The organism is Sorangium sp. So ce281 (genome assembly GCF_051527395.1).
Taxonomy (GTDB): Bacteria; Myxococcota_A; Polyangia; order Polyangiales; family Polyangiaceae; genus Sorangium; species Sorangium cellulosum_B.
In genome coordinates this window covers 3,357,501-3,415,171 of the sequence record NZ_CP150322.1, presented here as the reverse complement: position 1 = coordinate 3,415,171, position 57,671 = coordinate 3,357,501, and the positions used below count along the sequence as shown (strand labels likewise).

The 57,671-nt window shown below is 71.8% G+C and carries 41 protein-coding genes, 1 tRNA gene and 3 pseudogenes (1 of these 45 only partly in view); 17 read left to right on the top strand and 28 right to left on the bottom strand.

Annotation, left to right across the window (positions count from 1 at the left end):
• The first annotated feature begins 53 nt into the window (after positions 1 to 53).
• Both mfd and WMF27_RS13090 read left to right on the top strand, forming a co-directional pair.
• Positions 54 to 3,848 carry a transcription-repair coupling factor gene (gene mfd / locus WMF27_RS13095; protein ID WP_437768540.1) on the top strand — a complete coding sequence of 1,265 codons (3,795 nt, stop codon included), beginning with the start codon at positions 54 to 56 and terminating at the stop codon, positions 3,846 to 3,848.
• Between the two features lie 96 nt (positions 3,849 to 3,944).
• Entirely contained in the window at positions 3,945 to 5,714 is a 1,770-nt protein-coding gene (locus WMF27_RS13090; protein ID WP_437768541.1) for a metallophosphoesterase, read from the top strand.
• Between the two features lie 226 nt (positions 5,715 to 5,940).
• Here WMF27_RS13090 and WMF27_RS13085 read toward each other — a convergent pair whose 3' ends face one another.
• A complete protein-coding gene (locus tag WMF27_RS13085) occupies positions 5,941 to 6,207 on the bottom strand; it encodes a hypothetical protein (protein ID WP_437768542.1) in 267 nt (88 codons plus the stop codon).
• Positions 6,208 to 6,520: 313 nt separating this feature from the next.
• Here WMF27_RS13085 and WMF27_RS13080 point away from each other — a divergent pair, with 313 nt between their 5' ends.
• Both WMF27_RS13080 and WMF27_RS13075 read left to right on the top strand, forming a co-directional pair.
• The gene (locus WMF27_RS13080) at positions 6,521 to 6,964 is read left to right on the top strand and encodes a ferritin-like domain-containing protein (protein WP_437768543.1); all 444 of its coding nucleotides are present in this window, start codon (positions 6,521 to 6,523) and stop codon (positions 6,962 to 6,964) included.
• 117 nt (positions 6,965 to 7,081) lie between these two features.
• Positions 7,082 to 7,831, top strand: a complete 750-nt coding sequence (locus WMF27_RS13075) for a hypothetical protein (RefSeq protein ID WP_437768544.1) — start codon at positions 7,082 to 7,084, stop codon at positions 7,829 to 7,831.
• A gap of 87 nt (positions 7,832 to 7,918) precedes the next feature.
• Here WMF27_RS13075 and WMF27_RS13070 read toward each other — a convergent pair whose 3' ends face one another.
• The 5 genes from WMF27_RS13070 to WMF27_RS13050 form a co-directional block, all read right to left on the bottom strand.
• Positions 7,919 to 8,674 carry a hypothetical protein gene (locus WMF27_RS13070; protein ID WP_437944166.1) on the bottom strand — a complete coding sequence of 252 codons (756 nt, stop codon included), beginning with the start codon at positions 8,672 to 8,674 and terminating at the stop codon, positions 7,919 to 7,921.
• 145 nt (positions 8,675 to 8,819) lie between these two features.
• Positions 8,820 to 9,080: a hypothetical protein gene (locus WMF27_RS13065; RefSeq protein WP_437768546.1), complete on the bottom strand. Its 261-nt coding sequence runs from the start codon at positions 9,078 to 9,080 to the stop codon at positions 8,820 to 8,822.
• Positions 9,081 to 9,235: 155 nt separating this feature from the next.
• Positions 9,236 to 9,715: a single-stranded DNA-binding protein gene (locus WMF27_RS13060; protein WP_437768547.1), complete on the bottom strand. Its 480-nt coding sequence runs from the start codon at positions 9,713 to 9,715 to the stop codon at positions 9,236 to 9,238.
• A 185-nt stretch (positions 9,716 to 9,900) separates the two neighbouring features.
• Positions 9,901 to 10,938 (bottom strand): recombinase RecA, encoded by a 1,038-nt coding sequence (recA, locus tag WMF27_RS13055; protein ID WP_437768548.1) that lies wholly within the window; start codon positions 10,936 to 10,938, stop codon positions 9,901 to 9,903.
• A 170-nt stretch (positions 10,939 to 11,108) separates the two neighbouring features.
• Entirely contained in the window at positions 11,109 to 12,701 is a 1,593-nt protein-coding gene (locus WMF27_RS13050) for a YifB family Mg chelatase-like AAA ATPase (RefSeq protein WP_437768549.1), read from the bottom strand.
• 400 nt (positions 12,702 to 13,101) lie between these two features.
• Between WMF27_RS13050 and WMF27_RS13045 the strand changes: the two genes are divergently transcribed.
• Positions 13,102 to 14,073, top strand: a complete 972-nt coding sequence (locus WMF27_RS13045) for a hypothetical protein (protein ID WP_437768550.1) — start codon at positions 13,102 to 13,104, stop codon at positions 14,071 to 14,073.
• A 134-nt stretch (positions 14,074 to 14,207) separates the two neighbouring features.
• Here WMF27_RS13045 and WMF27_RS13040 read toward each other — a convergent pair whose 3' ends face one another.
• The 5 genes from WMF27_RS13040 to WMF27_RS13020 form a co-directional block, all read right to left on the bottom strand.
• A complete protein-coding gene (locus WMF27_RS13040) occupies positions 14,208 to 16,667 on the bottom strand; it encodes a SpoIIE family protein phosphatase (protein ID WP_437768551.1) in 2,460 nt (819 codons plus the stop codon).
• Between the two features lie 16 nt (positions 16,668 to 16,683).
• Positions 16,684 to 17,061 carry a hypothetical protein gene (locus tag WMF27_RS13035; RefSeq protein ID WP_437768552.1) on the bottom strand — a complete coding sequence of 126 codons (378 nt, stop codon included), beginning with the start codon at positions 17,059 to 17,061 and terminating at the stop codon, positions 16,684 to 16,686.
• Positions 17,062 to 17,497: 436 nt separating this feature from the next.
• Positions 17,498 to 18,082, bottom strand: a complete 585-nt coding sequence (locus WMF27_RS13030) for a hypothetical protein (protein WP_437768553.1) — start codon at positions 18,080 to 18,082, stop codon at positions 17,498 to 17,500.
• Positions 18,079 to 20,154, bottom strand: a complete 2,076-nt coding sequence (locus WMF27_RS13025; RefSeq protein ID WP_437768554.1) for a hypothetical protein — start codon at positions 20,152 to 20,154, stop codon at positions 18,079 to 18,081. Before WMF27_RS13025 ends, WMF27_RS13030 begins: the two co-directional genes overlap by 4 nt.
• A 285-nt stretch (positions 20,155 to 20,439) precedes the next feature.
• Positions 20,440 to 20,982 carry an SPW repeat domain-containing protein gene (locus WMF27_RS13020; RefSeq protein WP_437768555.1) on the bottom strand — a complete coding sequence of 181 codons (543 nt, stop codon included), beginning with the start codon at positions 20,980 to 20,982 and terminating at the stop codon, positions 20,440 to 20,442.
• A gap of 179 nt (positions 20,983 to 21,161) precedes the next feature.
• Between WMF27_RS13020 and WMF27_RS13015 the strand changes: the two genes are divergently transcribed.
• Positions 21,162 to 22,805 (top strand): ribonuclease J, encoded by a 1,644-nt coding sequence (locus WMF27_RS13015; RefSeq protein WP_437768556.1) that lies wholly within the window; start codon positions 21,162 to 21,164, stop codon positions 22,803 to 22,805.
• Positions 22,806 to 23,051: 246 nt separating this feature from the next.
• Positions 23,052 to 24,443, top strand: coding sequence for a sigma-70 family RNA polymerase sigma factor (locus WMF27_RS13010; protein ID WP_437768557.1), 1,392 nt, complete (start codon positions 23,052 to 23,054; stop codon positions 24,441 to 24,443).
• Between the two features lie 37 nt (positions 24,444 to 24,480).
• Here the strand turns inward: WMF27_RS13010 and WMF27_RS13005 are convergent, their stop codons facing one another.
• The 10 genes and pseudogenes from WMF27_RS13005 to WMF27_RS12960 form a co-directional block, all read right to left on the bottom strand.
• Positions 24,481 to 25,476: an aldo/keto reductase gene (locus tag WMF27_RS13005; RefSeq protein WP_437768558.1), complete on the bottom strand. Its 996-nt coding sequence runs from the start codon at positions 25,474 to 25,476 to the stop codon at positions 24,481 to 24,483.
• Positions 25,477 to 25,574: 98 nt separating this feature from the next.
• Positions 25,575 to 25,970, bottom strand: a pseudogene (locus tag WMF27_RS13000) (SDR family NAD(P)-dependent oxidoreductase); the annotation flags it as partial.
• 363 nt (positions 25,971 to 26,333) lie between these two features.
• The gene (locus WMF27_RS12995) at positions 26,334 to 26,573 is read right to left on the bottom strand and encodes a hypothetical protein (protein ID WP_437768559.1); all 240 of its coding nucleotides are present in this window, start codon (positions 26,571 to 26,573) and stop codon (positions 26,334 to 26,336) included.
• Positions 26,570 to 27,811 carry a hypothetical protein gene (locus WMF27_RS12990; protein WP_437768560.1) on the bottom strand — a complete coding sequence of 414 codons (1,242 nt, stop codon included), beginning with the start codon at positions 27,809 to 27,811 and terminating at the stop codon, positions 26,570 to 26,572. The genes WMF27_RS12995 and WMF27_RS12990 overlap by 4 nt, the downstream gene beginning before the upstream one ends.
• Positions 27,812 to 28,224: 413 nt before the next feature.
• Positions 28,225 to 28,989: a hypothetical protein gene (locus WMF27_RS12985; protein WP_437768561.1), complete on the bottom strand. Its 765-nt coding sequence runs from the start codon at positions 28,987 to 28,989 to the stop codon at positions 28,225 to 28,227.
• A 138-nt stretch (positions 28,990 to 29,127) separates the two neighbouring features.
• Entirely contained in the window at positions 29,128 to 29,982 is an 855-nt protein-coding gene (locus WMF27_RS12980; RefSeq protein WP_437768562.1) for an SDR family NAD(P)-dependent oxidoreductase, read from the bottom strand.
• Between the two features lie 813 nt (positions 29,983 to 30,795).
• A pseudogene (locus tag WMF27_RS12975) lies at positions 30,796 to 31,488 on the bottom strand (DUF2169 domain-containing protein); the annotation flags it as partial.
• A gap of 257 nt (positions 31,489 to 31,745) precedes the next feature.
• Positions 31,746 to 32,624 (bottom strand): annotated as a pseudogene (locus tag WMF27_RS12970) (DUF2169 family type VI secretion system accessory protein); the annotation flags it as partial.
• A gap of 222 nt (positions 32,625 to 32,846) precedes the next feature.
• A complete protein-coding gene (locus WMF27_RS12965; RefSeq protein ID WP_437768563.1) occupies positions 32,847 to 35,033 on the bottom strand; it encodes a glycoside hydrolase family 3 N-terminal domain-containing protein in 2,187 nt (728 codons plus the stop codon).
• Positions 35,034 to 35,212: 179 nt separating this feature from the next.
• Positions 35,213 to 36,211: a beta-ketoacyl-ACP synthase 3 gene (locus WMF27_RS12960; RefSeq protein ID WP_437768564.1), complete on the bottom strand. Its 999-nt coding sequence runs from the start codon at positions 36,209 to 36,211 to the stop codon at positions 35,213 to 35,215.
• A gap of 112 nt (positions 36,212 to 36,323) precedes the next feature.
• Between WMF27_RS12960 and WMF27_RS12955 the strand changes: the two genes are divergently transcribed.
• Together WMF27_RS12955 and WMF27_RS12950 are read left to right on the top strand one after the other, a co-directional pair.
• Complete coding sequence (locus WMF27_RS12955) at positions 36,324 to 37,049, top strand: hypothetical protein (protein ID WP_437768565.1); 726 nt, start codon at positions 36,324 to 36,326, stop codon at positions 37,047 to 37,049.
• Positions 37,050 to 37,277: 228 nt separating this feature from the next.
• The gene (locus WMF27_RS12950; protein ID WP_437768566.1) at positions 37,278 to 37,718 is read left to right on the top strand and encodes a hypothetical protein; all 441 of its coding nucleotides are present in this window, start codon (positions 37,278 to 37,280) and stop codon (positions 37,716 to 37,718) included.
• Between the two features lie 124 nt (positions 37,719 to 37,842).
• On the opposite strand, the gene WMF27_RS12945 is transcribed toward WMF27_RS12950, so the two are convergent.
• Positions 37,843 to 38,208, bottom strand: a complete 366-nt coding sequence (locus WMF27_RS12945) for a hypothetical protein (protein ID WP_437768567.1) — start codon at positions 38,206 to 38,208, stop codon at positions 37,843 to 37,845.
• A 260-nt stretch (positions 38,209 to 38,468) separates the two neighbouring features.
• Between WMF27_RS12945 and WMF27_RS12940 the strand changes: the two genes are divergently transcribed.
• The 5 genes from WMF27_RS12940 to WMF27_RS12920 all read left to right on the top strand — a co-directional run bounded on the left by WMF27_RS12940 (position 38,469) and on the right by WMF27_RS12920 (position 45,631).
• Positions 38,469 to 40,163, top strand: coding sequence for a hypothetical protein (locus tag WMF27_RS12940; RefSeq protein ID WP_437768568.1), 1,695 nt, complete (start codon positions 38,469 to 38,471; stop codon positions 40,161 to 40,163).
• Positions 40,164 to 40,345: 182 nt separating this feature from the next.
• Entirely contained in the window at positions 40,346 to 42,415 is a 2,070-nt protein-coding gene (locus WMF27_RS12935; RefSeq protein WP_437768569.1) for a DUF1565 domain-containing protein, read from the top strand.
• Between the two features lie 362 nt (positions 42,416 to 42,777).
• The gene (locus WMF27_RS12930) at positions 42,778 to 43,512 is read left to right on the top strand and encodes an AgmX/PglI C-terminal domain-containing protein (protein ID WP_437768570.1); all 735 of its coding nucleotides are present in this window, start codon (positions 42,778 to 42,780) and stop codon (positions 43,510 to 43,512) included.
• 189 nt (positions 43,513 to 43,701) lie between these two features.
• Entirely contained in the window at positions 43,702 to 43,860 is a 159-nt protein-coding gene (locus WMF27_RS12925; protein ID WP_157906653.1) for a hypothetical protein, read from the top strand.
• 91 nt (positions 43,861 to 43,951) lie between these two features.
• On the top strand, positions 43,952 to 45,631 hold the full coding sequence (locus WMF27_RS12920) for a L,D-transpeptidase (protein WP_437768571.1): 1,680 nt from the start codon (positions 43,952 to 43,954) through the stop codon (positions 45,629 to 45,631).
• Here WMF27_RS12920 and WMF27_RS12915 read toward each other — a convergent pair.
• The 5 genes from WMF27_RS12915 to WMF27_RS12895 all read right to left on the bottom strand — a co-directional run bounded on the left by WMF27_RS12915 (position 45,618) and on the right by WMF27_RS12895 (position 53,386).
• Complete coding sequence (locus WMF27_RS12915; RefSeq protein ID WP_437768572.1) at positions 45,618 to 46,886, bottom strand: pyridoxal phosphate-dependent aminotransferase; 1,269 nt, start codon at positions 46,884 to 46,886, stop codon at positions 45,618 to 45,620. The genes WMF27_RS12920 and WMF27_RS12915 overlap by 14 nt on opposite strands.
• Before the next feature lie 127 nt (positions 46,887 to 47,013).
• Positions 47,014 to 49,449: a S8 family serine peptidase gene (locus tag WMF27_RS12910; RefSeq protein WP_437768573.1), complete on the bottom strand. Its 2,436-nt coding sequence runs from the start codon at positions 49,447 to 49,449 to the stop codon at positions 47,014 to 47,016.
• 90 nt (positions 49,450 to 49,539) lie between these two features.
• A complete protein-coding gene (locus WMF27_RS12905; protein ID WP_437768574.1) occupies positions 49,540 to 51,072 on the bottom strand; it encodes an acyl-CoA carboxylase subunit beta in 1,533 nt (510 codons plus the stop codon).
• 16 nt (positions 51,073 to 51,088) lie between these two features.
• Positions 51,089 to 52,492 carry a VWA domain-containing protein gene (locus WMF27_RS12900; RefSeq protein WP_437768575.1) on the bottom strand — a complete coding sequence of 468 codons (1,404 nt, stop codon included), beginning with the start codon at positions 52,490 to 52,492 and terminating at the stop codon, positions 51,089 to 51,091.
• A gap of 39 nt (positions 52,493 to 52,531) precedes the next feature.
• The gene (locus tag WMF27_RS12895; protein WP_437768576.1) at positions 52,532 to 53,386 is read right to left on the bottom strand and encodes a redoxin domain-containing protein; all 855 of its coding nucleotides are present in this window, start codon (positions 53,384 to 53,386) and stop codon (positions 52,532 to 52,534) included.
• Positions 53,387 to 53,410: 24 nt separating this feature from the next.
• Between WMF27_RS12895 and WMF27_RS12890 the strand changes: the two genes are divergently transcribed.
• From WMF27_RS12890 to WMF27_RS12880, 3 genes are all read left to right on the top strand, one after another.
• Entirely contained in the window at positions 53,411 to 54,040 is a 630-nt protein-coding gene (locus tag WMF27_RS12890; RefSeq protein ID WP_437768577.1) for a hypothetical protein, read from the top strand.
• Between the two features lie 846 nt (positions 54,041 to 54,886).
• Positions 54,887 to 54,960 (top strand) — tRNA-Arg (locus tag WMF27_RS12885).
• A gap of 34 nt (positions 54,961 to 54,994) precedes the next feature.
• The gene (locus WMF27_RS12880) at positions 54,995 to 55,528 is read left to right on the top strand and encodes a nucleoside deaminase (RefSeq protein WP_437944165.1); all 534 of its coding nucleotides are present in this window, start codon (positions 54,995 to 54,997) and stop codon (positions 55,526 to 55,528) included.
• A 24-nt stretch (positions 55,529 to 55,552) separates the two neighbouring features.
• On the opposite strand, the gene WMF27_RS12875 is transcribed toward WMF27_RS12880, so the two are convergent.
• Positions 55,553 to 57,671 carry the 3' portion of a transglycosylase domain-containing protein gene (locus tag WMF27_RS12875; protein ID WP_437768579.1) on the bottom strand. Its footprint extends 251 nt past the window's final position, so only the last 2,119 of its 2,370 coding nucleotides appear in the window; the start codon falls outside the window, past its right edge; it ends in the stop codon at positions 55,553 to 55,555.

Genomic DNA, 57,671 nt, shown 5'->3' with positions numbered 1-57,671 from the left:
GGGTCGAGACCGCGGGTCGAATCGCGCCGCCTATGCTAGACCGCGCTGCGCCGATGCCCCCCGAGCGCTCCCTCACTTCCACCTCGAGCTCCCCGCTCAGCGCCACGGTCGCCGAGCTCTCAGGCCACGTCGACGACAGCGCCTCGAACGATACCGCTACCAGCGGCCCGCCCGCCTCCACGCCGGCCGACTTCGAGCCGCTCCCGTCGTTCGATCTCCCGGCAGACCGCCGGGTCGTCACGCCCCGTGAGCTCGCCGCAGAGCTCGCCGTGGCGCCGCCTGGCACCCGTCATGTCACAGGCGCGGCCGGCTCGGCCGGTGCCCTCGTCATCCGTCGCCTCGTCGCGGCCTCCGCCGGGCGCCGGATCATCGCCCTCACTCCCGACGTCGACAGCGCCCGCGCTCTGGCGGCCGATACCTCGTTCCTGCTCGTCGATCGGGATGCCGATGACGCCGAGGCAGCCGGCTCGACCACGTTCGGCCGCGTCCTTCTCTACCTGCCGAACGAGGCCAGCCCCTACGCGGATGTCAACCCGGACCGCCGGGGCGCCCAGACCCGCCTCGCCACGCTCTTCCACCTCGGCATGGACCTTCCCTGGTCGGTCCTCGTCTGCCCCATCACCGCGCTCGCCCGCAAGGTCGTACCCAGGGACGAGATCACCGAACACGCCGAGCTCGTCATCGCCGAGCAGGAGATGGATCGCGACGCGCTCTCGGCCCGCCTCGGTGCATCGGGCTACGTCCGCAGCCCCCTCGTAGAAGACCCGGGGACCTTCGCCGTCCGCGGCGCCCTCCTCGATGTCTGGGCGCCCTCCGCCGAGCTGCCGGTGCGCATCGACTTTTACGGAGACATCGTCGCATCGATCAAGACCTTCAACCCCGACGACCAGCGCACGGTCGCCGACGTGAAGGAGGTCTGGATCCCGCCGGCGCGCGAGGCGATCCTCACGCCTGCCAATGTCGAGCGGGCCCGCCAGCGGGTACGCGCCGCATGTGACGTCATCGACTTCCCCTCAACCAAGGCGCGCGCCCTGGTCGACGACGTCGCGAGCGGCCGCGCCTTCTTCGGGGCCGAAGGCTACTTGCCTGCCTTCATCGACCTCGCCTCCTTCACGTCGTACCTGCCCGACGACGCGCTCCTCCTCCTTGAGGACCCATCCTCCCTCACCGCCGCCGTGCGCAACGAGCTCGGTCGCGCTGCGACCGATCGGAGCCACAAGGACCGTGAGCCGCACTTCCCGCTGGCCTCCTTCTACGAGGACGAGGCACACGTTGCCTCGTGGCTCGGCGCGCGTGCCGTGCTTGCCCTGCACCGCACCGGGGTTGAGGGTGCTGCGGAAAACCGGAACTCGCTGGAGCGTTTCGAGGTCGTCCCTGAGGACGTCCCGTCGCTCGCGACGCGCGACCAGTCGGACCTCGAGCGCGCCATCAAGACGGCTCGCGCGTCACGCGGCAAGCACGGCGCTCTCGACCCGCTCGTTCGCCGCGTGGTCGCTTGGCAAGAAGCGGGCCTACGAGTTCTTATCGCTGCACGCGCGCAGACCCAGGTTGAGCGCCTCGTCGCCCTGCTCCGCCATCGCGACGTGCGGGTGAAGGCCAACCTCGGTCCGTTCGACCCCGCCTTCTTCGATGGCAGCAGCTCCGCGTCTCCGCGCGACACGGCCCTCGTCGTTACGGGTTCTCTTGCGCGCGGCGTCATCGCTCCTGCCGAGGGGCTCGCGCTGGTCACGGAGGAGGAAATCTTCGGTGCTCGCGCTCACCGCCGCGCCGCACGCGCTGCCGCCTCCTCCACGAAGCCGTCGCAGGCCTTCCTCGAGGACCTCCGCAACCTCGGCGTCGGCGACTACGTTGTCCACGTTGATCACGGTATCGGGCGGTACCTTGGCCTCGTCCACAAGCAGGTCGGCTCAACCACGGTCGATCTCATCGCCGTCGAGTACGCCGGCGGTGACAAGCTTTACCTCCCGGTCTACCGCCTGAACCAGATCCAGAAATTTAGCGGTGGCGAAGGCGCCCCCAAGCTCGACCGGCTCGGCGGGCAGACGTTCGCCAAGACAAAGGCGCGGGTCGAGAAGAGCGTCCGCAAGATGGCCGACGAGCTCCTCCGCCTCTACGCCGAGCGCCGCGCCGCCACGGCGGAGCCCGTTCCACCGGCGGACGACGATTACCGCGCCTTCGAAGCGACCTTCCCCTTCGACGAGACGCCCGACCAGGCCCGGGCGATCACCGAGGTTGCGGCCGACCTCGAGTCCGGCCGTCCGATGGACCGCCTCGTCTGCGGCGATGTCGGGTTCGGAAAGACCGAGGTTGCCATCCGCGCCGCCTTCCGCGCCGCAAACGCCGGCAGGCAGGTCGCCGTCCTCTGCCCAACCACGGTGCTCGCGCAGCAGCACTACCTCAGCTTCCGATCCCGGATGGCTTCCTACCCCATCGAGGTCCGCGTCATGTCCCGCTTCCAGACCAAGCAGGAGCAGGACGAGGTCTCTCGCGGCCTCCGCGACGGCAGCGTCGACGTCGTGATCGGCACCCACCGCCTCCTCTCCAAGGACGTCCACTTCAAGCGGCTCGGCCTCCTCGTCGTCGACGAGGAGCAGCGCTTCGGCGTCACCCACAAGGAGCGCATCAAGGCCCTCAAGACCAACGTCGACGTCCTCACGCTCTCGGCCACCCCCATCCCCCGCACCCTCCAGATGGCCGTCTCCGGCCTCCGCGACATGTCGATCATCACGACCCCCCCGGTCGATCGCCGCGCCATCCGCACCGTGGTGACCCGCCACGACGAGGCGGTCCTCCGCGAGGCGGTCCTCCGCGAGGTCGGCCGCGGCGGCCAGGTGTTCTACGTCTACAACCGCGTCGAGGGCCTCTACGAGCGCGCCGCCCGCCTCGCCGAGCTCGTCCCGAGCGCCCGCATCTGCGTCGCCCACGGCCAGATGAGCGAGCAGCACCTCGAGCAGGCGATGCTCGACTTCGTCGAGGGGCGCTACGACGTCCTCTGCGCCACCGCCATCATCGAGAGCGGCCTCGACATCCCCCGCGCCAACACGATCCTCATCGACCGCGCCGACATGTTCGGCCTCTCGCAGCTCTACCAGCTGCGCGGCCGCGTCGGCCGCTCCAAGGAGCGCGCCTACTGCTACCTCATCGTCCCGCCCCCGAACGCCATGACCGACGAGGCCCGCGCCCGCATCGAGGCCCTCGAGCGCCACACCGAGCTCGGCTCCGGCTTCCATATCGCCTCGCTCGACCTGGAGCTTCGCGGCTCCGGCGACCTCCTCGGCGCCGAGCAGAGCGGCACCGTCGCCCAGGTTGGCTTCGAGCTCTTCTGCCAGATGCTCGACGAGGCCGTCCACGAGCTGCGCGGCGAGCCCGTGGTCCACGACGTCGACACCGAGCTCTCCTTCGACGCCGACGCGCTTCTGCCAGAAGAGTATATTTCCGATGTAGGCATACGCCTCTCCCTCTACAAGCGGCTCGCCGGTGCCGCCTCGACCGAGGACGTGCAGGACCTCGCGGTCGAGATGGAGGATCGCTTCGGCCCGCCTCCGCTCGAGGCGCGCCGGTTCGTGCACCTCATGCGGCTCAAGACCGAGCTGCGCCGGCTGAAGGCGCTCGCATGCGAGGCGAGCGCCAAGGGCGTGACGCTGCACTTGCGCGAGGACACCCCGCTCGATCATGCCAAGGTGCTCAAGCTGGTCCAACCGAAGGCCTCACCCTACCGACTGTCGCCCGACATGCGCCTCACCCGCCGAGCCAAGGAGGGCGAAGCCTTCACGAGCGGTCTGGAGGCGACCGACAAGCTCCTCAGCGAGCTCGCCGGCTGTCTCAAGGAGGGCAGTGATCTCGCCTAGCGTGAGCGCCCACAACGTCGTCGCGCCCCGCAGAAGCGCGCGGCCGAGGCGACGCGGCGCTCCGGCGGTGATAACCTCCCTTGGGCGGAGGGACGGATGATCGATCGCCCGGATCGCGAGCGGCTCGCGGCGCTCCAGCGGAGCGTCATGACATGCTGGTACAGCCCCTTCCAGCTGGCCCGCTCCGCGCTCGACATGACCGTCTCCCGCCTGATGGGCGCGCGCGGCGATTTCCGCCTCCTCGAGGCGATCGCGGGGCCGCAGCCTCCCTTCGACTATGCCGTCCGAAACGGCGTCATGCGCGACGAGCTCTGGATCGATTACGTGGCGGACACAGGCGATGGCTTCAACCCCACCTACGCGATCGCGAGCCTCCTCGCGCGGCCGGTCCTCTCGCTGGGCGGCCGGGAGACGAGGCGCGGAGAGGTGCTCGTCATGGGCGGCGACCAGGTCTACCCCTCGGCCACGCGTCAGGCGTACTGGACGCGGCTCGTCGAGCCCTACGCGGCCGCGCTCCCGAAGGCCGATGTGACGGAGGCGCCGCACCTGTTCGCCATCCCTGGCAACCACGACTGGTACGACGGGCTGATGAGCTTCATGCGCCTCTTCGGCCAGAAACGCACGCTCGGCGCCTGGAAGACGCTCCAGTCGCGGAGCTACTTCGCGCTGAAGCTGCCCCACGGCTTCTGGCTGCTCGGCGTCGACATCCAGCTCGAGTCCGACATCGACCAGCCGCAGATCGAGTATTTCTGCAAGCTGGCGACGCACGACATGCGCGACGGCGATCGCGTGATCCTCTGCACCGCCGAGCCCGACTGGGTGAAGGGCGCCATCTACAACCCAGAGCTCCAGAGCAACCTCGCCTTCTTCGAGAAGCAGCTCGCCGACGCGCGGCCCGGGGTCGAGATCGTCGCGCGCATCGCCGGAGATCTGCACCACTATCGCCGCCACGAGTCCGCGGACGGCCGGCAAAACGTCATCGCCGGCGGCGGCGGCGCGTTCCTCCACCCGACCCACGGCGAGCCGGTCACCGTGGTCCGCTCCGGCGCGGGCGCCGACCAGCGCCCTTATGTGTTGCGCGCCTCGTTTCCGTCAGAGTCGGAGTCGCGCCGGCTCGCCTGGCGCAACCTCTCGTTCGCTCGGCACAACCTCGGCTTCTGGCCTGCCGCCGCCTTCGTCTACATGCTCTCCTCCCTGACGCTGCCCCGTCCCGGGCCGGGGGCCGTGGGGTGGGTCCTCGTCGTCGTGCTCGTGTTCATCGTCTTCACGGACACCTACAAGACCTGGTATCGCCGGTTCGCGGGCTCGCTCCACGCGCTCGCGCACCTCGGGGCGGCGCTGGGGCTCGCGCACCTCGGCGGCACGCTGCTCGGCGTCGACGTCCGGGACCTCCCGTCCATGTGGAGCCTCCTCGGCGTGACGCTCTTCGTCGGCGCCGCCGGCGCCGTGGTCGGGTCGACGATCATGGGCGTCTATCTCCTGATCTCGCTCAACGTCGCGCAGCGGCACGGCAACGAAGCGTTCTCGGCGCTCCGGATCCAGGACTACAAGAACTTCTTGCGGATTCACGTCCACCGCGACGGCCTCACCCTCTATCCCGTCGGGCTGAGGAAGGTGCCACGCGCGTGGAAGGTGGCCGACGATCGCAAGCCGGGTGAGCCGCGCTTCGTCCCCGCCCGCGGCGCCCTGGCGCCGGAGCTCATCGAGGAGCCCATCACCATCCCGACCGCGCGGCAGCCACGCCGGACCGGCCAGCTCACGGTCGACGCGGCAGGCGCCGGGCACCGCGAGTGCCCCGCGGGCGAGCGGCGGAGTCGCCCCCCCGCAGCGGGCGCCGCGGCGGGAGCTGTCGCGCCCGAGCCGTAGAGGCAGACCAGAGCCCTGGCGATCGTTCCTTCTGCCTGAGGCAGCGCGCCTCAGCCGGGACATTCTGCCTTCGCGCTGGCAGGCACAACCGCATCCGGGCAATCGAATCGTGGAAGCGGTCGGCCGCAGGAGGCCCTCTTTCGTGCCGAGCTCGCCGCGCGCTCCTGCGCGCGCGAACGTGAGGTCAGCGGGCGCAGCGAGGTTCTCTGGCGCGAGCCGGCTGCGCTCAGGGCGACGCGGCGGCGTTGGGCAGCCGCGTCGGAGCGGCCTTGGGGCAGATGTCGCGCAGCTCGCCGGGAGGCGAGAGCGGATCGGGGCCTTCCCTGGGGCAGGAGCTCGGGCCATTCGCGATGGCGTCCTGACCACGGTCCTCCGGGGTCCATTCGCGGTTGATGCTGGGCGCGTTCGCGAGCCCCTCGGCGCAAGCCGCGGAGGCGGCGAGGAGCAGCGCGAGCGCGGCGCGCATCGAGGAGCGGCCAAGAGAGCGTATCATAGGCACAATCCCATCTCCCCGCGGCGCCGGCGCTGGCGGCGCCGGTCCACGGAAGCTGTAGGGTTTCCCGTCTCCCGTCTCCCGACTGACTTTCACGGTCCGTGCCAGGTCGAGGTTGCCGGACCGTTCGGGATGCCGGACCGCCCGCCACGGCCGCCATCGGCAGAGCCTCGAGCGGCGGCCGAGCCCGGCGCGGCAACGGCGACCACAAGTTCCGGTGACGACGTGCGCATGGCTTGCGCCCCCACGCAAATGCCCCAGGTGGTGGGCGGTGGGGTCCGAGCGGAGCGGGATCCCGGAAGGAGTGTCCATCATGGCGAGAGACGTCATCGAGGTGCTCAACGACCTCATCCAGCTCGATCGCGACGCGATCACCGCTTACGATCGCGCCATCGATGCGTGCGAGCACGCTCATACCAAGGAGCGGCTCGCGAGCTTCAGGGACGATCACGCGCGCCACGTGGTGGATCTGACCGCGCATGTGACGTCGCTCGGCGGCATCGCGGCACGGACCCGCGACCTCAAGGGCAAGCTCATCGAAGGGTTCACGGCGATCACGAGCCAGGGAGACCAGAGCGCGCTCCTCGCCATGCGCGGCAACGAGGAGCTCACGAACCGGCAATACCAGGCGGCGCTGGACGAGTCGCTCACGGCCGAGGCGCGCGCGATCGTCGAGCGCAACTACACTGATGAGCAGCGGCACCTCGCGTGGCTCAAGGACGCGCTGTCAAGGAAGGTCTGGGAACAAGCCGCCTAGTGGGCGGTCGGCCCGCGGCGGTGGTGAGTACGATCGGAAGCAGATTCTACGGTTGGGGGTAATATGAAATCGAATCGGTCCATCCAACTCGCGCTCGCCATGGGAGCGCTCGCGGTCGTGCCGGCGCTCGCGGCAGCACAGACGGGCGGCACGGGCTCGCCGCAGCAACGTGAACCGGGCTCGCGGGGAGCGGCGCAGGGCGGCGCGCAGCATCAGGGCGACAAGCCCAGCCCGAGCGGCGCACAGCGCACGCAGCAGCAACAGGGGCAGGGGCAGAAGAAACAGGCGATAAATCTCCAGGAGCAGATCTCGTTCCCGGTCGAGGAAGGGTGCACCTACACGGCCTCCGTCAACGGTCGGATCGATCCCGTCGCGGCGGGCAAGTCGCAGCAGCCGTCGGGCGGCCAGACCGGCAGCGGCAACCTGGGACGGGGCGGCGGCGCGGGGGCGCAGGGCCAGACCGACGGCAGCCAAGCCCAGGCCCATGCCGGCGGCGCTCAAGGCGGCCGCCAGCCCCACGAAGGCGCCCAGGCCGGCAGGGCGCAAGCGGGCGGCCAGGCCGGGCCTGGTGCTGACTATCGCGAAGGTCAGGAGAAGGTGAAGCCCAACCTCACCGTCGCCGCCAGCGTCAGCTGCCCGAACGCGGTCGATCTCAAGATCTCGGACACGCTGAAGACGGACAAGGCCGTCAGCCGCTCGGAGCTCGAGGAGATGATCTCGCGTCGAACGAGCATCGCGACCGAGAAGGGCGGCCGCTTCTGCATGTACGTGCCGCAGTTCGAGCTGACGCGCGAGAAGCTGAGCGGAAAAGGCATCGCCCAGCTCTGCCGCGTGCCCGCGGCGGCCGAGAAGGGCGGAACGCCGTAAACGCCGAGGGGGGGAGACGGCGATCCTGAGGGCGCGCGCCCTCAGGATTGCCAGGCGATCGCGCCGCTGCGCCGGAGGCGCGTCGGCTCAGGGGGTCGGCGTGGGCAGCGGGCAGGTCGTCAGCTCGCCGATGACGAAGGGCCGCGCCGGGACGGTCGTGCTCGCGATCGGGTAAAAATTGCTGCTTGAAACCGAGGTGACGCTCCAGGTGTGACCCACGAAGTTTCCGGCGAGATCGGTATAGATGCGCATGTAGCCCGTCCCCGGCCCTGCGACGAAGTCGCTGCACGTGCTCGTCCACCGGCTGTCACGCCAGGTGGTGCTGCATCCATGGACCGAACTGGTGGAGTCGGCGATCGGCAGCGCCCACTGCAGCGTGTCCGAGTAGATCGGGTTGATGGCCGTCGTGAGCTGCTGCGCCGGGCCCGTGACGATCACGGTGTGCCCGCCGTATGCGGTCTGTACGCCGCCTGCCACCGTCTTGTTGATGACGAGCACGTCACCCGCAGCGACGCCGGAGATGTTCGACCTCAGCGAGACGATGGCCCCGGGCTTGGTGAACTCGGTATAGTACTTCTCCGAGCTCGGGCTCGTCGAACCCCAGTAGTAGGACATATTGGCCGCGTCGTTCACCGCGTCCACGATCGGGTCTGGATCGGACCAGAACTCCTCTTTCTGAACGTTCGTGAAGAAGACAGCCCCGACCGCCGATGGCGTACCGGCAGCGATGAAGTCGAGCGCTCCGCTGGACAGCAGGGAGCACGCGTCGGCCGGCGCAGCGCCGAGCGCGACGACAGAAGCAGCAGCAGACACCATCAGAAAGCGAACCGCATTGCTGAGCATGAAGTACCTCGGTTGACGGTTACCACGTTGCCGTTCCGCAGGCCGAGCAGATTCGGTTGAGGAGGTCGATCGTGTACAGCAAGAGAATCGCACCTGGTCGCGTCGAGCCTAGCATCCAGTGTTTACTTCCAAAGCACGGCATTCGTCAACACACTTCGAGCACGTTATCCATCGATTCAATCACTTTTCTGTGTTCATGTAGGACACGAGGGTTCTTCAGACGGCACTGCCGGATACTGTCCACCGCGTGATGGTCACCTGAAGTCATCGAATCAGTCATCTCGCGCATCTCGCGCATCTCGCGCATCTCGCGCATCTCGCGGCTGACGCTGCGCGCCAGCGTCCGCGAAGGGCTACCTCGTAACACATCGCCCTGGAAACTGGCCTGAGTGGAATCCAGCAACACGCCAAGCTCTGAGCGCCGGGGGGGCTCGATGGGGCCGCGACGGCGACCGCAGGAGGGGAATGTCGCGGACAGGGTGAGATGACGCATGCCGGGGACGCCGCGAGGCGGCTCGATACAAGCCGCCTCGCCCCGCGCGCTCGTCCGGACGGACCGCCTCAGTACGGCATCTCATCCAGCGCGGGCACCTCCGGGGGCCGCCCCCGCGCGCCGTTCTTCCCGAGCCGCGCCGTGGTCGGCACGCTCGCCCCGGGCAGCGTCGGCTCGCCGTCGTCGTCCGGACCCGGCGCGGACTCCGTCGACGCGGCCCGCCGCCCCGCGAAGCGCAGATCCCGCGCGATCACCTCGGTGCGGTAGCGCTTGATCCCGTCCTTCTCGTAGCTCGACGTGCGCAGCCCGCCCTCGATGAGCACGCCGTCCCCCTTCGTCAGCACCTTGGCCAGCGCCTCGGCGCGCGGCCCCCAGAACACGATGCTGTGCCACTCGGTGCGCTCCTTGGGCTCCTTGTTCCTGTCCACGAACGACTCGTTCGTCGCCATGCGCAGGTGAAGCACCGGGGTGCCATTGCCCGTGTAGCGCAGCTCCGGATCCGCGCCGAGATTGCCCATGAGGATCACCTTGTTCAGTCCTTCGTTCATGACATGCTCCAGTTCGCTTCTGTGTTGTCGTCTGCTGTCGTTCTCTTGTCCGTGTCGTCTCTGCCGTCGCTCACCATCCGCCGGCGCCCACCGCCCTGCGCCTCTCGCGAGGCGCGGCGTCGTCGCGCAGCGAGAGCGGCCGCGCCGGCGGCGGCGAGCCGCCGGGCGCGCCGGCCGCCCCGAGATCAGGAATCCATCGCCGCGCCGCCGTTGCTACCGTTGGCGCGCGCCGGCGCCGCCGCGTCGACGGCGGCGCGGAGCGACGAGGCGAGCGTCGGCTTGCCGAGCAGCGCCTCGCGGGCGCGCTCCCTCCCCTGCCCGATGTGCTCGCCCGCGAACGACAGGTGCGCGCCGCTCTTCTCCACGACCCCGAGCTGGCAGGCGAAGTCGATGAGATCCGCCGCGCCGTCGATGCCCGCTCCCCATCGGATGTCGAACTCGGCTTCTCTGAACGGAGGAGCCATCTTGTTCTTGACCACCTTGACGCGCGTCCTGCTTCCAATGGCCTCGTCGCTCACCTTCACCGGCCCTATCCGGCGCACGTCGAGCCGCACGCTCGCGTAGAACTTGAGCGCATTGCCGCCGGTCGTCACCTCGGGATTGCCGAAGACGACGCCGATCTTCTGCCGGAGCTGGTTGATGAAGATGAGCGTGGTGTCGGTGCGGTGGCATATGCCCGTGAGCTTCCGCAGCGCCTGGCTCATCAGCCGCGCCTGGAGGCCCATGTGCGAATCGCCCATGTCCCCCTCGATCTCGGCCTTGGGCGTGAGAGCAGCCACCGAGTCGACGACGATCACGTCAACGGCGCTCGAGCGCGCGAGCATCTCGACGATCTCGAGCGCCTGCTCACCGTTGTCCGGCTGCGAGACGAGCAGCCTGTCGATGTCGACGCCGAGCGAGCGCGCGTACGTGACGTCGAACGCGTGCTCGGCGTCGATGAACGCGGCGACGCCGCCCGCGCGCTGCGCCTCCCGCATCGCGTGCAACGTGAGCGTGGTCTTCCCCGACGACTCCGGGCCATAGATCTCCACGATGCGCCCGCGCGGGTATCCCCCGATCCCCAGCGCCGCGTCGAGCGACAGGGATCCGGTCCGGATCAGGCCGATGTCCCGGGTCTCGTTCTCGTCGTTCAATGACATGATCGCCCCCTTCCCGAACTGCTTCTCGATGGTGCCGACGACGGTCTTCACGGTGCGGAGCTTCTCAGCGATTTCGGTCATCATCTCGGTCTCTCCTCTTCGACGTGCGTTCGTTGCTTGTTGCGGTTCAAATGCTGCGTGTTGAACGTGCGCGCCCCCGAGCGCGCGGACAGACGATCCAGCGCGGCCGTCGGGGCGGCCGCGATCGCGCCCGCATCGCTGCGGGCGCGGTGGTCCTTGGCCCTGCGGCGAGCTCAGGCGCCCGCGGCGGTGCTGGCGGGCGCCGGCCCGCAGGCGGCCTCGCGGTCGAACAGCCGCGCGCCGATCGCCTCTGCCACGTGCGCTGCCCGCACGGCAGAGCTCCTGTCCATGTCGGCGAGCGTGCGGGCGACCCGCAGCACCTTGGTGTACGCCCGCGCCGAGAGGCCGAGCCGCTCCACGGCCGACGCGAGCACGCGCGCGCCGGTCGCGTCCGGCATGGCGACGCGCGCGAGATCGCGCGGGCCGAGCTCGGCGTTGTGCGTCGCCCCGACCTCCCCCGCCTCGAAGCGCGCGCGCTGCGCGGCCCGGGCCTCGACCACGCGCGCCCGCACCGCCGCGGAGCTCTCGGGCGCGTCGAGCGACGACCGGCCGTCGGCGAGCGGCGCGCACAGGTGAGCGACATCGACGGGCGGCAAGGAGATGTGAAGATCGATGCGATCGAGCAGCGGCCCGCTCAGCCGCGCGCGGTAGGCGCGGACGCGATCGAGGGAGCAGGCGCAGCGATTGCCGCGGTCGCCATGGAAGCCGCACGGACAGGGGTTGATGGCGGCCACCAGGATCGGACGCGCCGGGAACACGACGCGGGCGCGGGCGCGGCAAAGGGCGACCGTGCCCTCTTCGAGCGGCTCGCGGAGCGCCTCGAGGACGCCGCGGCGGAACTCGAGCAGCTCGTCGAGGAACAGGCACCCATGGTGGGCCAGGGAGACCTCGCCGGGGCGGATGGGATCCCCGCCGCCGACGAGGCCCGCGGCGCTCACGGTATGATGCGGGGCGCGGAACGGGCGAATCGCGACGAGGCCCCTGTCCGGGGAGAGCAGCCCGGCGACGGAGTGGATCGCGGTGATATCGAGCGCCTCGTCGTAGGACGTCGGCGGCAAGACCGTCGGCAGGCGCCGAGCAAGCATGGTCTTTCCGCTGCCTGGCGGGCCGACCATGATCAGGTTGTGTCCCCCGGAAGCGGCAATCTCGAGGGCGCGGCGCGCCCCGTGCTGGCCGCGGACCTCAGCGAGATCCGCCGCTGAAGCGCTCTGCTCTGCGTCGTTCGCGGCCATGGTCCCCGCGCCCGGAAGGGGCTTGTTGCCGCGGAGGTGCGCGACGACCTGGCCGAGGTGCTCCGCGATGAGGACGTCGATACCAGCCACGCTCGCCGCTTCGCGCGCGTTGCCCTGGGGCACGATCGCGCGCGTGACCCCCTGCGCCGCCGCGCCGCGCAGCGCCGGCAGGACGCCGCGCACGGGGCGCACCGCGCCGCTCAACGACAGCTCGCCGAGCAGGCCAATCCGGTCGAGCCCCCCGGCGGGCACCTTGCCGAGCGCCGCGAGCGCGGCGATCGCGATGGCGAGGTCGTACGCGCCGCCGCTCTTCTTGAGGTCTGCCGGGGCGAGGTTCACGGTGATCACATATTCGTCAAGCTCGATGCCCAGTTGCTGGAGCGCGGCGCGGACGCGCACGCGGCTCTCGCGGACGCTCGCCTCGGCGAGGCCCACCATCTGGAAGAACGACGGACCGCGGCCCGAGTCGACCTCCACCCGGATGGGGTGCGCGTCGAGCCCGAGCAGAGAGAACGTGAGCGCCGTGGCCTGCATGCCGGAGCCCTTTCGCGAAAGGCGTGCCAGGCGGAGAGGGCGGCGAACTCAGGGAATTTCGCGGCGGGAGGGGTGGCGGACGCGGCGGACGGGGTGGCGGCCGCCAGAGGGAGCCGCCGGAATCGAGAGGATCACCGGCAGGTGCCCGGCGAGCGAGCGTTGCCACGTCGACAGGCCAAGGCAGTTGTGCGCAGTCCCTGTGCGTGTGGCTCCTGGCGCTCGCCGCGCCTCATTACACGCGCCCTGACTATTTCATCATGAGCAGCAAGAATTGGTCGCTTCCACATCATCGGTCCGTTCGACGGCCCTCTCCAACGGAGGATCGAATTCACGACATCGAGGCTCGCCAACCTCGCTCCCTTCGGGTAGAGACAGCCAGATGCCGGGGACTCCGCACGAGGTGCTCGTCGTCGCGCTGCGGGATCGTCCAGCGCTGCTCGCCGATCTCTTCCACCACCTCACCGGCTGCTCGCTCGGCGGGCCGACCGAGGTGGTCGATGCGACCGTGCGCTTCACCAGAGCCATCGAGGTTCGTCCGGATCTGCTCCTGCGCTCGCGACAGCGGGGCTGGCTGATGGTCGAGGTCCAGAATTCGATCGATGAGCGCAAGCGGAGGAGCTGGCCGCTTGCGGTCAGCGTGCTTGTTCATCAGGAAAAGGCGATGGGCGAGGTCCTCGTGATCACGGCCAGCCGCCGCGTGGCTTCCTGGGCGAAGCGGGTCGCACACCTCCAGGGCGCGCTCGGCACGCGCTTCGAGCTGACGCCGCGGGTGCTGCTCCTGGCAGGTCGACGCGTCGAGGCGCTGCTCGATCCGATGCACCCGGAACTCGCGCTCTTCGCCGCCTGGGCCGTACACCACCGCCGCGGGCCGGCCGCGCGCCGGATCGTGATGCGCGCTCTGGAGCTGACCGAAAAGCACCTCGCCGACGAGCCGTTGCGGGACGCGCAGGCGCGTGCGATCCTCGCGGTGCCGAGCGACGCCATGCTGGCCGCGCTCAGGGAGATGGCCATGGATCCAAGCAAAGTCCCTGAAACCCCGGCGTCTCGACGTTTCCGGCTCTTCTTCGAGAAGCGTGGTCGGGCCGAGGGCAAGATCGAGGGCAAAATCGAGGCCCTGCTCGCGGTGCTCGAAGCGCGCGGCCTGTCACTGACGGCGGATGAGCGGGCTCACATTGATGCCTGCACGGCTCCTGCGGAGCTCGACCGATGGATCGCCAGCGCGGCGACGGCAGCGTCCATGAGCGAGGTGTTCGCGTCGAAGCCAGCCAGCACGACCCGCCGATCCCCCGCCAAGACGCGCTCGCGCGCGCCGGACCGTGGACCGCGGGCACAGAACGCGGCGAGGTCCCAGAAACCAGGGCGCTCGCGGTAACTGCGCGCGGCCTTCTCCTTCGCCCGCTCGCCAGCAGCAGCACCGGCCGTGCCCCGCGCAGCGAGGAGCTCCACCGGCGCGACGGGTCCACCACGAAGAACGAGCCCGGCCAGAGCGAGCGCTACCCGCCCCAGCTACTCGGGCGCGCGATACCGCGCCACGACGATCGTGATGTCGTCGTCCGGGCTCGGGCACCACCCCTCGACCGCATCGAGGATCCGGTCGCGAATCACGCCGACAGGCTCCGTCTGGACAGCCTCGATGACGGCGCAGAGCCGCTCCAGCCCGAACTGCTCGTGATGGGCGTTCCGCGCCTCGGTCACGCCGTCGCTGTAGAGCACGAGCACGTCCCCATCCCCAAGGTAGAGCTCGGCGTCCCGCGTCAGCGCGCCGATCTCGGGCAGCGCGCCGATCCAGACGCCTGAGCTCGGAATGCACCCGCAGCGCCGCGTCCGCGCCGAGCACACGACCAGATCGTCGTGCGCGCCCGCGAACGTCACGCGCCCGTTGCGCTCGTACCGGAGCAAGAGGAGCGTCGCGTGCTCGTCGCGCTCCAGACGATCGCGGACGTTCTTGTAGATCGCCTTGTTGAGCGCCGTGATGACCTTCGCCGGGCTCGCGGCCGGGTCGTTGCACGTGAGCGCCGATACCATGCTCTGGATCATCAGCATGATGAGACCCGCCGCGAGCCCGTGCCCCGCGACGTCGCCGATCCCCAGCCACCCGCCCCCGTTCGCCGGGATCACATCGTAGTAATCACCGCCGACCTCGGCCGCCGGCTTCATGACCGCGCAGAGGTCGAGCCCCTCGATCGAGAGCTGCTTCGGCACCAGCGTGGTCTGAATGCGCGCCGCGACCTGGCTCTCCTGACGGACCCGCTCCTGCTCCAGCCGCTCGCGCAGCTCCACCTCCCGGACGACCTGCCGGTGCAGCGCCGCGGCCTTGACCGCGGAGCCGAGCTGGAGGCGCAGCACCTCGTACATCATCCCGCTGGCGCGGTGGTCGAGCACCGCGACGCCGAACCTCTCCTCGTCGCCGAACGCAACCGGAAGCACGATCCTGCTGATGCGCTCGTCGGCGTCCAGGAAGCCCGGGGGCGCGAGGAGGTGCGCCGGGAAGCTCACGGCCGGCACCTCCACCTCGTGGCCGTCCTCCATCACGAACAGCGGCTTCATGGTGGCGTGCTGAGCGTCGTCGTACAGCGACACGGCGACGTCCGAGAACCGCATCCTCGGCAGCTCCGACGCCAGCAACCCCTTGAGCACGGGCAGGCTCAAGCACGCGGAGAAGCCCCGCGCGCCGTAGGTGACATCGATCGCGGCGAGCTCGACGTTCAGCCGCTGCTCCCCCTCGACGTGCACGCACTCGCTCCCGATCAGGATGCGCGCAGCGTGCCAGAGCTGCTCCAGCGCTGCGTCGCCGCCCACGGGCGACCCCTGTACCCGCGATCGCAGGAGCGATATCACCGCCTGGAACTCCTCGAGGAGCACGCCCTCGCGCCTCGCCCCGTCGAGGAGCGCCTGGAGCGCGCGCAGGAAGCGCCCCTCGTCGCCCGCGAGCTCCGCCTCCATCGCGGCGAGCAGGTCGCCCGCCCAGCCGTCGAGGGCGCCCCTCGGGATCGCCACGCTGCTGGCGAGCGCGCGCTCCAGCGACGCCCGCTGATCCGCGATGGGGCGCGGAAAGCCGCGCACCGAGGGGACCGGCTGAAGGAACGTGTCGCCCGCGCGGTACCCGCAGCCGCAGGACTCGCGCTGCGTGAGCTCCACACGCGCGAGCTGCAGCGCCTCGACAGCCTCACCGTCGATCATGCGGAGGATCGTGCTCACGGCCATCCCCCCGAGCCGCTCGATCGGCTGGCGCACCGTCGTCAACGACGGCTTCGTGAAGCGAGCGATGCCGACGTCATCGAACCCGCAAACGAGGACGTCTTCCGGGATGCGGCGTCCCTCGGCCTTGAGCACCTCGATCGCCCCGAGCGCCATCCTGTCGTTGGCCGCCACCACGGCGTCGAACGCCACCCCGCGCGCCAGGAGCTCGCGCATCGCCGCGCGCCCCGTCGGGATCGTGAACCCACCGAACACGAGGAGGCGCTCGTCGCAAGGGAGCGCCCGCGCCGCAAGCGCCCTCCGGTACCCGCCGGCGCGCAGCGCGGCCTCCTCGCTGCTGCTCGGGCCGCCGATGTACGCGATGCGCCGGCACCCGTGCTCGTCCGCCATGTGCCCGACCGATATCTCGCTCCCGAGGGCGTTGTCGACCATCAGGCTAGGCACACCGTCGATCGCGGTCCCGATGCTGCACACCGGCAGCGGCGCGAAGGACCGGCAGAACGATCGCATGACCTCCATGCCGCCGTAAGGGGAGAGCGTCGACGAGGCGACGATGACGCCGTCGGCGGTCTCAGGGCCGATGAGGTGATAGAAGGTGCCCCGGTCGGCCACCTCCGGCCGGCGAGCCATGGCCGGGTCGCTGAACGCCGTCAGCAGGTTGACGTCGTGCGCCGCGGCGCCGCGCTCGATCCCGGCGCGCAGCTCGGACTGGTAGTCGCCAACGACATTGTCGATCAGAAACGCGAGCGTCCGACGCTGCCTCGTCATGGCCTCGGGCTCTCGATCATGCGTCCGCGATCGAGACCAGCTCCGGGCATATGCGATCCAGGGGCTTCAGGCTCCGACGCTGCCATGTCCGCTGCGCGTCCGTGACGAACCGTATCCTGCATTTGAGGCCATGGCCTATCAGGCGGCAGATGAAGCCGACGAACGCCTTGAGGCAGCTCGAGCTCATGAAGCGCACGTCGCGCACGTCGAACTCGACGGTGCTCACCGAGAGGCGCATCACCTCGCCCTCCAGCGCCTTGACGTACCTGCTGAGCGGCAGAGATGCCGCCATGTCCCCCGTGCCGGTGAGCTTGACGCTGAGGGTGTCGTCCCTCAAGGCTGGCTCGATCCCGAAGCTGTCGATGACGACAGGATCCACGTTCAAGCAGCTCATCTCTCTCCATCTCTCGACCGAGCGCGCGACGACCGCCGGATCGCTCCTCTGGATGCTGCAGCCGACGGCCGGTGCGATGGTCGATGCGAGCTTTCCATACTACGACGTAGTCACGCCGGATCCAATCCCTTCCCGCAAGCCGCGCGGGTTGCTCTCGCCACGCGCGCCACGCGCCACGCGCCACGCGCCACGCGCCACGCGTGAGTGCGGGGAGCAGGAGGAAGGCGCACACGATGCGGCGTCGCGCGGTGAGCACCGCAACATTTCGCGAACAGGCTCTCGATGCAGAGCGCGCCCGCTCGATCGCGGCATCCCGGCTCGGAGCGCGGGATGCCTCCGAATTCGTGTGGGTGTCGTCCGGGCGCGTGGCGCCTCGCAGGGCAGGCGCAGGGCAGCGCGTCGGCCGTCGCGCGTCGCGCGTCGCGCCGGCGTGGTTTCAGAGCACGCTGACGAGCGGCCCGGCGTCGCCTTCGAGCCATTGCTCGGAGATCATGACGCTCGTCGAGAGCCCGGTCTGGAAGCGGTATCCTTCCTCGATCGAGAGGATCTCGATGACCCTCCTGTCGCCGATCCGGACGGGGAAGATCACCGAGACGCTCGACGGAAAGGGGCCGTCCTCGTCGGCCCTGTGCTGGCCGACCGAGACAGACTCGCCTCCGGCCCCGGCGCCGAGCGACCTCACGGCGACCACCGACGGAACGCTGCAATCGATCCGCAGCCACTCGCGCTGCCGGCACGCCTTGCACGCGCCGCCCCTCGCGACGCGCGCGAGCGACACCTGCCCCGCGGCGTCCCACTCGGCCGCTGCCGGCCGCGCAGTCCGCTCGGGCGGCGGGGGCGTCGCCTCGAGCGCGCGCTTCCGCGGCGCCTCCGCGCCTCCTCCCGCGTCCGCCGGACCTCCCGCGGCTCCCGCCTGCGGCCCGGCCGCCGCGCCTCCCGCCGGGGCGAGCACCGACTCCGCCGCCTGCGCCGGCGCGAGCGCGCCGAGCAGGACCATCCCGATCACCGCTCTCTTCTTCATAACGTCCTCAAGAAGGCGGCGAGCGCCGCCTTGTCATTCCTCGACATGTGGCTGGTGCGACCCATCCGGTCCTGGTTTTCGTCGATGAGCTCTTCGAGCGTCTTCGCGGATCCATCGTGGTAATAGGGCGCCGTCCCGCCGACGAAGCGCAGCGAGGGCGTCTTGAACACCTGGCCCGCCTTCTCCTCCGCGAACCCGGGCCGCGCCGCGAACCCGGGCATCGGGTAGCCCATGCGGTCGGTGTGCTCCGTCTCGGGCACGTGGCAGCGAGCGCACTGCGCCGTGTCGCTCATGAAGAGGGCGCGGCCGTGCTCCTCCTGCGGCGTGAGCCTCCGCGCCTCCCTGGGCGGCGGTACGAGGCCCGCGCGCAGGAACGCGGCCAGGTGGCGCGCCCTCAGGGCGAGCTCGCCGTTGCCCAGACCACCGGGCCCCCACCGGTGGAGGCCGAACCCCTCGCGGAGGCGCTCCGCCAGGTTCTCGCTCTGGGCGTTCCAGCCATAAGGCCCCTCGGCCGACACGCGGCCCGCGAGCATGGGAGTCTGCCGGGGCACGCCGCCGCGCGGCGCCACGTCGGCCGGCTGGTTCTCGGCGGATCCGAGGAAATTGACGCTCTCGCCGCCGATGTCCATCACGTGGGCCTCGTGCCACACATGGCCGTCGTCGCGCCCGTCCGGATGACAGCCAGCGCACCCGAGGCCGCCGCTCGTGCCCCAGTCGACCGCGTTGTAGAAGAGCTTCCGGCCGAGGGCGGCCTGCTGAGGGACCGGCGCGTCGGCCAGCGCGATGTACGGCACGGGGCTCGGCTCGAACGGAGCGTCGTCGCGATGCTCGTCGAGGCGGACGATCGCGAGGGCGTCCGTGGAACGGCAAACCACCCACGCGATGGACTCGTCCGCGGACAGCGCGACGCCGCTGGGCGCGCCGCACAGGGTCGCCACGTAGATGTCGGGGCCCGCATGGCGGCCGAGATCGTAGGTGCGGAGCGGGCGGAGCGCCGGATCGACCGCGAGCGCGTCGAGCTCCACCAGGGCGTCGGTGCCCTCGCTGGCGACGAGCAGCGTGCGGGTGCTCTTCCGGTACACGAGCGCGCGCGGCTGGACGAACGGGGCGAGCGAGGTGTTGGGGAGCTCCAGCTCCGCGTCGTCGAACGCGGCATCGTCGAGCGCGCTCGTCCGCCAGAGCGGCGCGCCCTGGCGGCGCCGGGGCGCGAGGGGCGCCTCGTCGCTCGTCATGAGGACGTCGACCGTCGAGGCGCCGAACCACGCCTGCTCGCCGAGCGCGCCGAGCGCGTGGCGCGCGACGAAGAGGCGGCGGCCATCCGGCGAGAGCGCGGCCGCGTAGCCGAGCGACGCGGAGAGCGACCTGCCATGAGGAGCCCGGAAAGGCGACGGAGGGAGGGCGACCGGCCGGGCCTCGGGAGCGCCACCCAGCGCGATCCGGGTGAGCGAGGCGGACGTGAGGTGCGTGACGTACGCGGCCGCGCCGTCCTCGCGGATCACGACGCCGCGGGGCTCGCGCGGGACATCGATGGCCCATGTCGCGGTCGCGGTCGCGAGGTCGACCGCGGAGACCTTGCCCGCCCATGCGCTGGTGACGAGCGCCGTGCGCTCATCGGGCGTGATCGCGAGCCCCCAGGCGTCGGCCGGCAGGGGCACGCGGGCCGCTTCCACGAGCCCCGCCGTGGGATCGGGCCGCAAGATAAGGAGGAGCCCGGGATCGCGGATCGTGACGAGCACGCGGTCCGCGAGCGCGACCACCTGCGCCGGCCGCCCCGGCATCGCGATCTCGACAGGCGGCGTGCTCACGTCGACGGGAAGCGGGATGCGCCGGAGGACGGCGTGGTCCTCGTCGGCCAGATAGAGGGCGTCGTCCTGCGGCGCGCGCGCGAGCGCGCTGCCGACCCGCGTGACGGCCTGGAGCTTCTGCTGCGGCGGTGGAGAGGCCGGCGGAGCCGGCGCCGCCGTCCCGGCGACCTCGGCGCTGCGCTCGACGGCCGGCGTCTCTCTGGAAGGGCGCGAGCAAGCCGCGGCGAGGAGCGCGGCCAGGAGGAGGGTTGATGGTCGGTGCTTCATCGATCGCCCGTGCCAACGACGACGCCTGGCGTTCGTATTCCTCGGCACCGTCGGCCCCGATCCTCCGCGCCCCGGCCACCCCTGCGCGGGAGGCGTCGGGGCACCTGCGACTCACGCGCTGCGCGCGACTGACGAGCTGGCGAGAGAGGGCCCCAGAGCGCCTCCCGCGCCACATATGAGTGGGGACCAGCGGCTTGCGTGGAGCCTTGGGGAGCGTCGGTGGGCCCGAGGGCGGGGCGACTCGGCACATGGGAAGGTGCCGGTGCTGGCCGGCTGCGCGCGCGGCTACGCCCGCCGCGGCCGGCGCCCGGCGCCCCTCACCGCGCGATAGTCCGTGAAAAGCGACCCCAGGATCGTGGCCGCCCCCGTGGCGACGTGGATGACCGCGGCGAGCGGGTCGCGCTTCGCGTAGCCGAGCGCGAACGGCGCCGCGATCACCGACACGCCGAAGGCATGGTCGATGACCTCGTGCGCCTCGATCGGTATCCGCTTTGCCAGGCTCAGCCGGTAGTCGGTGAGCAGGGAGACGAAAATGACCGACGCGCCGAGCGCGACGCCCGCGATCCTCGCGACCTTCGTCCGCGCGGAGAGCCCGGCCAGCGCGACGATGAGCCCGTTCGAGTAATCGAGGGCGGAGTGCACGTCCTCGGGGACGATCCGCGCGAGGGGCGCGGCGCCGAGGAGCGGCCTCGAGGGGATCGTCGTCGTCCGCCGCGCCTCCCGCGCGCTCGGGGCCAGCGAGGCGAGCTCCGCGGTCGGTACGTCGTCCGGCGGCAGGTAGGTCGTCGGCAGCTCGTATGCGCCCAGCGAAGCGTTGGATTGTGCCATGAGGTCCTCCCGCTCTGCGCAGAGGCAATCCGCAGACCGGGGACAGGCCTCCTGCGCGGCGCGGGGCCAGATCCCTTGAGCTCGGCCCCCCCGCCCGCGCCTCGCGCAGGTCGGTCCGCGCGCGCCGCGCGCCCCACGGAGGCCTCTGTTCGTGCGATCCGCGATGCTAGGCTGCGCCCATGGGAGTCCGGATTATTCCTCTCGGCGGCCTCGGCGAGGTCGGGATGAACGCGATGCTGATCGAGGAGGAAGGCCGCCGCGTGCTCGTCGACTGCGGCGTCATGTTCCCCAACGACCAGGTGCTCGGCGTCGAGGTCGCGATCCCCGACCTCAGCTACATCCGCGAGGCGGGCGGGGTCGACGCGGTGCTGCTCACGCACGGCCACGAGGATCACATCGGCGGGCTGCCGTCGCTGCTGCGCGAGTTCCCCGTCCCCGTGTACGGGACGCGCTTCACGCTCCGGCTGGTGCGCGAGCGCCTCGCCGAGCACGGCATCGACGTGCCGCTCCGCGAGGTCGAGCCGCAACAGCACGTCGTGGCCGGGCCGTTCCGCGCCGAGCCCCTCCGCGTGACCCACTCCATCCCCGACGCGGTCGGCTACGCCATCGAGACGAGCGAGGGGATCCTCATCCACACGGGCGACTACAAGATCGATCTCACCCCCGTCGCCGGCGAGCGGCTCGATCTCGGCCGCTTCGCCGAGTACGGCCGCGCCGGCGTGGCGGCGCTCCTCTCGGACTCGACCAACTCGGAGCGCGACGGCTGGTCGGTCAGCGAGACCGCGGTGGCCGAAGGGTTCACCCGGCGGTTTCGCGAGGCGAAGGGGCGCATCCTCGTCGCGCTGTTCGCCTCCAACGTGCACCGGGTCCAGAGCGTCCTCGACCTCGCCGCCCAGCTCGGCCGCAAGGTGGTGCTCGCCGGGCGCAGCCTCGCGACCAACACGCGGATCGCCCAGGAAATCGGCATCCTGCGCGTCCCGCCCGGCGTGCTCGTCGACGACGCCACGGCGGCCTCGCTCCCGCCCGAGCGCCTCGTCGTGCTCGCTTCGGGCGCGCAGGGCGAGCCGAACAGCGCCCTCGCGCGCATGGCCATGGGCGACCACCACCGGCTGCGGGTCGATCCGGGCGACACGGTGATCTTCTCTTCCCGCGCGATCCCCGGCAACGAGATCGCCGTCAGCCAGCTCGCCAACCGCCTGGCGAAGCGCGGCGCCGTGGTGCTCGATCGCGGCCTCGATCCCATCCATGCGAGCGGCCACGCGCAGGCCGAGGAGCAGAAGGTCCTCCTCGACGCCGTCCGGCCGGAGCACTTCGTCCCCATCCACGGCGAGTACCGGATGCTGCTCGCCCACGCGCGCACGGCGCTCCGGATGGGCGTGCCGGCGTCGGGGGTCTTCGTCGTCGAGGACGGCGACTCGCTGATCCTCGAGAACGGCCGGATGCGCCTCGGCGAGACGGTGAAGAGCGGGCGGGTGTGGCTCGACGCGCGCGGCGGGCTCGACGTCTCCGAGCTGGTGCTCCGCGAGCGCGAGCAGATCTCGGATCAGGGGCTCGTGATGATCTTGGTGGTGGCCGACCGCAAGACGGGCGAGATCTTGCGCGGCCCCGATCTCCTCGGGCGCGGCGTGGCGCACTTCGAGGAGGGCGGCACGCTGTACGCCGCCGCGCTCGACAGCGCGCGCGACGCGCTCGCTGCGCTGTCGCCCGCGGCGCGCACGCTGGCGCCGGCGCTGGAGGACGCGCTCAGCCGCGGCGTGCGGCGGGTGTTCCGGCGCGAGGCCTCGCGGCGCCCCGCCGTGCTCCCGCTGGCCGTGTTGCTGTGAGGTCCAGCACGTCTCGGTCAGGCGGCCCGCGCGGCCCAGGCGCCTGGCCGCGCTGACAGGCGAGCTGGAGCGAGCGCGGCCGTCGCCGGCGCTGGATCACGCGGACCGGCGGAGCCCCTTTGTTCTGTCGCCGCATGACCGGCGTCGCTTCATGGTCCATCCTGGGGGGTTGCCCTCAGGCCGCGTGTCCCGGCGAGCGCCCGAGCCGATCACCGCGCGACGCGGCATCATGGTGGAGCAGGCGAGATGAACGAGAGTCCCACGAGCTCGCGCCTTCTGGGCGAGGCGGAGACGACGATGATGGAGGGAAGAGGCGCTGTCGCCGAGACGCGGGCCGAGGAGCCGGTCGGCGCCGATACCCGCCCTCCCCAGTCGTCGCGGCGGGGAGCGCCCGCCAGCCGGCGGGCCACCCCGCCGGCGCGGCCGAGCGAGGACGTCGCCGCGGTCTATCTCCAGGAGATCTCGGGAAGCGCGCCGCTGACCCGCGAGATCGAGGTGGAGCTCGGCCGTCGTATCGAGTCGGCGGAGCGCGCGATGATCGAGGCCTGGGTCGCGTCGCCCGTCGCGCTGCGGGCGCTCGCGGCGCTGGCGGACGACGTGCGGGCGGGGCGGGTGGACATGAGCGATCTGCTGCTGAACGCGGACGGAGGCGACGCGCCGAGCGACGCGACGTCCGTGAGGATGGCGCGGCTGCTCGGGCTCGCGCGGTCCCTGGCGGAGGCCGGGCGGACGGAGGCGAGCGGGCAGCGAGCGCGCGCCGCGCTCTCGGCCGGGCTCTCCGACGTGCGCCTGGGCCCCCTGGTGGAGGCGCGGATCGAGCGCGCGCTGAGCGCGGCGATCCCCGCGGTCGACAGGCTCGGGCGCCAGGCGATCGAGGGGACGCTCTCGGCGATGCGCGCCGCCTGCCGGGCGGCGGCCGAGGCGAGGGCCGAGATGGTCCGCGCGAACCTGCGGCTCGTGGCGGCGGCGGCCCGGCAGCTCCGGCACCGCGGCGTGCCGCTGCTCGACCTCATCCAGGAGGGCAACCTCGGGCTGATCCGCGCGGCGGAGAAGTTCGATTACCGGCGCGGCTATCGGTTCAGCACCTATGCGATGTGGTGGATCAAGCAGGCGCTCTCTCGCGCGTTGCTCTATCAGGGCCAGGTCATCCGGGTGCCGGTCCACATCGCCGAGACCCGGCGCCGGGCGCTGCAGGCGCGGCGGGAGATCGAGCAGGAGCACGCGCGCGAGGCGGCGCCCGAGGAGGTCGCCGAGCGGAGCGGGCTGTCGATGGAGAAGCTCCAGACGCTGCGGGAGATGGCGCTGCCGCCGGTGTACCTCGACGCTCCGGTGGGGGACGACGACGGCGCGCGCCAGGGCGACTTCTTCGCGAGCGAGGGCGCCGCGCCGGACGAGCTCTTGGTCCACCGCCGCCTGCACGCGCAGGTCTCTGCGCTGCTCGAGTCGCTGACGCCGCGCGAGCGCGACGTGCTGCGGCTCCGGTTCGGCCTCGACGGCGGGCAGCCGCACACGCTCGCCGAGATCGGTGGCATGTTCTCGGTGAGCCGGGAGCGCGTCCGGCAGATCGAGGAGAGCGCGCTGAGCAAGCTGCGGACACTGTCGCGGAGGCAGGTGCTGGAGACGCCGCTCGGGGGCTGACCGGCGCTGCCGCCGCGCCGGCGCCTCGACCCCGGGCTCAGCGCGGCGAGTCGCCGTGGCGGAACTCCGCGGTCGCCTCGTCGAGCCGGGCCTTGAGCTGCGGATCGAGCTCGAGCGCGGCCGCGGCGAGCGTGGCGTCCAGCTGGTCGGGCCGGCTGGCGCCGATGATGGCCGACGTGACGGCCGGGTTGGCGAGCACCCACGCCACGGCGACGGTCGTGAGCGGCTGGCCTGCTTCGGCGACGATGCCCGCGAGCTTCTCGACGGTCGCGAACGCGCGCTCGTTCCAGTAGCGCTGCTGGTAGTTGGACGCCGCCGCGCCGAGCGTGAAGCGGGTGCCCGGCGTGGGCTCGCCGCGGCGGTGCTTGCCCGTGAGGAACCCGCCGGCGAGCGGGTTGTACGGGATGACGCCGAGGCCCTCCTCCTGCGCGAGCGGGAGCAGCTCGCGCTCGATCTCCCGGAACAGCAGCGCATAACGCGGCTGCACGGACACGAACCGCGCGAGCCCGCGCACGTCGGCGCGGCCGAGCGCGCGCGCCAGGCGATAGGCCAGGTAGTTGGATACGCCGATGTACCGCGCCTTGCCCGAGCGAACGACGATGTCGAGGGCCTCGAGCGTCTCGTCGATCGGGGTGTCACGATCGTCGGAGTGGAGCTGGTAGAGATCCACGTAATCGGTGCCGAGCCGGCGCAGGGAGGCGTCGATCGCGTCCAGGATGTGCTTGCGGGAGGCGCCCTGATCCCACGCGTTCGGGCCGACGCGGCCGACGCACTTGGTGGCGAGGATGAAGCGGTCTCGCTTGCCCTTGAGCCAGCGGCCGACGATCTCCTCGGTGCGCCCGGCGGCCTCCAAACCGCCGCCCAGCGGGTACACGTCGGCCGTGTCGAGGAAGTTGACGCCGGCGGCAGCGGCTTTGTCCAGGATGGCGCGGGAGGTCTCCTCGTCCGTCTGGAAACCGAACGTCATCGTGCCCAGGCACAGGCGAGAAACGGTGAGGCCGGTGCGGCCGAGTCGGGTCGTCGGGATGCTCATGATCTTCCGTTGTTGCTCTGGAGTTGTTGGCTCGAGGCGTCGAGCTGGCGCCCTCGTCTTCAGCTCCCGCGCGTCGCGCGGGTCCGTCGGTTCAGGGCTCAATAATAGATCGGCCCGACGCTGCCACCGCCGGCGACGACGGCGTCGCCGTTGATCGCGACGCTCCTCGGCGAGGTGAGGAACGCGACGACCCACGCGACCTCGCGGGCATCGACGATCCGGCCGATGCTCACCGAGGCGGCGAGGTCCTTCTCGGCCTCGGGCCGGGCGCGCTCGGTGCGCGTCGCGCCCGGGTGCACGACCGTGACGTTGATCCCCTTCGGGCCGAGCTCGTCCGCGAGGTTCTTCGTGATCGCCGCCACGCCGACGTTGCGCAGCGTGGCGATCGGTCGGCCGGCCTTGCGCACGGCCAGCCCGCCGATGTTGATGATGCGGCCCCAGCCGTTCGCGATGAGGTGCGGCGCGACGGCGCGCGCGGTCCGCAGGTAGCCCACGCCGATACCGCGGCTGCCGCCGGTGACGATGACCCGCTTGCCGGTGAGTTCGAGATCCACGATCAGCTCCTTCCATCGGCAGACACGAGGTCGTGTGTCTTCTCGCGCCGAGGGAGCCGCGGCTGAGCACGTTTCATTCCACCCTGCGCTTGCCCCGTGTTCGCGGAGGGAATGGCGCGCGCGCCGGCACGCCGGGCGGCGTGTCTGCTTCGCAGGCAGCAGCCTGCTGGCGCCGTGCTGCGGGTGGAGCAGCTCGCCCACCGCCGGGGCGCGCGGGGCGCGCGAGGGCGCCCCGCGCGGGCCCGCCGAGGCGGCGCAGGCGGCCGCTCAGCGCGGCGGCCGAGCCGCCCGAGAGGGCGCGGGTCACCGCGACCGGAGCCGGTCGACGACCGCGAGCACGCCCGCCGCGATCGCGAGGATCGGCGCGAAGACCACGCCGCCGAACCACGCCAGCGCGTAGGCGAGGCCGAGCAACGGATCGCCCCCGCCGGCGGGCGGGGGCGTGCCGCTCAGCACGGACACCTGCTCGCGCAGGCCGAGCATGTGGCAGGCAACGAAGGCCGCGATGAGCATCGCAGCGCCGAGGGCCAGCTGTCGGCTCACGGGGCACCTCCCGCGCCGGCGATCCGCTCCCAGAGCGGGCCGAAGCTCAGCGCGTAGAGCAGCGCCGCGTCGCCGACCTGGTTGCTCGCGGCGTACCGCAGCCGGCCGCCCTCGCGGATGGGGAACGCGGCCAGGTCGAGCGACGTCAGCAGCCCTCCGAGGTACGGCGCGTCGCCGAAGGCCGCGGCGCCGAGCAGCGCGAGGCCGCTCGATCCGGCGCTCGCCCCGACGAGCGGCACGATCGGACCCGAGTCCACGTCCCCCGGGCCGGCCCACGAGCGGGGCCACTCGCGCGCCCAGCCGAAGCCGAGGAGCTCCGCCCCGAGCTCGCGGCGCGCCCGCGCGTACTGATCGCGCGCGAAATCGGGGTCGATCAGGAGCAGCGCGTGCGCGACAAGCCAGAGGGACGACCCCTCCGGGCCGTCCAGGATCCTGCCGTCGTGGGTGTAGCTCGACACGAGCAGCCCCGTCTTCGGGTCCAGGAGCCGGGCGCGCGCCGCCGCGAGCCAGCGGCGGCCGAGATCGAGGCCGCGGCGCTCGCCGTGCAGCGCGTCGGCCATGCGCATCGCGGAGAGGGCGAGCGTGTTGCAGAAGGTCCAGCACTCGTCGGGGTAGCTCTCGCCCGACAGCACGGGGCTCCGTTCCATCCGGGACCGCATCTCGGCGACGCGCGCGTCGAGCTCGGCCTCGTGGTCGGCGCGGCGCGCGACCAGGGCGCGCGCGCCCAGCATGAGCGCGATCTCGCCGTCCACGAAGAGGCTGCGCGCAGGCTGCTGCACGAACGGCCGCCGCGCGGCGTACGGCATCATGAAGTGCAGCATCCCCCGCTCGCGCTCGATCGCGAGGGTCTCGTCGACGATCCGGTCGATGACGGCGAGGTGGCGCGCCTCGGCGCCCGGATCCCGCAGCGCGGCGTTGGCGAGGCCGAGGACGAGGAAGGTCCGTCCCATGAAGTCCCACTCGGCGTTCGCGGCCCGCATCCGCGCGAGCGCCGCGTCCTGCGCGGCGCTGTCCTCCTCCCAGAGCGAGAGCTGATGCGCGAGCAGCGCCTGGCCACGCGGCGAGAGCGCGCCCGAGGCGCGGTGCTCGCCCGGCTCGCTCCGGAAGAAGAGGTGGAGGCACGGGAGCCATACGGCCGTGGCGACCAGCAGCGACAGCGCGGCGGCGCCGAGCCGGCGCAGGCGGCCCGCCGCCGCAGGGCGAACCACGACGCCGGCGGTGGAGGAGACGTCGGTCATGGGACGGAGCATGGCGCGGCGCCGTGGCCGGGCTGCGCGCGAGATGTGGCGGATCGGAGGAGGCTCCGGGGATTTTCTCACCGGATGGCCGATTTCGCATACGGCGGTGGTGGGGAGCGCTCAGGATCTTGGCCGCCCGTCGAGGCGGGCGGCCAAGATCCTGAGCGGCGCTCGCTGCCAGGAATTCGAAGCGGTGGTGGCCTAATTTGCCCCGGAGTGATTCACATGAAGGCGGTAAGGCGGGAAGAACATTGATCTTTTCTTCCCGCCTTACCGCCTTCATGTTCAAATTAGGCCACCACCTTCGAAGCGGAGGGGCACGTGAGCCTCATCGTGAATCAGATGGAGGAGATTCTGAGGAGCCTGGCTGCGGACGCCCGATAGGGCCGGCAGGTCGCTGCGCCCCCCCTTGCTCAACGCTTGGTGTCCCGGCGGAAGAGCCTCCGCATGACGGCGCGGGTCATGGCGAGGAGGTTCTCGCTGGTGAAGAGGAACCAGAAGCCGGCGTAGCAGCCGTTCGCGCGGAAGCCGGGGTTGGCCGCGGCGTAGCGCCGCGCGGCCGCGCGCTCGAAGTAGCGCGGCGGATAGCGGCTCACCGTCTCCTCGGTCATGAAGATGTTGACGCGGAAGAGCCCGGTCTCGTCGTCGACATGGTAGTTGCTCTCCCTGGCGAGCCTGAAGAACGCCTCCCGCACCGCCTCGTCCTCCGCGGCGCCCCGGCGCTTCGGATCGAAGAGCTCGTAACGCGCGAGCGCCTCGGTGATGGAGACGAACCCGAAGAGGCTGGCGATCGAGAGCCGGTAGAGGCGGGTGCGCGGGGCGCGGCGCTTCGTCTCGAGCAAGAACAGGAGGCCGGAGACGAGGTGCAGCCCGCGGGTCCGGAAGTCCGGCGAGATCCTGAGCTTCCCGCCGACGATGGCCCGGCTGCGGGGCAAGGCGAGCGGCGCGGTCTTCCAGAACTGGAAGCCGACGATCGCGCCGGTGTCGGCGCGGCGGAAGACGTGCACGACATCGTTGGTCCTCGCGTGGACGCAGAAGTGCCCGAAGTCCTCGGCCATGAGCGCGTTCGAGAGGGCGTGGAGCTCGCGCAGCCGCGGCTCGGTGAAGTCGCACCGCTCGACGGTCTCGAGGCGGACGGCGGGGCGCAGCGGGGAAAGTCGTAGAAGGAGGTTCAACATGGAGGGCTCCGATGGCTCCGGGATGACCCCGACTCCGCGGCGGGTGATCGCCCGCAGGTAGTCGTCGAGCATCCCTCATCCGGTGCCGCCGCGCAGGAGGAGCGCCAGCGCGAACGGCTGCACGTCATCTCACGACGCTTACGGCGCGCCCAACAGGGCGTGCAGCGCCCGCGCGGCCTCGTCCGCGGCGACGTTCACCGGGTCGGCCAGCGCCGCGTCCGCGCCGAACGTCGTGCGCAGCGGCCGCTGCCCGTGCGGCATCTCCAGCAGCCTCAGCAGCACGCCCGCGACCTCTTCCGGGGATGGCCCCTTCATGATCTTGGCCATCTCGAGCATGGCGCGCCCCACGCCCCCGAGCGCCCCGTACTCGGCGGCGCGCGCCGTGTCGTCGTCCAGCCACATGTTGTCGAAGATCTTCGTCTGGACCATTCCCGGCTCCAGGATCACGACGTCGATCCCGAACGACGCGAGCTCGCGCTTGTAGCCCTCGGCCATCATCTCCATCCCGGCCTTGGCCGCGCAGTAGAGCGTCGTGGTCGGTACGACGATGCGCCCGCCGAAGCTGGACGTGAAGGCGAGCACCCCGGTCTTTCGCCGGCGCATGTGCGGCAGCACGGCGCGACAGACGCGCTGCGTCCCGAGGACGTGGGTATCGAGGAGCCGTTGCAGCAGATCGACGCTGCCGCACTCGGTCAGCCCCATCAGGCAGCCGCCCGCGTTGTTCAGGAGCACATCGATCTTCCCCGTCTTCTCCACCACCGTCGCGACCGCCGCGGCCACGGAGGCGTCGTCCGTCACGTCGAGCGCGACCGCCTCGATGGGGATCCCCGCGGTCGCCAGGTTCGCCACCTCGTCGCGCGCCGCTCGGTTCCTGCCGTCGGGATCGCGCATGCCCGCGAAGGCCACATACCCGTTCCTCGCGAGCGTCTCCGCCACGCTCCGGCCGATCCCCGAGCTCGCGCCCGTCACCAGCGCCACCCGCTTCGCCGTCATCGGTCCTTCCCTCCTCGGGCGCCGAGGCCTCACCCGACACTCGTTGCCCCGTCGACGGTGATACACGACCCGGAGAAAATTGGAATTCCGAACGGAGGTGTACGGTACCAACCAGCCAGGATTGAAATGAAAACCGGAAGCGTCGGCGGTCGCCGCCGACACGCCCTACGCCACGGCGAACCCGGCGCAGAGCAGGTCCTCTGGTTGGGACGACGAGCCGAGCGGGTCCGGCAGATCGAGGAGAACGCATTGAGCAAGCTCCGGATGCTGTCGCGGCGGCAGGCGCGCGAGGTGCCGCTGGAGGGCTGAGGGGCTGCCGAGAGCGGCGTCGCGCGGCGACGCGGCGACGCGGCGACGCGGCGGCGCTCCGCTGCACGAACAGCTTGAAAGCGAGCTTGCCGGCGGGCGATGGTAGCGTCTCTTCACCCGAGGGACGCTCATGAAGGACATGCTCTCTGCTCGCCTGGAATCGCGTGCTTTCTCGGCCGACGCGGTCGAGCTCCACGACCTCACGGGGCGCGAGATCATCTCGCAGCCGTTCGAGTTCCAGCTCCACGTCGTGTGCAAGAGCCCCGAGGGGCTCGACGAGGAGGCGCTCCTCGCCGAGCCCGCCGCGAGTTCCGCGAAGAAGCGCGCCCGCGCGTCGCGCCTCGCCGCCGGCTCGCGCTTCGCCCCGCCCTGCGCCATCGGCTCGCTCAGGACGAACAGCGACGCGATCTCGGAAGCGTCCTCGTCGGCCACGTCGAGCAGGCCCCGCCAGACCAGCACGAGCCGGAGCGCGTCGGCGTCGAACCACACGGTGTCGAGCCGCATCGGGACCTCGGAGAACCCACCGCCGGCCTTCTCCGTCGCCTGCTTGAACGCGCGGACCCGCAGCTCGGGCAGCCGCCCCCGGACGACCTCGCCCTCCGGGCGCACCGACCAGAGCTCGAACGGCTCGTCCCCCCGGGGATAGGCGATCTGCTGCTCCGCGGGCGCGGCGTTGAAGAAGGTCCAGTCGGCGGCAGGTCGGGCGAGCCAGCGAGATCTTCGCTGGTCGGCTTCGACGGCTCCGGCTCGGGCAGCGGCAGCGTGGCCGTGGGCAGCGGCGCGCCGGCGTGCGCCGCGATGTGCGCGGCCATGGCGGGGAAGGCCTGCCGGAGGGCCTCCAGCGAGACCTCGGCGGGGGCCCGCGCGGGCTCGGCCTGCTCCGCGGGCCGCGGCGGCGCGATCGGGAACGGCGCGTCCTCCTGGCGCGCGCCGCGCAGCACGTCCTGGAGGTTGAACGAGCGCGTGTCCGCGAGCACCGGCGGCTGCCCGGAGACCGGCGGCGCCGGCGCGCCCGCGCCTCCGGCCGCCTCCCCGGCGCCGGGACCCGCCTGCGAGGCCTCCGCGGCGACGGCGCCGGGCGGCGCCGGGTCGAACGCGCGGAGGGCCTCGGCGAAGGCAGCGGGGTCGAGGGGGCGCGTCTGCGTCAGGTCGAGCGACGGGCGCGCCGCCTCCGCGCCCGCGCCGCGCGCGGCCCACTCCTCGGCGCTCATGCCGCGGGCGACCGACGGATCCGGCTCGGGAATCGGGAGCGGCGGCCGCGCGCCCGCAGGCGGCCTCACGCCCTCCGGCAGCGGCGCTGTCGTCGCGCCGACCGGCGGCGCGGCCGCGGCGACGGGCTCCGGCGCAGGCCACGCCGCGCGCTCGTCGAGGGGCGCCAGCGTCACCAGGATCCTGCCGCGCTCGACGGCCTCCAGGGCGCGCTCGGCGACGGCCAGGGACGCGCGCCACGTCAGGGTGCACCGGAGCGCGTCGGCGTCGATCCAGAGCGTGTCGCAGCGCACGGTGAGCTCGACGCCGGCGGGGTCGGCGAGCCGCGGCGCGCGGAGGAGCAAGCGCGCCGTCACGCCGGGCAGGCGAGAGCGCACCTGCGCGACCGTGGGGTGGAGGCCTTCGAGCAGGATCCATTCGTCCCCGCGCAGGTAGCGTATCTGCTGGTCGCGCGGGGCCGCGTTGAAGTAGCCCCAGTCCATGGCGATCGGGAGCTCCGGGACAGGCAGCAGGAGCTTCGCGGGATCCCACGCGGCGAGCGCGCGCCGCCGCTGCGGCCACGCGCTCGAGATGGGCCCGAGGCCGTCGGGGGCGTCGGGCGCAGCGGGGTTGACGATGCTCGGCAGCCGGAGGTCGGCGGGATCGGCCCCCCTTCCGACAGGGTTCTCGGGGCAGCGCACGCCGCCGAAGGCGAGCTCGTAGCGCACGGGCAGCCTGGAGAACGGGGCCGGCGCCATCGCCTGGCCGGTCGCGGGATCGCGCTGCCGCTCGCCCACGACCTGGAGCCGCTTGTCGACCGCGGGCGCCTGCCCGTGCGCGTGGAAGACGGCGAGGCGCACCCACCGGTGGCTCACGCGCTGGCCGGGCGGGGCGTACGCGCTGCCGGTGAGCAGGACGTCGGCGCGGGGTTTGTGAGGCACGGTATCCGAGGCGACATAGAGGCTCCGGCCCGCGTTCTGCTCGTGGAAGACGTCGTCGAAGAGCGGCAGCGGCGCGGCCAGCGCGGCGACGCCGTCGGGCGAGAGCTGGAAGGTCGCCTTCACGGCGACGGTCACACAGGGTCCGTTCGCCGTTCGCCAGAGCAACGCCGACGCGGCCAGGGGGGACAGGGAGATGAGCTGCATGAACGGCCCGGCACACTAGCCGAGAGCGCCGCCGGATGCGCCCCCCCTCGGCGACGCGGGCTGCTCCGCGCTTCGACCTGCGTGGGGTGAGGAGCCGTGTTCTTCAGAAGATAGGATGAGAGACGAACCTGGGCGACCCGGCGCGAGATCCCTGGAGCTCCTCGCGCGCTGGCGGTCCTCTCCTCCCGTGTCTCCCGTGTCTCCCGTGTCTCTGCCGCGCCGTCACGCCACGGCGAAGCCGGCGCTGAGCAGGTCCTGCGGCCGGGACGACGAGCCGATGTGGACACGGAAATCCCCCGGCTCCACCGCGCGGCGCCCCTCCGCGTCGACCAGGGACAGCTCCGCCACGGGCACGTCGAAGCGCACCTTGCGCGCCTCCCCCGCGACCAGGCTCACGCGGCGGAAGGCCTTCAGCTCCTTCTGCGCCCACGTGGACGACGTCACCAGATCTTCGATGTACAGCTGGATGATCTCGACGCCATCGCGCCCGCCGGCGTTGGTGATCGTCACCTCGAACGACGCCGTGCCGCCTCGCTCCGCGCTCGGCGTCAGGACCTTCAGATCGCCGTAGGTGAAGCGCGTGTAGCTCAGGCCGAAGCCGAAGGCGAACGCCGGCTCCTGCGTCAGGTCGGCGTAGCGATTCCCGTGCTGACCGCGGGCCTGGTTGTAGAATATCGGCTGCTGGCCCACGTGGTAAGGGAACGAGATCGTCAGCTTGCCAGAGGGGTTGATCGCCCCGAACACCGCCTCGGCCACGGCCCGCCCGCCCATCATCCCCGGATTGAACGCCTCGAGGATCGCCGCCGCGCCGAGCGCCGAGCGCGGGAGGACCAGCGGCTTGCTGTTGACGAGGACAACGACCGTGGGCACACAGGTACTGGCGATCGCGTCCGAGAGGGCCCTCTGGCCGCCCATGAGCTCGAGGGTCGCCGTGCTCTTCGTCTCGCCGATGAGCTCGATCCTGTCCCCCAGGACCAGCACCACCGCGTCTGCGCCCCGGGCCAGCTCGACCGCGGCAGGAATGCCCGACTCGTCCTCGCTGAGAACCGAGCAGCCCGCGGCATAGACCACCTCACACCCCGGGGGCGCGAGCTCCCGTATCCCATCCACGATCGTGACGATGCTCGAGCGGGGGTGCTGCGGCCCGTTGCCGCCGCTCATCTGGCCCGAGCCGAGCGACCAGTCGCCCAGCTGGGCGATCGGGTCGTCCGCGCTCGGGCCGATCACCGCGATCCGCCGCAAGGGCCTCGACGCCGCCGCCTCCGCGAGCGGCAGGAGGCCGTCGTTCTTGAGCAGCACGAGAGACGCCCGCGCGACCTCCAGGTTCAGGTCCCGGTGGGCCGCGCACCCGATGATCTCCTGGATGCGCTGCTCGCTGCTGTACCCGGGGTCCTCGAAGAGCCCCAGGGAGAACTTGAGCGAGAGGACGCGCCGCACGACCGCGTCGATCTCGGCCTCGGCGAGGAGCCCGCGGCGCACCGCCTCCTGGGCGCCCTCGTAGAACTGCGGTGTCGCCATCATCAGATCGTTGCCGCTCCGGACCGCCACCGTGGCCGCCTCGGCCATGTCCTTGCAGACCTTCTGATCGAGCACGAGATTGCCAACGTTGTTCCAGTCGGTCACGAGGATCCCCTCGAACCCCCACTCCTCCTTGAGGACCTCCGTCAGGAGCCAGCGGTTGGCGGTGGCCGGGATCCCGTCCATGGATTGATATCCAGTCATGAAGGCCATGCAGCCGCTCCTCGCGGCCCGCTCGAAGGGCGGCAGGAAATACGAGCGCAGGTAGCGCCGCGAGATGTTCGCCTCCGACGCGTCGCGGCCGCCCAGCGTCTCCGAGTACCCAGCGTAGTGCTTGGCGGTCGCCAGCACCGCGTCCGGATCGTCCAGGCCCTTGCCCTGATAGCCCTTGATCATCGCGCAGGCGAGCTCGCCGATCAGATAGGGATCCTCGCCGAAGGTCTCCCCCACCCTGCCCCAGCGGAGATCGCGTGTGAGGCACAGGACGGGAGAGAACGTCCACTTGAGTCCCGTGGCCCGCATCTCGGCGGCGGTCACCCGCGCGACCTGCTCCAGGAGCCCCGTATCCCAGCTGCAGGCCATGGCGAGCTGCGTGGGGAAGATCGTGGCGCCCGCCCAGAAGGAATGGCCATGGATCCCGTCGTCGGCCATCAGCACCGGAATGCCAAGGCGGGTGTCCAGCGCGCGCCGGATCGCCGTGTCAGCGTCCTTCCCGTTGCAGTGCAGGAGGCTGCCGACCTTCATCCGCCCGATCGCGTCCTCCAGATCTCCCTGGGCGTCGAGCTGCATGAGCTGCCCCACCTTCTCGTCCAGGGTCATCCGACGCAAGAGATCTTCCACCCGCTTTCCCACGGGCTGCTTGGCATCTTTGTAGAGAGGAGCGTCGTTCATGGGTTCTCCTGCACGATGGGGAGCGCACGGCGACAAGTCCACCGTCGCGCTCGTCGCCTTCGCCGCGAGCGCGGCGGTGGGGGAATTCGCCCACCGCCACCGAGCGCAGCGCGCGGGCTCCCTCGAGGGCCGTGTGCCCGCCGGGCCGCCCGCCGCCAGAGACCCCGGCCCTCGTCGCCTCAGACGCGGAGCACGGCGCTGCCCCACGTGAGGCCGCCGCCGAGCGCGCACAGCAACACGTGATTTCCGGGCAGGATCCGGCCATCGCGGAGCGCCGCGTCGAGCGCCATGGCGACCGAGCCCGCGCAAGTCCCGGCCGCGCTGGCGCCGTCGACCGCGCCAAGGACGCGCTCGGGCGAGCACCCGAGGCGCTCGGCGAGGAGGGCGACGAGGTGCGGGTCGGCGTGGTGCGGGATCACCCAGTCGACGTCCGCGGGCGCAAGCCCGGCGGCCGCGACCGTCGAGAGGGCGTGGGCCCCGAGGTGCTCCTCCGCGGCCTGCCGCAGCTCGGGCTGCTTCACGCGCAGGTAGTGCCGCCGGTCGGCGAGCCGCTCCACGGTGAGCGGCTCCGCGGAACCTCCGCCGGGCACCTGGAGCACATCGGCCCTCTTCCCGTCGGCGCGCAAGCCGACGCTCAGGATCCCCCGACCGTCGCCGGTCGCCGGCCCGACCACCACCGCGCCGGCGCCGTCGCCGAACAGCTGGGCCGAGGCCCTGTCCCGCGGATCCAGGCGGCGGGAGAGCAGGTCCGCGCCGATGACGAGCACGTGCTTCATGGTCCCCGCCGTCACGAACTGGTTCGCCACCGACAGCCCGTAGAGGAAGCCCGTCAGCGACGCGGAGAGGTCGAACGACGGGATGTGCTCGGCGCCGAGCTTCTGCTGCACGTGCACCGCGGTCGCCGGCATCGGCGCGTCGCCGCTCGAGGTGGCGAGGATGATCATCTCGAGATCGCGCGGCCCGACCCCGGCCGCCTCGAGGGCCGCCTTCGCCGCCCGCGCCGCCAGGTCGCTCGTCCGCTCGCCGGGCGCGACGCGGCGCCGCTCGTCGCCAGGGTCGCCCGCCGCGCCGTCCGCCGGCGGCGCACCCGCCTGCGCCTCGCTCGTCGGGACGGCGAGCGGCAGGGAGCGGCCTGTGCCGAGGATGCGCGCGCGTGGATTTCTGGCATCGAACGTCATCGCGGCCGCAGCCTACATCAAGGGCTGCTCGTTGGGACGGGCGATCGTGCCCTGCCGCTCGGTCCACGGAATGCTTGAGTCGCGGACGCGCTCCGGTACATAAAGCGCCTCGATGGCTACGAGCTCCGAAGACAGAGACCGCCCCGACACGGACGAAGCGCCTCCCGGCGAAACCGACGCGCAGGACACCCGCAGCGACGAGGACGGCGATGGCCGCGCCGACGCCGCGGCGCCCGCCAGAGCCTCGCGTCCTGCAAAGCAGGCTGGCGCAGCGCGGCGCCCGGCCGGCAAGAAGCCCGGCGCGCGGCCTCGCGCCGCCGCCCAACCGCAGGGCGGCTCGCTCGGCAAGAGCATGATCCTGTTCCTCATCATCATCGGCGGCCTCGCCGCGGCCTTCGCCTATTTCGGGCGTGAGCCTGCGGCCGGCACGTCCGGCCCCAAGTGGAAACCCGGGGACAAGTCCCAGGTCGAGGTCACCCTCGTGTCCACCGACATCAAGGATCTCGCCTGCTGGTCGGCCGAGGAGATCAGCGGCCGGCACTGCGCGTTCGAGTCGCCCACCAAGGGTTGGTCCAAGGGGGATGCGGACGACAAAAAGCTGCTCCGTCCTTACACGACCACGGACCGCGTCCAGTTCCTCGCCGCCGGCCTCTGGAGCGAGCCCGCGCTCACCTCAGGCAAGCTGCCGTCCGCACGGTTCGCGGTGAAGTGCACCTACACCGTCGAAGGCAGGATGAAGCGGCCCGGCATCCGTTGGTCCAGCGAGGGCGCATGGCTCGACAGGACCGATGACTGGTACACGGGGCTCCTGTCGGACTGCAAGCTCATCACCCCCTGATGTCGCAGGCGCCGCTGCGTTCATCGTCGTGACGCGCGTGAAGCGGCGTACGACGCAGCGCGTACAACCGGCGCTGCGCCGTGTGCCATGCCCCCCTCGTGTCGCCGCGCCCCTCCGTGGTAGTGTGATTTTGGCTTGGAGGTGCTCATGCCCTGTCATCGGGTGATCGCGTTGCTGTTGTGGGCCGCATTGTTCGCCGTCGCTGGATGTGAAGCTGACCCGGGCACCGTGAACGTTCTGCCGATCTACGTCACCGCATCGAGCTCCTCCAGCGGGGGCGCGGGCGGAGAAGGCGGAGCGACCTCCACCGTCGCGACGACGAGCACGGGGGGCGAGGGCGGCATGGGCGGCGAGGGCGGCACCATGTGCACGTGCGAGCCCGGGCTCTCGTGCTGTGGATCGGAGTGCGTCGACCTGGCCGGCGATCCGCGCAATTGCGGGTCGTGCGGCACGACCTGCACCGAGACTCAGGTCTGCATCCAGGGCGAGTGCGCGGATGCGTGCGCCCCCGGCTTCGGCTGCGAAGAAGGCCTCTGCTGCGGCGTGCGATGCTGCGACGCCGGCGAGATCTGCTGCGACTACGGCGACAGCGCCGGCGCGCCCGACCTTCACTGTCAGGCGACGGTGAACGGCACCTGCCCCCTCGCCTGCAGCGGCTGCGAGAACTGACGGACGTCGATAGCGGCGCGCGGCGCACCAGGCGGCGCCGCGCGCCGGCGCATTGCGCGCGCCGCGCCTCGTGCTCACGGCAGGCAGCGCGTCGCGCGCAGCGCGCCGCGCACGCCACGTCGGCTCACGCCTTCTCGAAGATCTTGCCCGGGTACTTTCGCTCGAAGTGCCCGACCACGCCCCGGCCGATCGCCTCGATCGTGAGCCCTGCGATGCCCATCTTGATGGCCGGCCCGATCAGCGGGACGAAGCCGACCGCCCGGGTGGCCAGGAATTTCAGGCCTTGCCCGAGGATCGCGAAGCTCCCGCCGGCGGCGGTCGTCACCACGGATCCCATGTTCTCGCCGTAGATCTCGCCGACCATCGCCATCATGTGCGTCTCGATCGCGACGAGCCCGGCGGAGGTCGAGATCGGGAGCGGAAGCGCGGCGAACGCCGCCCCGCCGATCGCGTAGCGGTGAACCCAGCGGAGAGCTTCATCCCTGCACATCGTCATGTCCCGAGGTTGCCGCAAGTCGCGCCGTCCGTCCATCGAGCACCGCGCTGACGGCGCCGATGCGTCGATGGCCCGGCCACGCCCGGGTCTTCTGTGCGCTGCCTTCCCGTGCCGCGGGAACCGCGCGTGCATGGCCCTCGCTCGGCTCGACCTCCGCGATCGCGCCGGAGGGCGGCGCCCGAGGCAAAGCGACCCCGCGAGGGGATGTTGGACCGTCGGAACCCGTGGCGATCCGGGCTCCAGGGAGGTTACCCATGACAGCTCGACGCCCGCTCTTCAGCCTGCCCCTGCTCTGCGCCTGCGCCGCCTTCGCGGCGTGCGGCGCGGAGCCACGCCCCGCCTCGCCCGGAGCGGAGCCGCCGACCGGCCCTGCGCCTGCGGAGGCGCCCGACGCCGAGCGCGTCCCTCTGTTCGAGGACATCGGCGCTCTCCATCACCCCGTGACGACGTCATCGCAGCTCGCGCAACGCTATTTCGATCAGGGGTTGCGGCTCGTCTACGCGTTCAACCACGACGAGGCGCGGAAGGCATTCCGGGAGGCCGCCCGCCTCGATCCGGGCCTCGCCATGGCCCGCTGGGGCATCGCGCTCACGCTCGGCCCCAACATCAACCAGCCGGCCGACGCGGCGCGGGAGCGGGCCGCCCTCGAGGCCGTGGAGGAGGCGCGCGCGCTCGCCGCGTCCGCCAGCGAGCGCGAGCGCGCGTACATCGACGCGCTCGCGGAGCGCCACGCTTCAACGCCGGGCCGCGACCGCGCGGACCTCGACCGCGCCTACGCGAGCGCGATGCGCGAGCTCGCCCGTCGCTTCCCCGACGACCTCGACGCGGGTGTCCTCTTCGCCGAGGCGCTCATGGATCTGCGCCCGTGGGATCTCTGGACGAAGGACGGCCGGCCGCAGCCCGGGACCGAGGAGATCATCGCCACGCTGGAGGGCGTCCTCCGGCGAGATCCCGAGCACCTCGGCGCGAATCACTACTATATCCACGCGGTCGAAGCGTCGCGCGCGCCGGAGCGGGCGTTGCCGAGCGCCGAGCGGCTCGGCGGTCTGGCCCCTGGCGCTGGGCACCTCGTTCACATGCCGTCGCACATCTTCGTGCGCGTCGGTCGCTACGCGGACGCCTCTGACGCGAACGAGCAGGCGGCGCTGGTCGATCGCCGGTACATCCGCGAGCGGCGGCCGGAGGGCATCTATCCGATGATGTACTTCCCGCACAACCTCCATTTCCTCTCGGTCTCGGCGAGCATGGAGGGGCGCAGCGCCGTCGCCGTGCGCGCCGCGCGAGAGCTGGCCGCGGCGGTGCCCGACCACAACGTCCGACACATGCCGATGCTCGAGATGTTCCGCCCTGCGCTGCTGTTCGCGCTCGTCCGGTTCGGACGGTGGGACGACGTCCTCGCGGAGCCGGCGCCGCCGCCCGGGCTGCGGTACACGGCGGGGATCTGGCGCTATGCGCGCGGCCGCGCGCTCGCCGCGACGGGGCGCCATGACGATGCCGCGCGCGAGGCGGCGGTGCTCCGGGCGATGGCGTCCGAGAGCCGGGAGGACGCGACGATCGGCAGGAACCGCGCGAAGGACCTGCTCGAGATCGCCTCCCTCGTGCTCGAGGGCCAGATCGCGTCGGAGCGCGGCGACACCGGCGCCGCTGCTCGCATGCTCGAGGACGCCGCGCGCATCGAGGACGAGCTGCGCTATTTCGAGCCGCCGGACTGGCCCGAGCCGGTCCGGCACACGCTCGGCGCGGTGCTCCTCACGGCGGGCCGCGCGCGCGACGCGGAGGCGACGTACCGGGAGGACCTGCGCCAAAACCCGCAGAATGGCTGGTCGCTGTGCGGGCTCGAGCGCAGCCTCCGCGCACAGGGCAGGGAAGAGGAAGCGGACGCCGCACACGCGCGCTTCAAGCGCGCCTGGGCGCGAGCCGACGTGCGGCTGTCCGGGTCACGCCCGTGAATGTCCGGTCTCGAGCGGCCGGAGACGGCGAGAGAGGCGCGCATTGCCGGCGTGCGCATCGGACCATCTGCTAGGTTGGTGGGGTGTTGCGCGCAAAGCTTGGACACTCGGCGCCCTGGTGTCTTTTTTCTCTCGCTTCCAGCCTGTGCGCGGTCTCGCTCTTCGGCTGCGAGAGCACCGACATGCCGCCGTATACCCACCTCCCCGGGGAAGGCGGCGGCGACTCGGGGTGTGCGCCGGGGCAGATCAGCGGCGCCAGCGGATGTATGCAGGTGGGCATTCGGGGCTGCGCCGACGCCTTCATCGACGAGGACGGCTTCTGCCGCCCCGCGCTCGCGAAGTGCTCGCCCGGGACGATCCCGAAGCACGACGAGGGCTGCATCGACGTCGGGATCCCCGGCTGTGCGGCGGAGTTCGTGGAGGGCGGCGCCTGCCATCCCACCATGGCCAGGTGCCCGGAGGGGACATTCGCGGTCCCGCAGAAGGGCTGTGTTTCCATCGACGGCCCGGACGGCTGCGGCTCGGCGCCGTGGGGCGAGATCGTCGAGACGCCCGGCGATCTCCACGTCGATCCTGGCTACGAGGGCGGAGACGGCGACGGGTCGCGGGAGAGGCCGTTCACGACGCTGGCGGAGGCGCTGGGGGGCGTTCAGGCGGACGGGCGCGTCGTCCTGGCCGAGGGCGAGTACGACGAGCCGATCGAGATCGCGAAGCCCATCGAGATCGTCGGGCGGTGCGCCTCGCGGGTGGTGCTCCGGGGCGAGAAGAGCGATCCCGACGGCAACGTCAGCGCGGTCTGGATCCACGACGTCGACCGCGCTGGCGTGCGCGGCGTGACCCTGCTCAGCCCGTCGATCGGGGTGCTGATCCAGTCAGCGGCGGTCTCGGTGCGCGACATCCGGGTGACGGGCGAGAGCGGCAATGGTCTCGTGGTCGCGCTCCCTGGCGCGAGCCTCGATTTGTCGCGCAGCCTCGTCCAGTCGTCGTGGGCGGACGATGGAACGGGCGAGGGCTGGACCAGCGTGCTCGTCGTCTCCGGGGCCGAGGCGCGGCTCACCGAGAACGCGCTGATCGGCGGCACGGTCAGCCTGCGCATCAGCTCCGAGGCGGCCGAGGTGGTCGCGGAGGGCAACCTGCTGGAGGCCACGGCGCTGCCGTCGGCGACGGGCGACGGCGTCGGCGTGCACCTCGAGGACGGCACGCTCCGGCTCGACGCGAACGCGCTCGTCCACCATCACCTGGGCGCGCTGGTGACGGGCGCCGGCGCGGAGCTCGTGGCGGCGCGCAACCTCATCGCCGCCCCGGCGGACGCGGCGCCCGAAGCCGGCGGCCTCGCCGTGGAGCAGGGCGCGCGCGCGTCGCTCGCCTCCAGCGTCCTGTCGGGGGCGTGCGACGCGCTGCTCGCCGTCGCGGACGCCGGCACGGAGGTCGAGGCATCCGGCAACCTCTTCGATGGCGCGGCCGCCCCGGAGAGCGGTCACCTCGGCGTCGCCGTCGAGCAGCGCGGCGGAGCGCTCTCGCTCTCGTCGAGCCTCGTGCGCCAGGCCGGCGACGCTGGGCTGTTCGTCTGGGGCGGGACGCTCTCGGCGAGCGGCGTGGTCATCGAGGGCACGCGCGCGAGCCCGCTGCACCGGGACAGCGCCGCCGGCGTGCTCGTGCAGGGTGGCCGCGCCGCGCTTGCGTCGACGTATGTCCTGGAGCCCCACGTCGCGGGCGTGTCCGCGTCCCGGGGCGCGACCCTCGAGATCGCGGACAGCCTCATCGAGCGCTCGCTGCCGGAGGAGCGCGACGGCACGGGAGGCGTCGGCCTGCTGAGCGCCGGGGCGGCGCAGGTCCTCGTGCAGAGGTCGGCCGTGCTGGAGAGCCGCGTGGCGGGCCTGCTGCTGGCGTCGCCGAGCACGGTGGAGGACACGGTCATCCTCGGGGTCGAGGGCGGCACGTTCTCGGCCCTGGGCTCCGGTGGGCAGACGGAATCGGTGCCGGACCTGGGCGACGGCCTCGTGGTCCTGGGCTCGACGGCGCAGGTGAGCTCGGTGCAGGTGCAGCGCTGCGCGCGCGCCGGTTTGCTGTTCAGCGACAGCCACGGCGCGCTCGCGAGCTCGGAGTCCACCGGCAACCGGTTTGGCCTCGTCGTGCAGGGCGCGCAGGCGCCGTCGGTGTCGGAGGACAACAGCTTCGAGGGCAACCAGGAGAGCGATCAGCTCGCCGAAGGCGCGCTCCCCGTCCCGAGCAGCGCCACGCCCGCCCCGTGACGATCGCTCGCCGAACGGCGCGGCCCCGCCCGGCCCGGAAACAGCGCTGAGCTCATGGCATTGCTCCACGAGCACGATCACCTTCACGTGATCCACGGCCATACGCACCGAGCGCACGACGCGCCGGTGCGCTCAGGCGCGCCGCCTCGCATCTTCTGCGCTCAGGCGCTCGTGGACGGACCTTCACCGCTACGCCTCTACCGTGTGCGTTGCGGGCGCCTCCTGTCCGAGCGAGCGCGCGTTCGGAGCGGCGCGTCGGCGTTCGCGCTGGCGTAGAATCTCTCACACGCACTGCAGCGCGCGTTCCCCTCATCGCGCTCTTTTCGCCCAAGACGTGGCTCGTATAGAGTCCTCGTTCGATCATGAAATTCACGCACTTACTCAGGGGTACGATCACCGTCGTTGCTCTCTCGACGTTCGCGGCCCAGCTGGGCTGCGGCGGCGCCGCGCCCACGTCCGTGGCGCCGGTGATGGTCGACGCCGAGCCTGTCGAGACGTCGGGCCCGAAGATGAGCTCGGGTTCCGAGATCGGCGGCATGAACGAGGAGAAGGTGCAAGCGGCGTTCGAGCGCGCGTCGTCTCGGCTCTCGCGCTGCTACCAGAAAGGCGTCCAGCGGATCCCCTATCTCGGGGGCGAGATCCGCTTCAAGGTCCGGGTGACCGAGGAGGGCACGGCGCGCTGGGCGTTCGTGAAGGACTCCAACCTGGGCGATCGCGAGACCGAGGCGTGCATGCTGAGCGTCCTGAAGGCGACGAGGTGGCCGAAGCCGGTCGGCGGAGAGGGCCTGGCGGAGAACAGCTTCACCTTCGAGCCGAGCAGCGACGAGCGCCTGCCCGTGCCCTGGACGCCCGACCAGCTCGGGACGCCGTACAAGAAGGCGAGGCCGGCGCTCGCGTCGTGCCGGAGCCAGGCGGGCGCCAGCCAGATCAAGGCCACGCTCTACATCGACACCAACGGCAAGCCGCTCAGCGTGGGCGTGTCCAGCAACGACGAACGGGGCGAGGAGGCGGCCGAGTGTGTCGCCGGCGCGCTGCGCGAGATCACCTTCCCCTCTCCTGGCAGCTATGCATCGAAGGTGAGCGTCGACATCGAGTGACGTGACGCCGCGCACCGCCCGCAGCGATCGCCCGCACGCCGGGCTGGCCGCTGGCGGAGGTGTCCGACAGGCGTGCCGCTGCGCCCCGCCCTGTCCGGCGCGGCGAGGGTCGCAGGGCTCGTCCATTGGCCGCGAAATCTACCGCCCTTGCTGGCAGCGCGCGCCGCGGGACTGCGCTACGCTCACGTCGTGGGCAAGGTCCTCCGGCAGATCCTGGTGCTCTTGTGGAAGGTGGCTCGCCTCGTCCTGTGGAAGTGGCTGAAGCCGCGCCTCATGAGGTTCGCGATGATCACGGCGGCGCTCGTCGGGGTCATCCTGCTCGTGGTGGCCGTGCTCGGCAGGCTCTAGCGGCGAGCGCGGCTCCCCGGCTGGCAGCCGGCGGCGCGGCTGTCGTTCGCTTGTCCGCGGCCGCATCCGGCAACTAGTCTCTCCTGCTTGCATGGCTAGCTCACCGCCTTCCTTCCTCCTCGCGGCCCTGACGTGCGCGATCGCGTCGGGGGGCGCCGCGGCTTGCTCCGAAGAGAGCCCCGCCGAGCCGGCGCCTGCCTCGCTCGAGGCGGACGACCTGCGGACGCCCGCCGAAGCGGACGCGCCGCGCGTGTCCTCGGGAGCGATCGCGCCGCGCGCCGCGGTCGTCGAGGCGGCGCACGTCACGAAGGCCCCGGCCCAGGCGGAGGCCGACGCGCCGCCTGCGGCGAGCGCGGCGGCAACGACGCCGCCCGCCAGCGCGGCGGCGGAAGGCGCGCGCATCTACTCCAAGGCGCGGTTTGCGTGGATCAACCCTGGCCCTTACCCGACGCGGGGCTGGAGCGGCTACCTGGGGCTCGGCGGCTCCGTCGCGCTGCGCGGCGGCAGCGTCGAGGCCGCGCGGACGCCGGGCGAAGGGTGCAACGCGTGGTACGCCATCGAGCCGCGGGGCTACGTCTGCGCCGGCGCCAGCGCCGCGGTCGACCCGAACGACCCGGTCGTGGCCGCGCTGCGGCCGCACGCGCCCAGGGTCGACTCGCCGTGGCCCTATGACTACGCGGAGTCGACCGGCGCGCCTCGCTACCCGCAGGTCCCGAGCGCGAAGGAGCAGCGGCGCTCCGAGTGGGACCTCGAGGAGCACCTCGCGAACATCGCGAAGGCGCGCGCCGCCGAGGGCGCCGGCGACGAAGCCATCCGCGAGATCGACGAGGCCCTCGTGGGCGTCGACCTGAAGCCCGCGGGGGTCGCCGCTCCGGCGCTGTTTCCTTTCGGCGGCCTCGTGCGCGAGGGGCGCGACCGGATCGTGAACGGCTCGACGGTGGCGTTCACCCGCGCGTTCGACGCGCAGGATCGGACCTGGGTGGTGACCTCGGACCAGGCGTACATGCCGAAGGATCGCCTGAAGCCCTACCCGCGCTCGAGCTTCCAGGGCGTCTGGCTGAAGGACGGGCGTTCGCTCCCGCTCGCGTTCTTCCGCAAGACCGATCGGCCGAAGTACCAGCGGGGCGCCGGCGGCCGCTTCGAGCCGACCGGCGCGTCGTTCGCGCGGCTCGCCTCGGTCGGGCTCACCGGTCGCGCCGAGGTCGAGGACGGCGAGCGGCTCCTCGAGACGCAGGAGCCGGGGGTCTACGTGCGCGCGGACGACGCCGTCGTGATCGAGGCGGCGAAGAGGTCGCCGCTCGAGGGCGACGGCGATCCGTCGTCGCCGCGCAAGTGGATCGAGGTGAGCGTGCTCGGCGGCTGGTTCGTCGCCTACGAAGAGCTCACCCCGGTCTTCGCGACGCTCATCTCACCGGGGCGCGGCGGCGTCCCGAGGCAGGGCATCCCCGCCATCGAGACCGCGGCGACGCCGACCGGGCGCTTCCGCATCGACGGGAAGTTCGTGACGGCGACGATGGTCTCGAGCACGAACGACAGGATCGTCCACTCCGAGGTGCAGTTCGTGCAGAACTTCAGCGGGCCTCACGCGCTGCACGGCGCGTACTGGCACGACGCCTGGGGCGAGCCGAAGAGCGGCGGCTGCGTCAACCTCTCCCCCATCGACGCGAAGCAGATGTTCGCCTGGACCGACCCGCCGGTGCCGGAGGGATGGCACGGCCTGCGGGCCTCCCGCGACGCCGGCCGCTCCACGGTGGTCCTCATTCACCGCTGATCACGCGCGCGATCCGGCCCACGAGCCGCAGCGCGGCTTCCGCGAACACGTCCGGATCGAGCAGCAGGCCGACCACGAGGAAGCCGTCGCGCGGCATATCGAAGAAGTAACCGGGGTGGACGATGATCCCCTCGTCGCGCACGAGGAGCTCGACCCAGCCGTCCTCGTCGTGCACGCGCGGGACCTCCAGCGTCGCGTACCAGCCGCCGTCGATCGGGAGCCGCCGGATCGCGCCCCCGGCGCGCGCGGCGATCGCCGCGTCGAGCGCGGCCAGGTTGGCCTGCACGCGCGACAGGATCGCGCGCTGGACGGGCGCCCGCGAGGCGAGGATCTCCGGCAGCGCGAGCTGCACCGGGGTGCCGACCGAGAGGTAGGTGTCCGCGATGACCTCGAGCCGCTCCAGCGCCGCCGCGGCGAGCTCCGGCGGCCCCGAGACCGCGATCCAGCCGAGCTTGAGCTGCGGCAGCGCCATCACCTTGGAGAGCCCGCTCAGCACGAAGGTCAGCGCCTGCCGCGCGCCGGCGAAGCTCGGCAAGCGGTCCGGGGGGAGGTCTCCGTGGGCGTAATCCCCGAAGACCTCGTCGACGATCAGCGCCAGCCCGCGCTCCCTGGCGCACGCCTCGAGCGCGGCCGCGTCGTCGCGGCGCACGAACGAGCCGGTCGGGTTGTTCGGATGGACGAGCACCACCGCGCGCGTCCGCTCGCCGGCCGCGCGCTCGAGCGCGCCGAGGTCGATGCGCCATCCTTCCTCCCTGAGGAGCGGGTAGGGCGTGAGCGCGACGTCCTCGAGGCAGGCAAGGTACTCGAGGAGCGGGTACGACGGCACGGGGACGAGCACGTCGTCGCCGCGCTCGGCGAGCAGCTTGAGCAGCCAGCCGTACGCTTCGCTGGTGCTGGCCGTCAGCACGACGCTCGACGGATCCACGTCGAGCCCGCGCTCCTGGTAGTAGCGCGACACCGCGGCGCGCGCCGCCGGATCGCCGAGCGGCAGCGGCGCGTACCGCTCGCCGCGCGGCTCGCCGAGCGGCGCGATGAGGTGAGCCGTCTCGACGATCCCGCAGCGCGTCGGGTTCGACTCGGTGAAATCGACGAGCGCGCGCCCCGCCCCGCGCGCCTCGGCGAGCACGGACGCGAGGCTGTTGCCCGAGAGATCCCAGCCTGTGCGCGCCGCGAACCGCGGCGGCCGGGGCGCGCGCGCGTGTCCCGCGTCCGCGTCTGCCGCGGGAGGTCGATCCAGGATCACCCGTCTCTCCATGCGTCCATGCTCCATCGCCGCCGTGCTCTACCCCGCCCCGCCGGTCGGCCACCGTGACACGGACGGCGCCGGACGGCAGCCGCGCGCGCACCCGGGCGACGCAAGGGCGCGCGGGCAGCGGGGGTGCTCAGCCGCGGCGCCGCCGGCGCGCCGCGGACGCCGCCACGAGGACGCTCGCGAGGCCCCAGGCGGCGCGGCTCGACGGCGGCGCGCGGTCCGGACCAGCCGCGGCCCAGGTGCACGCGCCGCTGGTCGCCTCGAGCTCTCCGTTCGCCATCCAGACGTCGCTCCCGACCGGGAGCTCGCGCGCGCCGAGCGAGGCGCCGTCGTAGAGCACGTCGACGGCCAGCGTCGCCCCTCCGGAGCCGCGCGGCGCGGCGACCGCGAACTGCCATAGCCCGCGGCGCACCTCCCGGAGCGGCGTGTGCATCACCCCGCCGCGGGCGGCGACCGTGAGCTTCCCATCGACGCCCCTCACCGGGGCGCCGTCAGGGCGTCGCAGCTCGATCGTCCCCCAGACCGGCCACGACGGGTCGGGCCTCGCGTAGGTGCTCGACAGCACGTACCAGCTCTTGTCGAGCGCCGGCTCGTTCCCGCCGGTCTCGGCGGCCTCGAGCGCGAGGCGCGCGCCTTCGAGATCGAGCACGCCGGGACCGAGCTGCGCGTCGAGCGGCACGGCGCCCCTCGGATACCGCGCGCCTGCCTGGAGCGCCTCCGTGACCTCCGCCTGGCTCAGGTTCGGGTTGACCTGGAAGAGGAGCGCGATCGCCCCTGCGACCTGCGGCGCCGCCATGGACGACCCAGACGCGATCGCGTGGTAGTCGTCGACGACGAAGCACGGCTCGTCGCCGGGGCACCCGGGCGTATCGAACAGCCCTCCGGGATCGTCGCGCGGGTCGACGCCGCTGGCCATGGCGGCCGCGACCAGGCCGCCGGGCGCGCTGATCTCCGGCTTGGCCACGCCGAACGGCGTGGGGCCAGCCGCGCTGAAGTAGCAGGCGCTGTCCTCTTCGATGTCCACGCCGTCGAGGCTCGTGAGGCGCACGCTCGTGGAGCTCCCCTGCGGCTGCCAGCGGACGCGGTTGATGGTGCACCCCACGGCGAGCAGCCCAGGGTGGCTCGCGGGCACGTTGATCGTCCCTTGCTTGATGGCGCGCGGGAACAGGAGCCCGAGATCGTGCGACGGCGAGACGTCGCCGAGCCCCGTCACCCAGAGCTGCGCGTCCCCTTGGCCTCGCAGGCGGATCGCGAACTCGCCCGCCTTCCACGCCCCGCTGAAGGCCACGACGGCGCTGTTCGTCGCCGCGGTGATGGGCGACTTCCCGTTCGCGAGCCGGTTGATGACCGCGCCGGTCGTCTCGCCGTCGTCGCCGGTGTAGCCGGCGTCATCTCCGGGCTCGATCAGGCCGATCCACGCCTCGCCGCCTGGCCCGTCGAGGCCGACCGACACATCGTCCCCGGGCCGGAAGGTGATCCAGACGTATCCTTCGCCGCGCTCGGCGCTCGGCGTGCGGATGGGCACGCGCGTCTCGGCGTACGCCGACACGTGGGCCTCGGTGTGGATCCCGAGCGGCCCTTCGCCGTCGATCTCGTACGTCGCGCCGCTGTTGCCGGCGGCGACGACGATCGCCCGCCCCGGATGAGCGCTGCCGACCATCGCGGCGAGCCCCGCCTCGAGCGGGCTCGTCCCGTCGTGGGGCCCGAAATCGCTCCCGACGCTCAGGTTGACGACCGCCGGCATGTTCAGCTCGTCGGCGCGGTCGAAGATGAACTGCACCGCCTTGAGGATGTCCGGATCGTCGAAGCCCTCGCCGGGCCGCGCGGGCGCGGCGATGATCAGCGTCGCGGCGGGCGCCACCCCGACGTACCGCGGCCGCTCCGAGACCATCGGCCCGCCGTTGCCTGCCGCGATGGATGCCACGTGCGTGCCGTGCCCCGCGATATCGCGGAGGATGCCGGGCTTGCTCTGCGCAAGCATGGCGTCGATGTCGGCGTCGGAGAAGATCGCGCACGCCGACTGATCCGGATCGTCGCACCCGTACGTGTGCTCGAGCGCCGCGTGCAGCCCCTTCGGCCTTCCGGCCTGCAGCATCCATCGGATCCGTGTCTTGCCGTCCTTGTCTCGAAAATCCGGGTGGGTCACGTCGAGGCCGGTATCGACGACGCCGACGACGACCCCCTTGCCGTCCGCGCCGGTGGCCTTCCTGTAAGGCTCGACGCGGATCCACCCCTTGGACCGATCCAGCAGGGGCCGCCGCGGTGGTCCTGTGAGCAGCCTGAGCTCCGGGTGCGCGGCGGAGAAGGCGCCGACGTCGCCGGGCGCGAGCCGGATGGTCCCGAAGCCCGGCGCGACCTGGAGCAGCCCGAGCGCTCGCGCGTCGGCGCCGGCGGGCAGCGGCACCATCATGGGGATGCGCCCGCGCGGATCGGCGAGCGGGTGCCGACCCAGGCGCGAGCCGAGCAGGCGCGCCACCGCCGGGGCCGGGACGTCGGCGCGCGCCTCACCCGCCGCGAGAGCGAGGCCGAGCAGCGCGATGGAGAGCGGAAACCTGCGGGCGAGCACGCCGCGAGTCTACACCACGTCCTCGCGCGGCCGAGGTCACGAAGGGCGCCGCCCTCGCCGCGCGCTCTCCGGAGCGCGCCGCGGGCCGCTTCACACCGGCGGCACGAGGTGCTTCTTTCGCGGCCTCTCCTCGATCTTGCCGGCGTACCGCTCGAAGCGGCGCGCCACCTCGCGGCGGAGGTTCGCCGTCGGGATGATCGCGTCGATCACGAGCTCGCTCGCGAGCTTCTCCAGATCGACGTCGGCCCTGTACTCCTCGCGCAGCTTCTGGACGAGCGCCTCGCGCTCGGGCCCCGCCGGGATCGCCTGGATCTTGTTGAAGTAGACGGCGTTCACCGCGGCGCTCGGCCCCATCACCGCGATCGAGGCCGAGGGCAAGGCGATGCACTCGTCGGGCGCGAACGCCGGCCCGCACATCGCGTAGAGGCCGGCGCCGTACGCCTTGCGCACGACGACGGACAGCTTCGGCACGCTCGCCTCGCTCACCGCGGCGATCATCTTCGCCCCGGCCCGGATGATCCCCTGCCTCTCGACGACGGTCCCGATCATGAAGCCGGGCACGTCGGCGAGGTAGAGGAGCGGGATGTTGAAGGCGTCGCACAGCCAGATGAACCGCGCCGCCTTGTCGGCCGAGTCGACGAACAGCACGCCGCCCTTGTATTTCGGCTGGTTCGCGACGATGCCGACCGCGCGTCCCTCCACGCGCGCGAGCCCCGTGACGATCTCCCGGGCGTAGAGCTTCTTGATCTCGACGAAGCTGCCCTCGTCGATGATCGCGTCGATCACGGCCATGATGTCGAACGGCTTGTTCTCGTCGGCGGGGATCACGTCCTCGAGCGGCCGCTGCCCTGGCTTCTCCGGCCTCGGCGCGACGCGGGGCGCGGTCTCGGCGGAGCTCTGCGGCATCAGCGCGAGGTAGCGCTTCGCGAAGGCGATCGCCTCCTCCTCGGTCTTCACCAGGACGTCGCCGCACCCGGAGACCGAGCAGTGCATGCGCGCTCCGCCGAGCTCTTCGAGCGTGACCTTCTCGCCGATCACCATCTCCGCCATGCGCGGAGAGCCCAGGTACATGCTCGCGTTGCTCTCGACCATGCACACGACGTCGCAGAACGCCGGGATGTAGGCGCCCCCCGCCGCCGACGGGCCGAACAGCAGGCAGATCTGCGGCACGAGGCCGCTCAGCTCGACCTGGTTGTAGAAGATCCGGCCCGCGCCGCGCCGCCCGGGGAACATCTCGATCTGGTCGGTGATGCGCGCCCCCGCGGAGTCGACGAGGTAGAGCAGCGGGCACCGGAGGCGCCGCGCGGTCTCCTGCACGCGCAGGATCTTCTCGACGGTGCGGCGCCCCCACGAGCCGGCCTTCACCGTCGAGTCGTTCGCCATCACGCACACGGGGCGCCCGCCCACCGTCCCGGTGCCCGTGATGACGCCGTCGGCCGGCAGCTCGGGATCCAGCGCGTTGGCGAGCGCCGCGTCCTCGATGAAGCTGCCTTCGTCGACGAGCAGCGCGACGCGTTGCCGCGCGAACAGCTTGCCCTGTTCCGCGTTCTTGTCGTGGTACTTCTGCGCGCCTCCCTTCTCGATGCGCGCCGTGAGATCCCGCAGCTTCTGATCGAGCGACATGGCGCGACCCATAGCCCTAAGCGCGCCGGGCGACCACCTCCCGCGCCGCCGATTCGAGCTCCCGCGCCGTCCGGGCGACCAGCACCTTCGTCGACGCGGCGGCGTAGCGCGGCATCGCGCTGTCTCCCGTCCCCCAGGCGCCCGGCCCCTCGGGACACAGCCACAGGAGCGCCCGCGCCCGGTCACGGAGCCTCCTCACGACCTCCGCCTCGTCCGCGAAGTAGTTCGTGCGCCCGTCGCCCAGGATCACGAGGGTCACCCGCCGGTCCACGTCACGCCCGTGTCGCTCCTCGAAGGCCAGCAGGGCGCGCCCGTAATTCGAGTTGTGCGCCCTGCTCACCACCGCGCCGCGCTGGATCCGATCGAGCGCCGAGCTCGCCGGCAGCGCCTCGAAGAGCTCGGTCGTCTCGGCGAGCTCGCTCACGAAGACGAACGATCGCGTCCGGTCGAAGAGCTCCTGCGCCGCGCAGACGAACTCGAGCATGAACCGCGCGGCGACGCGGACCGAGTCCGACACGTCGCACAGGATCATCAGGCGCGGCTTGTCGCGCCGCCGCGCTCGACGCGCCGGCTGGAACGGCACGCCGCCGGTCTGGAGGCTGCGCCTCAGCGTCCGGTGGGGATCGATCCTCCCGCGCCGCGCGCGGCGCCTCCGGAGCCGCTCCGCGCCCCGGAGCCGCACGGACAGCTCCTTCACGGCGCGGCGCACCTCCTCCATCTCGCCCTCGCCGAGCGAGGCGAACGGCACATCCATGCGGCCCTGGGCAGCTGGCTCTTCGCCCTCGAAGCGCCGGAGCGACAGCGTCACGTGCTCGCGCACGCGGCGCCGCATCCGCTCCAGCTCGGCGGCGAGCGCCTCCGCCAGGGCCCTCCCCCGCTCCTCGCCGAGGGCCTCCTCGAGCGCGCTCCGGATCCGCCGCAGCGCGCTGGCGGCGGCCGGCACCCCGAGCTGATCCATCACCCGCTGCGCGAAGAACCCGACCTGGAGCGAGCTCGTCATCGGCGCGAGCACGCGCGCGATCCCGGCCGCCTGGAGCGCTCGGTCGAGCTCCCCTGCGGTCCCCGCGAGCGCCTGGAATGCGATCGCGTCGCCCGAGGCGCCGCTCCGCTCCGCCGCCGCGCTCAGCAGATCGCGCAGGGCGGAGAGCTCTCCATCCGAGAACCCTCGCTCCCGCAGGCGCCCCCACAGATCGCCGACGTGCGCGCCCGCGGGGGAGAAGAAGCGATCGAAGCAGGCGCGGTACCGGCCGAGATCGGCGGCGCGCTCGACGATCACCGCGCCGATGGCGTCGCGCAGCGTCCCTCGGTCGCCGAACCCGACGAGGGCGCACGCGCGCGCGACATCGATGGCCTGCGCCGTCGAGACGGCGAAGCCGTCGCGGCGCAGCGCCCAGAGGAACTCGTCGATGGAGAGGAGCATGGAGAGCGTACCGGTCCAGCCGGCGCGGCCCCGCGGCGGCTACGGCGCCGGCGCGGGCTCCGCGAGCAGCGCCTTGAGGAGCTTCTCGACCTCGGCGTGCCGGGTCGGGTCGTACCCGACCACCACGTCCCGGATGACGCCCTTCTTGTCGATCACGAACATCGTGGGGAGCGCCTTGACGCCGTAGGCCGCGGAGGTCGACTCCGACGCGTCCGCCGCGACCGCGTAGCGCATCGAGAGGGCCTGCGCTGTCTTCGTCGCGACGCTCACGTCGTCGGTCGTCACGCCCACGACCCGCAGCCCCTGCGCGGCGTACGCCGCGTGCCACGCCGAGAGCTGCGGGGCCATCAAGCGGCACGGCGCGCACCAGGTCGCCCAGAAATCGAGCAGCACCACGTTTCCGCGCAAGGTCCCGATGTTCGCCGGGACGGTCCCTCCGACGGTGGTGAGCGACCTCCAGGCTGGCGCGAACGTGCCGATCTTGTCGAGGCGAAGGATCTGATCGTGCCCGGGGAACGGCACCAGCGTCGGCGCGACGTCTCGCTCTCGTCCGCCGCGCCGGATCCGGAGGTTCACCACGTTCCCAGGCCCCGCGAGCGCGACACGCGCGACGAGCTGCTTTGGCTCGTCGAGCTGGACGCCGTCCGCCGCGATGACCTGATCTCCGTCCACGATGCCCGCCTTGGCCGCCGGCGAGCTGGTGACGACGTGCTTCGCGACCACCCCCCCGGCCGCCCCTGGCTCCAGCTCCACGCCCAGCCAGGCGCGGCGGGACGCCCCCTCGGCGGCTGCGTGCGGGGCGCCTCCCAGCAGCGCAGCGCCCGACAGCGACACCAGCGTGGCGGCCGAGAGGGCGCGCCATGCGCGGCCTCGCCTGGAAGAGGCCAGGTACATCCGGGCAGTGTAGCATCTCGACCGGTGCGGTCCCGAACCCACCTCTCTGCGTGGTGCGCGCTCGCTGCAGCGTCGCTCGCCTCGATGACGCTCTCGACGGAGGCGCGGGTCCGCTCCGGGTGGCCCCCCCTGCCGCTGGGCTGTGCGCCGCCCCCGCCGTCCCCGTCCCCCGCTCACGTCGCGGGGACCACGGAGTGGATCGGACGCGGCTCCAGCTCCATCCCCGAGGCGCGCGCGCCGGCCCCGGCCCCCGCTGCACCGCCGGCCGCGGCGCCCTCGGCGTGGGAGCTCGCCGGGCAGCTCGCGAGCTTCCAGCCCGTCACGGGTCGAGCTCGCTCCCAGCACTTCACCGGCGAGATGGAGGCGCAGGTGAGGGTCAACGCGGCGGCTGCGCCCTACCCGCAGCTCGGGCCGGATCGCGTTCTCCCCTCCGGCGCGGCCGTCGTCGAGTTCCACTACCGGGCGGGCGCATCGGAGCCGGACACGCTCCTGGCCATGGTGAAGCGACCGGCTGGCTATGACCCCGACGGCGGCAACTGGGAGTACCTCGTCCTCACGCCCCAGGGCACCTCCACCCACCGCGGCGCTCTGCCCCTCTGCAAACGCTGTCATGCCGACGCCCCGCACGACCACCTCTTCGGCGGCCCCCGGTAGGCGCTCGCGTGGCCCGCGACAGCGCGACGCGTCACAGCGTCCGTTGGCCGGGCTCTTGGTCCGCAAAGATTGCGAAACCTGGCATGGCACGCGACACCGCTGCCCGAGCGCTCGTCGGACACGGATCCACGACAGCCGAAGAAACCGCGGCGAAACGTGAGTATTCCGCTGGACGTACGCGCGCGCGAGGACGCGCCGAGGAGGAGGCCGCGAGATGGCACAGAGGCTGCTCCAGGCGGAATTGACCGTGTTCTGCGCTGTGGGCTGCAGCGTGTCTCGGTCCTCCTCCCCTCGTGACGGGCCTCACTAGCTTGTGCTTGGTCGTTCAGCGGGCGCCATCCCGCCTCTCCATGGCGCCGCTGCTGCTTGGCTTACAGCTTTTTCCCGTTTCGTCAGCTTGGCCTGCTCATCTCGTGGTGCGCTTCTAGCTTCGCTTGCCCTTCGAGAGCGTGTGAAAGCGCGCGGCCATTCCGTGACGGAGTCGCCGCGCGCCCTGTTTTTGTCCTGCGCTTGTTGCCCGCCGCCGGCTTCGGGTGCGTCACGCGCATGGCCCGCCCGCTCGCCTGCTGCGCCCCGCGGCGGCTCAACTTCGCGGATTGGGATCAGCCTTTGCGGGCGAGAAGGCTCGGCCATTCGGGGAACTCGCCACGGCGCGAGACGTGAGGGCGACGAAGGAACGACCTCGGCCGCGAACGCCGCGCATCCGAGCAGACGCTCTCAGGCCTCGATCACTTTTCCTTTGACAGCTCGCTCAGGGGCGTATAAACGCCGGCACTCACTTCGCGCAACCGAGCGCGACGCGGGAGTGCGGTGGCGTAGCCACGTCTTGCACTTGTTTTCACCAGAGCGCCCATAGCTCAGCTGGATAGAGCATCGGCCTACGAAGCCGGGGGTCGGAAGTTCGAATCTTCCTGGGCGCGCCTGATCGGTCGTGTAAAAGGTCCTGAGCCTCTGATGGATGTCATGGATGACGGAGCGGATTTGCTCCTCTCCCCTGTGGCACAGCCGGAGGAACCAGCGAGCGTCGACGCGCTGTGGATGCGCGAGGCGCTCGCGGAGGCCGAGGCTGCGGCAGGTGCCGGTGACGTCCCCGTGGGGGCGCTCATCGTCGACGCGGCGGGGACGGAGCTGGCGCGCGGTCGAAACCGTCGCGAGATCGACCAGGATCCGACCGGTCACGCCGAGGTGGACGCGCTGCGGGCGGCGGCCAGGCGGCTTGGTCATTGGCGGCTCGAAGGGGCGACGGTCTACGCGACGCTGGAGCCGTGTCCCATGTGCGCCGGCGCGCTCGTCAATGCCAGGATCGCGCGGCTCGTCTACGGCTGCCCGGACCCGAAGGCGGGCGCGGTCGACACGCTCTTCGCGATCGGGCGCGACAACCGGCTCAACCATCGCTTCGCGGTCACGTCGGGCGTGCTCGCAGACGAGTGCGCCGGCGTGCTCCGCGCGTTCTTCGCGAAGCTCCGGACCGCCGCGTCGAAGCGCTGACGGCCCGGCCCGCGCGGGCGGGCGTCAAGGCGCCGCCCAGGCGCCCCCCTCGTCCTCTCCCGATCTGTCCTCGCCGGCCTCACCGCCGTCCTCGGACGGCTGACGGGGCGCCAGATGAGGCGCAGGGGAGCCTCGCACCACGACCTCCTGGAGCCCCTTCTCCAGCTCCTCGTCGGAGATCCGGTGGCGCCTGTGCGCGATCTGCATGAGCTTGCGCAGGTACCCGCTCCACGCAGCGGTGACCTCGCCGTTCGCATCGAAGTGCTGCACGCGCGGGTTTGGGAGGATCGAGGCGATGTACAGCGCCTGTCCGAGCGAGAGCTGCGCCGCCGACGCATTGAAGTAGTGCCGCGCGGCGGCGCCGATGCCGTAGACCAGCGGCCCGAACTCCACCGCGTTCAGGTAGAGCTCCATGATCTGCTCCTTGGTGAGCTCCTGCTCGAGGTACATGGTGAGCAAGGTTTCCTGGAGCTTGCGCGCCACGCTCTTGGTCCGCTCGAGGTAGAGGTTCTTGGCGAGCTGCATGCTGACGGTGCTCGCCCCCCGCACGAACCTCCTCTTCCGGAGGTTCTCGCGGATCGAGTTCTTGATGGCTTCCCCGTCGAACCCGTGGTGCCGATGGAAGGCACCGTCCTCCGTGGTCAGCACGGCGACCTCCATGAACCGGGAGATGTCCTCGTAGGGGACCCAATCGGCGGTCCCTGGCCCGGACTCGATGTCGACGCGCTTGCCGCCGGGCCCGTAAACCAGGCGCCGGAACGCGCGCTTGAAGCGATCGACGCCGAGCTCCGGCGGCATCTCCGTCACGCGGCATGTATTGGAGATGTCCCAGTCAAGCAAAAAATTTCGGTCGAGGTTCGCGGTATCGAACCGGAGCTTCCCTTCGATCCCGAACGAGCCGGCGAGCCTCATTCCGTGGAGCTTCGCCACGATCCCTTTGGGCGCCGAATCCAGCATCGACTGGCAAGCCGTGAGGGGCACCTCGAAGGTGCCACGGACCCGGTGTGAGTCCCCGGCGCGCTCGTACTCGCCGCGCGCGATCAGCCTCAGCGCACCGAGGTCGACCTCGGCGTCCTCGGCGACGAGCTTGGACCCGTCGAGCTTGCCGTTCGCCTTCGCTCGCCACGCCAGGTCGAGGCCTGCGATGGGCTCGTCTGCCAGGGCCGCGCTCCGCAGGGAGAGGTTTTTCAGCCTTCCTTCGCCATCGACGCCGAGCGTCTGGCCGTCGGCCGAAAGGACGACCCGCGCGCGGCTGACGATCGACGTCCGCGCCACATCGAACAGGCCCATGTCCCCTTCACGGACGCCGAGGGTGGAGAGCCAGATGGGTCCGCCCTGCACGTCGGCGACGATCTCTTGCGGGGTCTCCTTCGCGTCGCTGAGCGGCACGCGAAGGCGAAAGGTGAGCGCTTGCTGGGCGTCGGCGCTGGCGGCCGCGATCGCGGCCTCTCCAGGCGAGAGCTCCACCACGAGCGAGCCTGCCTCACGCCGCACGGCGAGGTGCCCCGGTCCCAGGTTGAGGTGATCGGCGTCGCGCCGGAGGCGCGCGGTGACACCTGCGACGTCGACCTTGGCGTCCTTGCCGAGCGCCAGATCGATGCCCTGCGCCGCCCGCAGGAGGGCTTCTCGAACTGCAGCCCCTCGATTCCGCCCCGCATCGGCCCCGTTGCCGCGCTCGGCCGTACTCGTCAGCTGTGCCGGATGGGTGCGCCCGCTCTGCTCGGGTACGACCTGAGGTTCAGGAGTCACCTCCGGGAGCGCCACGTTCGCGTCGATGGAGTCGGCCGAGAGCTCGCTCACCTGGTACCGTCCCTGCTCCCGGGCAAGCACCAGCCGGCCGTGCCGGACCGAGAAGGCCGCCCGTCCCAGGGACAGGATCGCTTCGCGCGCCGCGATGGCTGTCCGCCCTCCCGAGCGCGACAGGTGCACGTTGTCGGCCGACAGGCTCTCCGCGGGCGAGTCGGCCCGATCGGTCCAGACGAGCCGCAAGCCCTCCAGCTCGGTGCTACCGCCCCCCTCGCTCGCCGCGGTGCCGGCACGTCCTGCCGGCTGCCCCCCCCGCCAGGTCTCCAGCTCGTGGAGGATGGCCTCGCGTGGGCCGACGGCGGAGACCGTCCCCCCGCGCATCGTCACGCGCCGTCCC

Coding starts and splice junctions, on each gene's coding strand:
- WMF27_RS12990 (WP_437768560.1), bottom strand. CDS start 27,811: ATGACCGACGTCTCCTCCACCGCCGGCGTCGTGGTTCGCCCTGCGGCG.
- WMF27_RS12965 (WP_437768563.1), bottom strand. CDS start 35,033: ATGAACGACGCTCCTCTCTACAAAGATGCCAAGCAGCCCGTGGGAAAG.
- WMF27_RS13030 (WP_437768553.1), bottom strand. CDS start 18,082: ATGAAGAAGAGAGCGGTGATCGGGATGGTCCTGCTCGGCGCGCTCGCG.
- WMF27_RS12960 (WP_437768564.1), bottom strand. CDS start 36,211: ATGACGTTCGATGCCAGAAATCCACGCGCGCGCATCCTCGGCACAGGC.
- recA (WP_437768548.1), bottom strand. CDS start 10,938: ATGATGACCGAAATCGCTGAGAAGCTCCGCACCGTGAAGACCGTCGTC.
- WMF27_RS12915 (WP_437768572.1), bottom strand. CDS start 46,886: ATGGAGAGACGGGTGATCCTGGATCGACCTCCCGCGGCAGACGCGGAC.
- WMF27_RS13085 (WP_437768542.1), bottom strand. CDS start 6,207: ATGATACGCTCTCTTGGCCGCTCCTCGATGCGCGCCGCGCTCGCGCTG.
- WMF27_RS12935 (WP_437768569.1), top strand. CDS start 40,346: ATGCCGCCGTATACCCACCTCCCCGGGGAAGGCGGCGGCGACTCGGGG.
- WMF27_RS13080 (WP_437768543.1), top strand. CDS start 6,521: ATGGCGAGAGACGTCATCGAGGTGCTCAACGACCTCATCCAGCTCGAT.
- WMF27_RS13090 (WP_437768541.1), top strand. CDS start 3,945: ATGATCGATCGCCCGGATCGCGAGCGGCTCGCGGCGCTCCAGCGGAGC.
- WMF27_RS12920 (WP_437768571.1), top strand. CDS start 43,952: ATGGCTAGCTCACCGCCTTCCTTCCTCCTCGCGGCCCTGACGTGCGCG.
- WMF27_RS13070 (WP_437944166.1), bottom strand. CDS start 8,674: ATGCTCAGCAATGCGGTTCGCTTTCTGATGGTGTCTGCTGCTGCTTCT.
- WMF27_RS13015 (WP_437768556.1), top strand. CDS start 21,162: ATGGGAGTCCGGATTATTCCTCTCGGCGGCCTCGGCGAGGTCGGGATG.
- mfd (WP_437768540.1), top strand. CDS start 54: ATGCCCCCCGAGCGCTCCCTCACTTCCACCTCGAGCTCCCCGCTCAGC.
- WMF27_RS12980 (WP_437768562.1), bottom strand. CDS start 29,982: ATGACGGCGAAGCGGGTGGCGCTGGTGACGGGCGCGAGCTCGGGGATC.
- WMF27_RS12880 (WP_437944165.1), top strand. CDS start 54,995: ATGGATGTCATGGATGACGGAGCGGATTTGCTCCTCTCCCCTGTGGCA.
- WMF27_RS13060 (WP_437768547.1), bottom strand. CDS start 9,715: ATGAACGAAGGACTGAACAAGGTGATCCTCATGGGCAATCTCGGCGCG.
- WMF27_RS13020 (WP_437768555.1), bottom strand. CDS start 20,982: ATGGCACAATCCAACGCTTCGCTGGGCGCATACGAGCTGCCGACGACC.
- WMF27_RS13025 (WP_437768554.1), bottom strand. CDS start 20,154: ATGAAGCACCGACCATCAACCCTCCTCCTGGCCGCGCTCCTCGCCGCG.
- WMF27_RS12985 (WP_437768561.1), bottom strand. CDS start 28,989: ATGTTGAACCTCCTTCTACGACTTTCCCCGCTGCGCCCCGCCGTCCGC.
- WMF27_RS13050 (WP_437768549.1), bottom strand. CDS start 12,701: ATGCAGGCCACGGCGCTCACGTTCTCTCTGCTCGGGCTCGACGCGCAC.
- WMF27_RS12940 (WP_437768568.1), top strand. CDS start 38,469: ATGACAGCTCGACGCCCGCTCTTCAGCCTGCCCCTGCTCTGCGCCTGC.
- WMF27_RS12905 (WP_437768574.1), bottom strand. CDS start 51,072: ATGTCGCTCGATCAGAAGCTGCGGGATCTCACGGCGCGCATCGAGAAG.
- WMF27_RS12955 (WP_437768565.1), top strand. CDS start 36,324: ATGGCTACGAGCTCCGAAGACAGAGACCGCCCCGACACGGACGAAGCG.
- WMF27_RS12900 (WP_437768575.1), bottom strand. CDS start 52,492: ATGCTCCTCTCCATCGACGAGTTCCTCTGGGCGCTGCGCCGCGACGGC.
- WMF27_RS13010 (WP_437768557.1), top strand. CDS start 23,052: ATGAACGAGAGTCCCACGAGCTCGCGCCTTCTGGGCGAGGCGGAGACG.
- WMF27_RS13005 (WP_437768558.1), bottom strand. CDS start 25,476: ATGAGCATCCCGACGACCCGACTCGGCCGCACCGGCCTCACCGTTTCT.
- WMF27_RS13040 (WP_437768551.1), bottom strand. CDS start 16,667: ATGACGAGGCAGCGTCGGACGCTCGCGTTTCTGATCGACAATGTCGTT.
- WMF27_RS12895 (WP_437768576.1), bottom strand. CDS start 53,386: ATGTACCTGGCCTCTTCCAGGCGAGGCCGCGCATGGCGCGCCCTCTCG.
- WMF27_RS12930 (WP_437768570.1), top strand. CDS start 42,778: ATGAAATTCACGCACTTACTCAGGGGTACGATCACCGTCGTTGCTCTC.
- WMF27_RS12945 (WP_437768567.1), bottom strand. CDS start 38,208: ATGTGCAGGGATGAAGCTCTCCGCTGGGTTCACCGCTACGCGATCGGC.
- WMF27_RS13035 (WP_437768552.1), bottom strand. CDS start 17,061: ATGAGCTGCTTGAACGTGGATCCTGTCGTCATCGACAGCTTCGGGATC.